The sequence below is a fragment of the Treponema sp. OMZ 788 genome, assembly GCF_024181245.1.
Classification (GTDB): Bacteria; Spirochaetota; Spirochaetia; order Treponematales; family Treponemataceae; genus Treponema_B.
Genome location: NZ_CP051199.1, coordinates 1,787,814 through 1,845,484, shown reverse-complemented (window position 1 = coordinate 1,845,484; position 57,671 = coordinate 1,787,814). Strand labels below are relative to the sequence as shown.

The following is a 57,671-nucleotide window of genomic DNA, read 5'->3' as shown; positions in this document are numbered from 1 at the left end:
ACTAAATCTGTTTTTTGTTTATTGTTTTCTGTTTTCTGTTTTAATATTTACAAGCGGCTGCTCAAGTGTGTGGAGTAAGAAATACAAAGACGATGCCGGTGTAATGTACGGGATGATATACGACGAGAATGAAGAAGGTGTTTCCACTGTAAGCGTAAAAGTGAACGGGTGGTTAAAGGCTGTTTCTGACGGACAGGGGCGGTTTATCTTAAAATTTTTATATGCAGACATACAGGATAAAAAAGAGCAAAAAATCGAATTTGAAAAAGAAGGCTATGAGAAAATAGAAGAGGCCTTTTATTATGAGCCGATGAGCCTATTGCATATAAAGATGGAAAGCGGAGAAGAGATAATAAAAAAAGCTGAAACAGCCATAGATGAAAAAGAATATGTAAGGGCAGAAGAATTGCTTGAAAGATCTATAAAGATAGAAGAGTATCGGGATGAAAGCCTTTTTTTAAAAGCAGTGATTAGATATAAAGAATGTAAGAAAAAAGAAGCTGAGCAATTATTGGATATGATGAAACTAAAAGACAATATTTATGTAAAAAAGTTAAAGGAACGGCTGAAATAAAGCTGTAGATACTGAAATTAAAATGAAAGAAAGAAACGCTTTTATTGCAGAACTTATTTTTTTTATCATAACACTCACTGTTCTTTTTTATAATATACATTATCTAAAACTATTAGATAATAAATTAAGCAATATCGGGAAAGAATTTGAAAATAAGCTTGCAAATTATATCGAAAAAAATGATAGTGTTTATGAAAAATTGAACAAAGATATGGAAAAACTATATAAAGAATTAAATGATGCTAAGATTGAGCTGACGAAGTTTTTAAACAATGAGAATAAGAATTTATATGTAAAAATGGATAATATTTAAAAAAATCAAAAAGACTTAAAAATCGATAAAGAAAAGCAGGAGGTAAAACTCCTTTATGCGGAAAGTTATCTTTCTAAAAAAGAGGGAGAAGCTTACATATCCAACGGCAACATCATGGCCGAAAAAGACGGGCCATTCACAGACAAAGAAGATTTTACGTTTACCTACTCATACTTTGCAGAACACGACGTGTATGGAATAGACTACGGCTTTGGCCTTGAACCTCCCGAAGAAGACCCCGCAAACCTGGAAGGAGGCATAAGCACAGGAAGCGGAATACAAGGCGGTTACCGAAGAGACTACACATGGAACGAACGCAACCTATTGGTAAAATTGGACGATAAGTTAAACACAGTAATATACCGCTAGGGAGAAGACGGCCAAAGAGCATTAAAATTTACACAACAGAGTAACAACGAGACACTGTATTTTAATAACTTTTATTCGGTACACCAAGTCGCCCATGAACCTAATCATGAGCACGGATTACGAGTAAGCAAACACATCTTTGTCGGAAACTCAAGATTAGTAACCGCTATGACACATGCGGATAATAATGGAGACACAACGGAACAAACTGAAAAACGTTACTACTACCACGCAGATCACCTGCAAAGTGCACAGTTTATAACAAATGCCAAAGGCGAACAGTACGAACATATAGAATATACACCATACGGGGAACTCTGGATAGAGGAAACGGCACCAGGGATTGATAAGTTACCGTTTAGGTTTACGGGGAAAGAGCTTGACGAAGAAACAGGTTTATACTACTATGGAGCAAGGTACTTGGATCCGAAGTATAGTCGGTGGTTAAGCGGGGATCCTGCATTAAACGATTACATACCAAAGGCTACCATTGATGACGAAGCAAAGAAACACAACGAGAACCTGCCGGGAATGGGAGGTGTTTTTAATACCGTCAATCTTCATGTGTATCATTATGCAGGAAATAATCCGGTTAAGTATGTGGATCCGGATGGGGATAAAATACTGGATGTTAGTACAACGTTGTTTCAAGAAAGCGGTGGTAATACTCGCCTTGGATGGAATGGTGGAACTATTGCTGGATATGGATGTGTGTTAACTGCTTATACTAGAATTGCAAATGCTATTATAAGAGAAGAATACAACTATCTCGATAATGATTTTATTAATGTAGAATCATCAAATCTATTTGCTACAGCTTATTCTATTTATGAGGGTGTTAATGAGAATTTGCTTTGTAATAACTCCAGCGGACCTGAGCTTATAAATTTTATCGCTTCAATATTTACTGATGGAACTACTTCAGAATTTGCTTTTAGTGTACAAGGAAGTTCTCTTAATTTTTATGGTAAGTTATTGGAAAATTTGAAATCATCAGATAGGACTTATGCGGTTACAATTCGCTTAAGCAGTGGTCATACAGTCAACTTAAATTCTGATGGAATTCAAAAAGACAGCAATGGAAATTATACATTAAAAATAAATAATACAAGTGAAAATTCTAATCACAATTATTGGAGACCTAATGGAATGACTAGTGATGTTATTGATAATAGTGATTATATTTTACGTATTGATATTTTTTCAATTAGTGAATAAATTTTATTTAGAGAGAGGTATTACATGATGAAAAAAATTATCTTATTTTGGTTTACTTTGTTTATATTGTCTTCTTGTAATGATGAGAAATCTAATATTGATTCTAACGAACTTGTAAAAGAAAAACCTGATTCCGGTATTCTTGGAATGAGCGACAAAAATAATCAAGATTCTCTTGAAGTTGATGAGAAAAGCTCAAAAAAAGTCAAACAACCTGATTATGATCTTACATTACCTTTAGAAGGTTCTATTTCTTTATTTCCTACCGAACCTGATCATCTTAAAAACGGTCCTAAATATAAAAGTTTGATTTCTAGAAAAAGATGGGCAAAAAAAGGGATAGAAAGAATGATAGAGGAGTTTTCTGCTGATGGTGATAATTGGGGACGAGTATATACTCTTGATGATGTAGGCAAGGCTGAATTAAAGATTGCAAAGCTGTTTAATAAAACCGGGCAAGTTTTAATAGAACTGGAAGATGTGCCGTATATAAATATTTATCCTTGGAATATTAATGAATATGATGAAAAAGACCGTATGATCCGCACTAATTATTCAACATTGAATGTTGATATACCGCCCTTTACAGAAAATTTTTATAAGGAATTAGAGTCAAAAAAAAGCCGTGGATATAGATTGTACGAATATATAGAGATTGACGGTGTAGAAGATAGATTACTATGTTCAATATACGACCATGATTCTAAAGATAAAAAACTAGTTGAAGAAAATAAGCTTGTATATAAATACTCTTCATTGGATACGCTTATAGAAAAAATGAAAATCGGAGAAGCTGTCAATATTCCGGACTTAGATTCAACCTTTTTATTTTATTTTAATGAAAAAAACTTATTGCAGGAAATAGAACCTAATAGCTATAGAGGCTGGTCATGTTCGAATATTGAATATGATGGCAATGATAGAATACTTGGTGCTGTCTTTGATTTTGGAAATCCAAATTATATTGAACACTATTTATTTACAAAACATGATAGTTATGGAAATTGGATTGAAGCTGATGTGTATGTCAATGATGATGAAGAAATGTCATATAGCATATTAAGAGAAATAGAATATTATTAAATTATAGTGTTATAATAAAACTATGAAACCAAAACTTTGTATTTGTTCACAGCCTAATTATCTCATTCGGACAGCGATTGAAGCAGAAATCCTTTTTGCGGTTTGCATAATCAAAAAGCAAGCTCTGACCAGAGGGAAGATCCTTGCCCATGAAGACAAATGCAGCAAAAAGATTGGAGCGGTATTGGTGCAGCAAGCCGATAGGCGCAGCTTCGAAGCAAGCGCGATGCTCAATTTTGTTTTCTTCGTAATGTTAAAAAACAAAATTGAGCAGTCCGCCGCTCAAAGGTGCTTACGCCCCTTTGAGCGGCGAGTTTTGCCATTCGGCAAAACATCGGGGTTTAAACTTTTAAATTTACTAAACCTCCCCACTGGCAGGACTTTTGGAAATAGGCGGAGCAGTAGTACATTATCCAAACTGTAAATCGTAAAATAATCTTAACGTATCAGTCCCTATTGTACAAGACGTTCCAAAGTTTCAATTTTTCTGTCATCTCGCAGTTTTCGTAACCATCGGTCAGTCTCCATTGCCAGTTTGTACCCAGAGTCGATGGAGCGTTCATTCTTGCTTCCGAATTTAAAAATAAAAGATCCTGCATCTGAACGCCAGCAAAATCGGCGACGGAAGAAAATGTTGTGCGGATTATTTCGGAGGCTAATTCTTTTTTAAATTCAAAAGTTTGTAAAATAGAGCAAATCCTTTCATCCTCTTTTTTTCCGTAAAGATAGGTATAAATAAATTTCAGCATCTCCTCGGAAGAACCTTCAAGCCAACCCATGATGGTGTCGTTATCGTGGGAGCCGGTATATACGGCAGAATTTTTTTTGTGGTTATGAGGCAGATAGGGGTTAGTCAGTTTTTCTCCTTTTAATTCGTTTAGGTCGAAGGCAAATTGCAGTATCTTCATCGTCGGAAAATGAAAATCATCCCGCAGGCGGGCGACCTCAGGAGTTATTACACCAAGGTCTTCGGATAAAATAGGGAGCTCTGCCCTGTATTTTTCATCCAACGAAATCAGATCCTTTTGTACTTCTTCAAAAAAATGATGGTCAGGTCCCTTAACCCATTTTCCTTCTTGTGCTGTTTGTGCCCCTTGAGGAATTGCCCAAAAGGCTTCAAAGCCTCTAAAGTGATCTAACCTGATTATGTCAAAAAGTTTTAAGGTGTGCCGTATGCGGCTCTTCCACCAAAGGTAGCCGTCTTTTTTCATCTTAGCCCAGTCGTAAAGGGGGTTACCCCAGAGCTGTCCTGTAGGGCTGAAAAAATCGGGAGGTACTCCGGCAACGGCCTTAGGTTTAGCTTCCTTGTCCAGTAAAAATAATTTTTGATTTTGCCAAACATCGGCCGAATCCATTGCCGCAAATATCGGAATGTCGCCTACAAGTTGTATGCCGTTTTCTTCAGCATATTCTTTTAATTTTTTCCACTGCGAAAAAAAGAAAAAACTGTATAATCTTTTGGATTTCATACTCTTCGGAGTGCTCGTTTAAAAATTCTTGAACAGGTTTTTCTTTATTTAAGGCAAGAGGTTTAGGCCAAACACCGCTCCAAATTCCTTGAGGCAGATTTTCTTTATTTGCTCTATCTTCATAGTCTTCTTTAATTGTCATAAAGGCGGCATAGCCGTCCAGCCAAAAATTTTCTTCTTGATAGAATTTTTCAAGTTCTTCTTTTAAAAATGAGTCCGTTTTTATTTTTTGTGATAAGAATGCTGCGGCTTTTTTTAGCATCCTTGTTTTATGATAATGGATCAAACCGAAGTCAACTCTTTCAGGATTAGTATTTTCGTGTACTATTTTTTTGTATTCGTTAAAATCTTTATCTTGTAAAAAGCCTTTTTCATAAAGAGCTTCAAGGCTTATAAGATATGGGTTTCCTGCAAAGGCCGAAAAAGATGCATAGGGAGAATCTCCGTAACCTGTGGGGCCTATAGGAAGCATCTGCCAAATTCCTGTCCTTGTTGTTTTTAACCAATCTATAAAGGCAAAAGCTTCTTTGCCTATTGTACCTACTCCTTCATTATTCGGAAGAGATGTAGGATGTAAGATGATGCCTGAAAGTCTTTTCATTTGTTTTCCTCCGTTATCAATCTATAGTTTTCTGCTATGTAAAATATAATTCCCGTAATTCCCGGAAATACAAACAGGGCAGGGAATGAAATTAATAATTTTAAGGTGCTTAAAAATATTATCTTATATGTAAAAAAAGAATCTTCAAAAAAAAGATAAAAGGATTTTTTTAAGTTTGCGATTGTGCCTTCATTTTTATTTTGAAAAGAAGCTATTGCCTGATACCAAAAAAGGGAAAGCTCAAAAATTAAGAAGATAAAAATGATGAGTCCCGATAAAAAATATCCGGTAATAGTTTTTAGGCTTAAAAAATATCTTAATAAAAAAATAAGGCTTAGAATAACCGATAATTTTATTGCAGATAGGGTTAAAGCTTCAGTAAAAGTTTCTTTTAAGCTGTGTATAAGTTTTTTTATTGTTGCCCCATCTTCTTTATAATAGAAAGAATATAAGGCAAAACTCATTATGTGAAAAATTATATAAGCACTTATGTTAAAGCTAAAAGCTGCATAATAATTTTTAGGTAAAATTACCGGCATAAAAATAATCAAAAAAAATATGAGAATAAAAATTAAGTTTAAAAAAAATATTTCTTTTTTCTTTTTTATCATCGTGCCTATTTTGTGTAATTTAAGATTGACGGCATGTTTTAAGTTTCCTGTCTGTCTTAAATCTATCGATTGCAAGTTCAATCAAGTGCATAATAAGCTCATTGTATGGAAGGCCTGAAGCTCCGCACATTTTAGGAAACATCGAAATTGAGGTAAAGCCGGGAATAGTGTTTACCTCGTTTAAGTATATCTTTCCGGTTCTTTTATCGATAAAAAAATCTACACGGGAAAGGCCTGAAAGATCCAAGGCTTCATAGGCCTTGATAGCTGTTTCTCTGATTGTTTTTCTTTGACTCTCGGTTAAGTCGGCCGGAATCTTTAACTCAGCTCCGTTAGGATCAGTATACTTTGCTTCATAGTCATAAAATTTATGGGTAGGAATTATTTCTCCCGGAATGTAGGCTATCGTTTTTGTGTTACCTGTAACTGAACATTCTACTTCTCTCGCTTCAATACAGGCTTCAATTAAAATTTTATTATCCCATAAAAAAGATTCTTCTGCCTGCTCCAAAAGTTCTGTTCTGTTTTTTACCATTCCGGCTCCTACAGAGCTTCCTGCCCTGCAGGGTTTTATAAAGAGGGGATATTCCAAATCCTTTTCGGCTCTTGCCAAGAGAGCTTTTTTCTTTTCGGGATCATCCCAGTCCTGTTTTTTGATTGCTATGTAAGGCACGATGGGAAGACCCGAATAATCCCAAATCATCTTTGTTTTTTCCTTATCCATTGATATGCTTGTGGACATTACATCGCCCCCTACATAGGGGAGATCTGCCATTTCAAATAGACCTTGGATTGTGCCGTCCTCGCCGAATCTTCCGTGTAAAACGGCAAAGACTGCATCGGTCGGTAAAAACTCGTCTCCTGCTTTTAAGCCTTTTTTTGTGCCTCCTCCCGGAATAAGGGTTACTCTTTTTGCTTCATCTTTTTTTATTTTTAAAACGGCCTTTTCGTTTTTTATAATGCGTTCTCTTTCTGCGTCATCATGTAAATACCATGCTCCGGTTTTGGAAATTCCTATAAGGTGAAGCCTGTGTTTTTTATCTATTGTTCTTATAATCGATGATGCTGATTTTAAAGAAACCTCATGCTCGCTGGATTTTCCGCCGTAGATGATTGCTATATTCATATTTACTCTCCATAAGAACTATTTTAGCATTATTTTGTAAGATTTGCAATGAGGGCGGATTAAACCCCATTAACAGTTTCAATACCCTTATACGCAATCTCATTTTTATTATCCGATAAAAAAACTTCTAAGATGCTGATTGCCGAATTTTTAGGAGCAAATTTATTTCTTAAAGAAAAAATTATCCAAGGCCCAGGCGAGAGCCATAGTTATTGTGCCGTAGTGTGTTACGATTATGATGTCTTCATCTTTTAAGGCTGTCTCTTCTAAAAATTCTGCAGTTCTTTTAAAATGGTCAAAGGATGTTTCGCCATCAGGAGGGGCTATGGTATCGTTATTTTCGATCCAGTTTTTCGCTTCAATAGGATATTTTGCCTGAGCTTCTTCAAAGGTCAGGCCCTTAAAAATACCGAAATTATATTCTTGAAGTCTTTTATCGGTTTGAATATTTTTAAGCCCTAGGTACTCGGCTGTTTGTAAGGCTCTCTTAAAAGGGCTCGAATAAACCTTAAACGAAGCAAATTCTTTTAGCCTGTGTTTTAACTCGTCAAGCATGGGGTAGGCTTCTTCTGCCAGGGGACTGTCATCTAAGCTGAATATCTTTTTTTTATTTGTTACCGTTATTCCGTGTCTTATTAAAACTATCTTCATATTTTATCCTTATATCTTTATAAAAAAGCTTGAACTTAAAAGAGCAAGCTCCGTTAATTCGACAATAAAACCGTTTACGTCGCCTGTTGTGCCTCCGATCTTTTTGTATGAAATTCTTATTACGATAAATGTTAGAATGAGTGCGATTGCCGGAAAGACTAAATATTTTATACGCTCTGTTAAAATAAAGGCACCTTGAATTTTTGAAAATCCTGCTATCTCAGGAGCAAAAAGCGAAAGGAGGCATACGATTATGAGCCAAAAGAAAAAACCGGCCTTGGAGGCCGCTTTATGAAAGAGGACGCCGAGACCCGTATCCTTTGCAGGCTTTGAAAAAACTACAACCGCCAAACCTGAAAGCCTCGAAATTATTCCAGCTAATATAAGAAGTCCGGCATCGGGCATTATGGTAGAATAATTTATGTATCTAAGAAGCAAAAAAACATTGAGGCCTATTGTTCCATAAGTTCCAATTCTCGGATCCTGCATAATTTCCAATATTTTTTCTTTTTTTCTTGCAGAAAAAAAACCGTCTACGGTGTCTCCAACTCCGTCAAGGTGAATGCTGCCCGTTAAAAACAAGTATAGGAGTAAGCTGAAGAAGCCCGATATTTCAAGATACTTTTGCGGAAGAAAATAGATTGGGATGAGCACAAGGCTTGCAATAATTCCGCCTATAAGAGGGAAAAAATAAAAGGCTCTTTTAATATTTTTTTCGTTAAAGTCGACGTTTATATTTATGGGTATACGTGTAAAAAACTGCAATGCTAAGATAAATCCTTTCATATTGTTTTTCCTTTTTGAATTAAGATTTTATTTTTATCGGCAAACCGCATACGCAGAGCACAACCTCATCTGCAAGTTCGGCAATTTTTGCATTTACTATTCCCTGAATATCCGAAAAAGCTCTTGATACAGGGTGCATGGGTACAATAGATGAGCCTACCTCATTTGTTACAAGAATTAAGGAGCCGTTTATTTTGTTTATTTCTAAAATAAGATTTTTAATTTGGTTTAATGCGGTATCTATTATTTTTTGTATGTCTTCTTCGCTCGGCCGCTCTTTATCTCCCGTTATTTGAAAGAGAACTCGAGAAATTAAATTTGTTATGCAGTCAAGTAAATAGTGCTTTTCTTCTTTTACGGCCTTTTCTAAATTTAAAAAACCTTCGTATGTACGCCATTTTGGGTTGCGTCGTGCAATGTGCTTTTTTACTCTTTCCCGCATTTCATCATCATAGATTTCTGCTGTAGCTATGTAAACAACATTATCGATTCCGTCTAAAAGCTTTTCGGCATAGGCCGATTTTCCGCTTCTTGATCCGCCGGTTATAAGTGTTATCATAAGCAGATTATATCAAAAAAAAAAGAAATTGTTAAGTCTCAATGAAAAACATTAATAAGCTAATGTTTTTGATAAATGGTTTTAAAGCGTTCTATTTTTAAAAAACACCAGCCGCATAAAAAATCCTTTTACAGCGGGAAGACTTTCATAGTAAACCGTTCCATCAGTTTCTTTTACTCTTTCTTCGATAGCTTTTAAGCCTATTCCTTTTTTGATTTCGGTGCAGCCTATACCGTTGTCCTTCATGGTTACTATGAGAGAGGTCTCTGTATAGGAAAAATGAATTGTGATTTTTGAAGCCTTGCCGTATTTTGCCGAATTGGATAAAAACTCCTGTACAGCCTTATATACTGCGTGGCTTTGTTTTTCGTTTAAACTCCAAATATTTTTTGAAAAGGTAAACTGTACATTTATATTTGTCATTTTTTTAAATTCGTTTATGAGGTTATGAATTAAAATTATTGTTTCATACTTGTTATAGTCTATCGGTTTTAATTCTCTCAAAGCAAATCTGACTTCTTCTAAATTTTTTTTGGCAAAGGAATTTAAATCTAAAATCTTTTGGGGTAAATCATCGGTGTTGTTTTTTGCGGCAGCATAGAGTGCATTTAGCTGAATAATCATTGTAGAAAGTCCGTGTCCTACACTGTCGTGTATTTCCCGTGATATGCGGTTTCTTTCCTTTAAGGTCATAAGATCTTCGATCGACTCATTGTATATTTCCAAATCATGAATGGAATTTAAAAGCTCTTCTTTTTGGATATCAAGTTCGTCTATTTTGTTTTGGAAAGAAATAATTTTATTTTGATTGTTTTTAAAATATTCTAAAACTCCTCCGCTTAAAATAAAAAGAGCCGTATAGTTTACTATTGTTCCTATATCAAAATTTCTTAATGAAAATACGCAGACTCCAAGTCCTGCCGTGCCGAGGATATAGGTATAAGGCTTTGAATTATAATAAAAACTATCAATCAAGGGAATTAAAAATAGGAGAAAGGGGATTGCAAGACCGGTAAGGTGCAGAAAAAAACAAAGTATCCAATCGATTAAGCAAAGAATAAAAAAAAGAAAGGTCTTATTATTTATATAGAAAAGTCTAAGATTAAATAAAATAATAAAACAAAGATATAATAAAAATTGAACTCCGCTAAGTTTATCTCCGCTTATGCTTATTTGAATAAGGCTTGATGCTATTAAAAAATAATGAATAAAAATAAAAAACTTATTTTTCATATGCCTGATTATATTATAATAATTAAGATGTTGCAAGATTGGTGTTCAAAAAAGGAGGCAGAAGTTGCCTCCTTTCAATTAATTTATCTCATTATTAAATTCTTTTATTCTCCAGCTGCCTGCCGTAAAAATTGCGGCACTCATTGCCCAAACTATCAAGATATTCGGAAAAAGTTTTTCTTTATCAATCATTTCCATAAGCCAATATAAAGGGGAAAACATGGAAATATTTTTAAATACAGGCGGAATTGAATTAAATGGCATCACTACAATCAGTGCAAGGAAAAACATTACTATCGTAAGGAGGTTTGTCATATTTGATACCAATGGCAGCTGAGATTCCTTTTTAAAAATTCTCGCGACTAAAATGGATATGGAGAGGGCAAAAAAACTTGTTGAAACCACGGCTAAGAATATCAAAGGAAGCCCTGTAATCTCCAGTTTAAATACTATTGTCGCAAAAACAAAAACAACCATGTTTATTACTACCTGAATAAATACAAAGGCCGATAAAAAACTTCCCACTATTTTAAATTCGGAATTGGGGCTTATTATTGCACGTGCAAGCATCTTTGTTTCCCTGAATTTTATTAGATCTGTAGCAATTGCATTTGAGCCGAAAAGTATTATGTACAATACGAGTAAGGTCATCATTTTTAAACCTAGACTTATGATGTTTCCGTTATCTTGAGCTTTAAATACCACATTTATATTGTTGTTTAAAAGACTGTCTTTTTTTTCGGAAAGATCCGAGCTTTTAATAAAGTTATCTAAAAGATAAGCATTTATGCCTAAATTCAAGGCTTGAATTCTATTATCAAGAACAACGCTTTCTTCCGTTTTTAAAATTTCAAGCTCCGGTTTTTCTCCTTTTGAAATCTTTTCGGAAAAATCTTTAGGTATAATTATAAGACCCGGTATTTTTCCCATTGCAAGTTTTTCCTTAGCCTTTTCCAGTTCTTCTTCTCTGTTTTCAGGATGAACCGTAGATTCGGAACCCGAAAAAAAAGTTTTCCATAATTCACCCGCGTCATCTACAAAATAGGCTGTCTCATTCATTTGAACGGTATATTCAGTGCTCTTTTTTGAAGTCTCAGTCTCTTTTGGTTTAAGAATAAATCCTATTATAAGAATCAAAATTATCATCGCAAAAGGAAAAAAAATCAGCATTCCTGTATTTGATATATTTTTCAATATTCTTTTTAACTGTGCTAAAAATAAAATCAAAAATTTTTTCATATCCGCCCCCTTAAATTTCCGTCTTCCTAAAATTTAACATAAGTAAACCAAAAATATAAAATGCCGCACCAAGGGCTAGCATTATAATAAGGCTGCTTAACATTCCTCCAAAAGAATTTTCCACAACAAGATCCTTAAGAGGGGTTGTTATAATTTTGGAAATATTATATTTTAAAAATATTTTTGAAATTTTATTGTCATTTGGAATTGTAAAAAGAACTGTTCCTAAAACTCCAAATATAAAAAATACACCTATTACTATAGTATAGATAATTTCCTTTTTGTTAAAAGTTGTAAGTGAACATGCGATGCTTCCTGTTACAAGTGAAAAACTTAAAGCGTATATAAAAAGCAGAACAGGATTTCCCATAAAAGAAACTTTTAACAATCTAAAAGTTAAAATATAAATTACGATGGCAATAAAAGCTTTTAGTGCCGTGCTTATTATTTGAGCATTAAAGATATAGGTTGAACTTTTAGGTATCGAATTAATACGCAGGGTAAGGCCTACATGCTTTTTCTTATATGCCAAGGTAATAGGCTCCATAACAAACATAAAGAATAACAATATACTTATGGCTATTGCATAGGCTTCATAGCTTGACATACTTTGCAGGGCCGGGTGCATAGTAATTTTTCCTATAGATTTTGAACTTTCTTTTTGAATATTAAGATATTTTTCCATAAGCTCTTGAGATTGCGAAGATGCCGAAATAGCCTTAGTTATTTTATGATTCCCGTTGATGGAACTGCTTATGTTTTTAATTATATTTGATAAAACCATAATTGCTGCAGAAGACTTTTCTTTTCCGATAATTAAAATATCAAAGTCTTTGTTTTCTTCTACAGAATTTTGATAGCCTTTAGGAATCTTAATTGTGTATTTTGCACTTTGTTCCTCTTCAATTTTTATGAAGTTTTTTAAGATATCCGAATTTAAAATACCGGTCAGCTGTTCCGATAATGCGGATTTGTCTTCATCGTTTAGAAAAACCGGAATAGCCTTTTCGTTTGTTTCGGCTTTAAAATCAGATTTTCGCAAAAAACCGTTGTAGCCGACAAAAAGTATAGGCAAACAAAGGTAAACCAAAAAAAAGGTAATGAAGTTATCTTTTATCGCTATAAGTGTAATTTTTAAAAATGCTTTCATCTTTTCTCCTATAAAAACTTTTTGTAGCAAATATCAATTTGCGAAAAAAGTTTTTTCACGCAGTTTGTTTACAAACTGCATATAATAATGCGATGTTTTGTGCTTTGCACAAAACTCGAAGATAAACAGTGAGGCTGAATTTCTGCCGAACTGTTTATCGAATCTCCTCAATTTATTCGCGCAATTTTTTTCCGGTAAGCTGTAAGAAAACCTCGCCTAAATTAAGCTCATTTATTTGTAAGGCTTTGATTACGGCTCCTGATGTTTGTAAAATCCTTATGACCTCATCAAGATTGACCTTTTCTCTTTCATATAGGATATTTAGCTTTTCTCCTGTCTGCTCTACATTTAAGGCTCCGTCAAGAATGCGGATTTTTTCTATCAGCTCTTCATTTATATTTTCTGTCCTTATTTCGAGGGTTACGGTGCCGTTGGCCTTTTCCTTTACGGAATTAAGGGAGCCGTAGGCAATCTCTCTGCCCTCATCGATTACAAAGATATTTTTGCAAAGCTCTTCAACCTCTTCCATGTAATGCGAAGTGTAAAGAATTGTAGTCTTGTCTTGTGAATTTATTTTGTGCAAGTACTCGAAGATATTATTTCTGGATTGAGGATCAATACCTACCGTAGGCTCATCCAAGATTAAAAGACGGGGCTTATGCATGATTGCCGCTGCAAGGTTTAATCTTCTTTTCATTCCTCCGGAAAATTTTTTCACCTTTTCTTTTTTCTTTTCTGTTAAGCCGACTACTTCCAAGACCTCGTTTACAGCTTCTTTTAGCATTTTTCCTGAAAGGCCGTAAAGGCTTGCAAAAAAATTGAGGTTGTCGATTGCCGATATATCCTCCGATAAGGCAAGTTCCTGCGGTACGAGGCCGATAAGTTTCTTTGCCTCTATCGGATTTTTTTTGATATTATGTCCGCCTATAAGGACTTCTCCGTTTAGCGGATCCAAGATTCCCGTTATGATATTTATCAGGGTCGATTTTCCGGCTCCGTTAGGGCCTATAAGGCCGAACATATCTCCTTCTTCAATATCGAAGGAAACATTTGAAAGAACTTGTTTTTTTCCGTATTTTTTTGTTATATCTTTCACTTCCAATATTTTCATAAATTGCTCCTTTCTGTAATGATTGTCTTCATTTTAATTTATTTCGGTTAAAATAAAAGTGCCGAAAGTCATTTTTAATATAGAAAATAGTAATTGGCATTATAAAAAATCTATCTTAGGCCCTTGTCTAAAGGGCTTTTTTTTGCGAGAATGAGAAGTAATGAATTTTTATGATGAAATAAGAAGCCGGTACGGGAACATAAAACGAGCCCGCGGATTTTACCTTTATACCGAAAAAAATATAAGACTCTTGGATATGTATTTGGATGGAGGAATGTCGATTTTGGGCCGAAGAGAAAATCAGGCTCCTCTAGTTTTTAAACAGAGCATCGACAGAGGCTTAAATGCATTTCTGCCTTCTGCTGGGGATTACCGCCTGAAAAAAGCCTTAAATTCTCTTTTTCCTGAACATCCTCATTTTTACCTTTTTTCTAATGAAAAGGAAGCAGCTCCCTATGTTTATCAAAATATTTGGCTGCCTTTTTTGCCCTCATCGGAAAATTTAAAATCAGCCAAGGCTTTTCTTGTTAATCCGCCTTTTTGTACCTCAATAAAAATTGCGGTTTCTAAAGAACTTTTTCCTATCGAGTCTTGTGAAATTTCTGCGGCCGAAAAAGAAACTTTAGCTAAGGCTTTTTTTGATTTGATAAGAATTATTAAGCTGAGAGAGCAAGAAAAAAATCTTTCGGATGAAGAATTGATAACTTCCGCTTGCGGCAAAAAGAAAAAAGAGCAGCTTGCAAAAAACATAAAATCTTATAGGAGGGTAGCGGAGCTTTGTTCCGATTTTTGGAATATGGAAGGTCCTTATCTTTTTTCAAAATTGAGTGAAGAAAAATATGAGGCTTTTTTTAAGTCGGCCTTAGATTCTCATATTCTTTTGTCTCCTTATTTTACTATTCCGTCGATATTGCCGAAAATAAGGGTATACACCGAGCTTGAAAATTTTCTTAAAGCTCAAACACAAAATAAAGGATTAAATAATGAATGATTTAGTTAAGTTTTTATCGCAAGGTTATCCCATCTTATTATTTACAAAGCTCTTTTTGGGGGCTGTTGCCGTTTTTTTCGGAATTATAGTTTGGAGCAAAACTAAGAAGGTTTCTATGATTCTTTTTGTGCTTGGTGTGTTTTTGTTGTATATTTCGATTTTAACCGATGCTCTTACATATTTCGGATTTATAAATACAAAATTTTTTACTATCGGACATCTTCCGGTGCTTTCTTTGATTTTTGAAAGTGTCCCGATAGTTTTTTTTATTGCAAGTTTTTGCGTATTTTTAAGAGAAAGAATTTTTTAATTCCTATTCGGTTTTTTAATTTTAGTTCTTACAAGCTTTTACAATATAGATAGGATTTTCCCCCTTAAAAAGCCCTGATTTTCCCATAGCGGCTGTTTGAATAAGATGGGTTTCAATTTCGGTATATCCGTATTTCGGGAGGAGCTCTAAAAATTCGTTTAAATTTTTTATAAGAATAAAATTTGCACAGATTATTCCGCCTTTTTTTAGATGACCTTCCAAATAGTCAAAAATATTTTTTAACTCGCCCCCGCTTCCGCCTATAAAACACTTATCAAAGATGGCATCGCTTGCGTAATTTACAAGAGCCTCAGGAGCCTTGCCTGAAATCAAATTTATTTTAACCCCGAATTTTTTTGCGTTTTCCAATATCAGTGAGCAGGCCTCTTCGTTTAATTCGACCGTTGAAACTTCTGCTCCCTGCAAGGCTGCTTCAACCGACACAGACCCCGTTCCTCCGCCTATATCCAAAAATCTGTCTCCCTTTTCTATTTGGAGATGGGCGAGAGAAAGGTTTCTGATATTGAATTTGGTCATCGGCACCTCGCCTCTGATAAATTCGGAATCTTTAATGTTTTTCATTTTGAACCAATACAGTATTTAAAAAAGATTTTACTATAATTTTGTCGCCTATATTATATTCTTCAATCGCTTCATCAGGATATGAAAGATTGTAGCCTACAAAGAGGCGGCCGATAAAGCCTTCTTTTTTTAATCTAGCCGATATGGTGTCCGGATTATTTGCCTTGTCCGTAAGAATAAAAAAGCTTTCCTTATTATGCATTTCCGTAAAATCTGCTTCTCTTCCGTGAAAGGAATAAAATATAAGATTTTGCCATTGCTTTTGAAGTTTGCACATGAGGTATTGCATTGAAGAAATACCCGTTATAACCTTTTCTATTTTTATGTTCTTCTTTTTTACGAATTCCGTAATACCGAAAAAACATGGATCACCTGAAGCAAGGACTAAAACTTTTTTTGTATCTATCGGAAGATCAAGAATGTCCGAAATAGTTTTTAAATGTTTTACATCATTCCTTATCGGCTGAATATCGGAAGCTATGCGTTCAAAGCCTGCAACTATATCTGCGTCCTTGATTGCACGCACAGCTTCTTGGGTTAAAAGCTCTATATTTCCCGGACCTGCTCCGGCAATAATTAAGGACATTTTATTTTGATCCTACGGCTTTTAAGGCTGTTTCAAAAAGTTTTTCAAAGCCGGCCTTATTTAATCTGCCGGTGTGGAGCGTTCCAGGTATGGGCCTACCGTTTTTGTCTACAATGAAGCTTGTAGGTACTCCTGCAATTTGCTGATAAATGGGAAGAAAGTTATCGACAGTTACGAGGGCCTGAAAAGAACAGCCGGCCTCTTTCCACAATTCTTTGGCAAAGGCCAAAGTTTCTTGGTCTCCTTCCTGGAGGTCGGCTGTAAGGGCAATTACATTTACCTTTTTACCTGAATAAGCTTTGTATGCAGCTTCCAAGTCCGGTAATTCCGCCCTGCATGGGCCGCAAAATGTTCCCCAAATATTGATTAAGGTAACATCATATTTTTCGAAAATTTCATTAGTAACAGTTTTTCCGTCAAGGTCCTTTGTCGAAAACATAAGCCTGTTTTTGTCATCATCTGAATTTTTTGACTCCGACTGACTTGTAATTGCAGATGTCTTTGCTTCTTCATTACCTTTTGCTTCTGCTTTCGAGCAAGATATAAAAAATACGCTTGCAAATATTGCTATTAACACATAAAAATGTAATTTTTTCATTTGTAAACTCCTATAAAGTAATTTTTAAGTTCTTATCCGAAAATATACTTAGACTTTATGGAATAATCAAGGGATTTAAGAAAATTTGTCATGTAAATATTAAGACTTGAATTAGAGTTTTTCAATTTCTTCACGGCTTAAGCCTGTAGCCTTTATAATATTTTCAATGGATAAGCCTATATCAATCAAGTTTTTTGCTGTTTCAAGTTTATTTTGGTAAGCCCCATCGGCAAAACCTTTAGCTAATCCTTTTTTCATTCCCTCTTTCATTCCCTCTTTCATTCCTTCTTGTCTACCGTAGTGGTGTGCATCCATTTCAAAGCCTGAGATAAATCTGTATTCACTTCTTGCTTGTTCGTTGCTTTTTAGTGTTTCTATCATTTTTTCTATCCTCCCTGTAAACTCTGTTGTAACCTTACCGGTTTTTACATATTCCAAAAATCCGCTTAAATTTTTATCCTTTGCTTTTGAAAAGGCATTTGCATTGATTATAATCTTTTTTGCTCCGTCATTTAAGAGTATTTGCCTATCTTCAATGCATATATTTTCAAAGGAATAAAGGGGCATATCTTTCCCGACCGAATCAAAAAGGCAAAGAAAGATTATATAACTGTCATTTAGGTTGCTATAATGCTTTCCCTTATCTAAAAATAAAATGTCTAGTGCTGCCTGATAGTAACGCATACGCTTAGGAAGATTATGCTCATTTACAGCCTGCATCTCAATATCGTAAGATTTGCCTGTTTCATCTTTTACTAGAATATCAAGCCTTATTGACTTAGCTCCCGCACCCGTGGTTATTGCATTTTGAGACGAAAGATATGAGATTTTTCCGATTTTATCGGCTAGAGTCATTTCAAGGAAGGTTTTACATGTCTCTTCGTCCTGCATGATCTTACAAAACATAAAATCATCCGCAATGGTCAACTCATCAAAATTTTTTCTCATTTGCACCTCCTTGTAGTTTATTATACCACAGTATAGGCAGTTTTTCAATCGTTGTGATTCTCAAGCTGAAAAAACCAGTATAGATATTATAAAACTTATTTTTCGGCTTGGGCTTGATCCTTTTCCGTAAAAAGGAAGCTGTGTTCGATTGCATGAACTGGGCAGGCCTTGATACATTCTCCGCATCTTATACATTCGGGGCTGTTTGGGCTCTTATATGTAGGAATGTCAAGCTTGCAGGTTCTTTCGCATTTTTTGCATTTTATACACTTGTTATTGATTTTTAGGCGGTAAAGGCTTATGGGATTGAAGATGCCTAAAAGGGCTCCGAGTGGGCATACATAGCGGCAAAAGGGTCTGTAAAAAATTATTGAAAGCATCGCTATTATTATTGTGATAGTTAGTTTAAGTCCGAATAAGGCTCCTAAGGAGGAGGTAAGGGCTTGGTTTACCGATATGAGCGGAATGGCTCCAAAGACAATTCCAGATGGACAAATATATTTACAAAAGTAGGGATCGCTTAAGCCGTACTTGTCCTGCAAGGCAAACGGAAGAACAAAGACAAAAAAGGCAAGGATAAAATATTTTAGATATTTTAAAACTCTGTTTATCTTTTGCGGAACCTTAAATTTTTTTTAAAGGAATTTTATCCAAAAGATCTTGTAATAGACCGAAGGGGCAAAGATATCCGCAAAAAAGTCTTCCGGCTGCTATTGCAAAAAGAGCTGTGAGGCCTACAACATAAAAGGCAAAGTTAAAATTCCTGCTTCCTATAGTTGCCTGTATCGAGCCTATGGGACAGCCGAACAAAGCTCCCGGACATGAGTAACAGTTTAGAACCGGCATACAGACTTTTTTCATGGGCCCTTTATAAATTTGACCCTTTAAAAAGCCTGTCAGGTTTCCGTTTAATGCCATCATTCCAAGGGCTTGAATTGCATGGCGTTTTTTATTAAGAGTTTTTTGTTTAGCCAATTCCTATGCACTCCATACAGATATTTACTGCCTTTTTAAGTACTACCGCGACTTCTCCGCGGTATATCCCTATAATTGTAAAAGCTGATGCCGCAATAATAACAAGGATTGCCGCTATCTTATTTTTCATATAAGCTCCCATTTTTTATAATTGCTATTCTTAAATGTTTATTTGCTCACATTTATCCAAGAGACCGCCCTTGAGGCTTTCTCAAGTTCTTCAACATTCATTCTGACAGCCGTATTTTCGGTACCCGCTGCAGGATAGACCGTTTCCAGATTTTTTATAGATTCATCGATGTAGACAGGTACCTCGGTCTTTAAGCCGAAGGGACAGACACCTCCTGCAGGATGTCCGATAAAGGTTAAAAGCTGTTCTTCATTCATCATCTTCGTTTTGCAATGAAAGGCCTTTCTGAATTTTGCATTATCTATGCGGGCAGAGCCTGCAAGAAGGATGATTATAGGCTCTTCTTTTACCATAAAGGCTAGGGTTTTTACGATAAACTCGGGGGCACAGCCTACAGCCTCAGCCGCAAGATCTACGGTTGCACTTGAGGTATCGAATTCTATAATCCTGTCTTCCAATGAAAACAGTCTTAAATGTTCTATTGCTTCTTTTAATCCCATTTACTTCCTCCTTAAAAGATAAACAAAAAAAGGGCCTCCGACTAGAGCCATTAATGTGCCGACCGGTAATTCTATCGGAGCTGCTATTGTGCGGGCAAAGGTGTCGGCGATGAGCAAAAATATTCCTCCGTTTAATATTGAAAGGGGTAAAAGATATTTGTAGCTTGGGCCTGTGATAAGCCGCACAATGTGGGGAATTACAAGGCCTACAAAGCTTATGACACCTACAAGGGATGTGGAAATAGCCGCCAAAAATGAGGCCGTGAGCGAAATTAGAATTCGGCTCCTTGTGATGTTTAAGCCTAGGCTGCCTGCCTTTTCGTCTCCGAATAAGAGGAGGTTGGCGGGGCGTACGGCTGCAAGGGCAGCGGCAAGGCCTATGAGGGAGTAGGGCAAAATGAGTTTTACATCGTACATGCTGCGCCCCGAAAGGTTTCCGCTAAGCCAGAGCATTATGTTTTGAATCTTGTCGCTGTTTAAGATTGTGATAAGGTAGCTTACTCCCGCAAAAAAAAGCATTGACTGCAACACCTGCCAAAATAAGTCGGACGGTTTTTACTCCGCCCTTCCATGCCAAGAGGTAAACCAAGACTGCCGCACCCATTGCTCCTATAAATGCAAAGAGGGGCGCTGCCGTAACAAATTGCGGAAAAATCAAGAGGGCCAGTAAGAGGCCTAACTTTGCTCCGCTCGAAATGCCTATTATTCCGGGGTCGGCCAAGGGGTTTTGAATAACCGCTTGGAGAAGAACGCCTGAAGCGGCAAGGTTTGCTCCTACGATGAGGGCTAAAATAATCCTTGGAATTCTTATATCCCAAATAATTATTGTAAAATCTGAAGCTTCATTAAAAAATATGATTTTTATTATTTCATTGACGGGAATTTTTGTGCTGCCGAAATAGATTGCGGCCAAAATGGATAGTGCCAGAAGAACACAGGAAATAAAGAGAAAGATGAGCATTTTTCTTCGGCGTTCTTCCAGCATGTTTTTTACCTTTTGGAATTTAGTTTTCGGTTTCTCCGTAGATTATTTCTTTTAAATTCTCGACGGCATTCATTATTCTGATATTTCGTGAAACGGTATATAAATTACTGTCAAGGTCGTAGATTTTGTCTTCTTTTACGGCCTTTACCTTTTGCCAAATTTCGTTTTTTGCAAACTCGGCTCTAAGGCTTTCGGCTGTGTCTTCGGCCTTTGTGTGGGTCAATCTTATAATTACATCGGGCTGATGTTTTACGATTTCTTCTATATTTATGGGAACATAGGTTTTGTCGAAGTTTCCGATATCGTTTGCGATGTTGTGAATTTTTAAAACTTCCATTAAGCTTCCCGTATAGCAGAGTTTTGTTCCCATCATCAATTTTTTAGGAGAACCTAAAAGCATCAATACCTTGGGGCTTTTTTTGCCGTGAACGGAGCGGCGTACCTCAAGGGTTTTCGCTTCGATGGTTTGAATTACGTGCTCTGCTTCTTTTTGTTTTGAGGTAATTTCGCCTAAGTGCCTGATTGTGTTTAAACAGGCCTCATAGGAATTTAAATCGACATATTCCGTTTTTATGTTTTGGTTTTGAAAAAGCTTATCCAAGGTAGGTTTTGAACCCAGGGAGGCGAGATAAATGTCGGCATTTAATCTTTTGAGAACTTCAAGATCCGGCTGCATGGGCTTTCCGATTTTTTCGGTTTTTGCATAAAGTTCAGGCATAGGATGTCGGCTTGAAGGAACGCCTACAACATTTTTATAGCCGAAGTCGTCTAAAATTTCGACTATGGACATGGTCCCTGCAATAACACGAGGCCCTGCTTCAGCTGTTGTACGGTCGGGTAAATCCTTTTTATCCTGCTTGCCGGAAGATTCTTTTGTGCATCCGGCTGCAAATAAAATTAAAGCAAAAATAATAATAGATGTAATTCTTTTCATAGGGAGGTATTCTAATGCTATAGGAAAAAAAAATCAAGCCCGGAGGAAACCCGGAATACCCTTACAAAACCCGCCGATATATGATATAATACAACAGGTGAGGAAACGGCTATGAGTGGTTCAAACAGAAAATACAAAGACTCGGTCTTTGTCGATTTGTTCAGTGAAGACGAAAAAGCAAAAGAAAACTTTTTGTCGCTCTATAATGCCTTGCATAATACCAAGCTTACGGCAATAGAGCGGTTAAAAAATATCAGGCTTGATCAGGTTCTCTATATGACATTTTATAATGATGTGTCTTACCTCGTTGATAACAAAATAATAATTTTAGCAGAGCATCAGTCTACTATCAACCCGAATATGCCTTTGCGCTGTCTTGAATACATCAGCCGCCTGTATGAGACACTTTTTGAATCAAAAGAAAAATACAGCCGTAAACTCTTAAATATTCCTACTCCGGAGTTTTATGTTTTTTATAACGGTGAGGAAACCTATCCTTCCGATAAAACTCTGAAACTTTCAGATGCTTTTATCGAAAAAGTTTCATTGCCTAATCTTGAATTAACCGTTAATGTAATAAACATAAATCGGCAAAACCGTCACCCTTTATTGGAAAACTGTAAACCGATGCAGGAATACAGTATATTTGTGGAAACGGTAAGGAAATGGAAAGAAACAGATCCAAAAAACGGCTTTGAAAAGGCCGTTGAAGAATGTATAGCAAACAATATTTTGCGTGAATACCTAAAACGCAAGACTAAGGAGGTAATAAACATGTTACTAGCCGAATATGATTATGAAACAGACATAGCCGTACAGCGTGCAGAAGAACGGGAAATAGCTTTCGCCGAGGGTGAAGAAAGAGGCTCTTATCAAACCAAACTTGAAACGGCAAGACTGATGAGATATGAAAATCTTGGCATTGATCTAATTTCAAAGGTTACGGGACTTTCTAAGGAAGAAATAGACTCACTATAAGAATCGATATGCCGTTAGTCAAATATGATTATGAAAACCTTGCGGACGCAAAGGCGGCCTTCTTACTTAAGGATACCTTTAAAACCTTTGCGTCCTTCGCACCCTTTGCGGTTAAGTTAAAAAAACTGCGGCTTCCTTAAAACTTTCTATTTCTTTTTGAGATGAAGTTCCGGTAAGTTCGGCTTGGCATCCCGAACCAAGGCTGCCTTGTTTTCGTTTTGGATTTCTTGGTAGATTTCTTCACGGAAAACCTTGACTGAAGCCGGCGCATCCACTCCGATTTTTACCTGATCGCCCCGAATGTCGATTATGGTGATTTCTATATCGTCGCCGATAAGGATTTTTTGGTTTGTTTTACGGGAAAGTATGAGCATCAGTTCCTCCCCGCCGCGTTCAATTCGGCAAGAATATCGTGCTTGGTTTTCCATTTTCCGTCATTTAAGACAGCCTGAAAAGCCTTTTTATTCTTTTTGTTTATGATAAGAGGTCCCTGAAGGTTTGCAGTGATGGGGCCTCCGCTTGGCGGAATTGTAACAAGGGCAAAAACCAAGAGATCTGTAGGAGATTCTACTTCGATAGGCTTTAAAAGCTCATCGTCTATATCCAGCTCATAATCCGGCCTGAACAAAAAGGGATCTATAACGATGAAGGCCAAATTTTGATCATCAAGGGATTGAACCCAAAAGAAAGGCTCCTTATCGGAATCCAACAAGGCGTACTTATGAAATTCTTCAAATCCGTAAAATCCGTCAACCAATTCAATTATCTGTTCATCTTGAATATCCACAAGCCCCATAGCTTTTGTCTTAATTTCCATCTTAAATTCCATCCTATCGTAAGTAGTTTAAAAGAGAATCTCTGTAAAGCCTTCCCAATACGCTTAAAGAAGCTTGATGAGTGTGTTCAAACATCTTTAAGTCGGTTATCGCCTTTGTAATGTCAAGGTCGGCTTCCCTCGATTCTGCTGCAGTTACATTTAATGTCTGCGTGTCAATGCGTGCCAATATGACCTCTGCTCTTGCATACTTGGATCCTGTTTCGGCCATCCTTGTAGTAAGATTGTTTATACCCTCATCGAGGCTTCCCAAAATCTTTCCGCCCAAGGCTTCTTGATCGCCCGAAAGAAAGGCATCGCGCACGGCAATGGCTGCATCAAAAATAGAGCCTCCCGAAACGCGTACCGAATTTGCCAAATTATAGGGAGGTCTTTGTTCGGCCTTTATCAAGCCCAGTTCCGATAAAACCGTGCTTCCTTCGCCATCTCTCAGCCAAAGCTGGCGGGCATCGGTGGTTGTTAAGTTTAAGCCGCTTGTGATTGGGTCAAGGCTTGCCTTTACGGCAGCTCCCGAATCGTTTATCTTTGAGATGATTGCATGAACATTGTCTCCTGCAATTAAAGGAATTTCAACCCCGTCAACCTCGATGCTTGTGTCTTCCTTTATAACAAAGTTGCTTGCATCAGTTTCCGAAATAAGAATTTGCTGTTCGGCCCAAAATACCCTGTTTCCGGCCTGATCTGCTCTCATAAAAGAAAGCTCGTCGGTTTCTATTTCTTTTGAATCGACTGTGCCGTTATATCTAACCTGAGTTATAAGGGCTGAACCTGCTCCGTCCACATCTCCCATCACGGTTTCAAAGGGTTCGGTAAAGCTCTTGGTTCCCGAAAAAACTCTGACTCCGTCGGAATTGACGGCATTTCCGTTTTGAATGAGTTCTTTTAAAAGTTCATCAGCTTCGGCTGCCATGTCCTTTAAGTCGTCCGGAGTATAGGTTCCGTTTGCTCCCTGTACGGAAAGCTCCCTTAAACGGTGAATAACTTGGAGGGAGTTATTCATATAGGTTTCGGCCGCCATATATTGATCGCGCAGAGTTTTTGTGTTTTTTTCGAATCTTTCGAGTCGGGCCAGGAAGGACTTGTACCTTACCGAGTGGCCTGCAGAAACAGGGTCATCCCTAAGTTGGGTTATCTTTCGTTGAGACTGAATCTGATTGTTCAGATTGTGAAGCCTCGACTCCTGATTGCGCATCGAAAAATTGCTGTCCGTATGCTGAATATTTGTACTAATTCTTTTCATCATATTCTACTCCAAAAAGGCTAAACGCCCAGTCTGTTTATAACGGTATCGATCATTTCGTTGATGACCGAAACAAACCTTGCAGATGCATTATATCCGTGCTGGAATTTGATAATATCCGATAGTTCTTCGTCTATGTTTACGCCCGACACGGAATCCCTCATATCGTGTAATTCTTTTACAATAGCAATCTGTGTGTTTAGACTCATTTCGGCCTGCTCGCCCTTTAGACCGATTTCGGTTACGGTGTCGGCAAAAAAGTCGTCAAAAGTAGCTGAGCGTCCTACCATAACGGGCGTATTTCTGATTGCGGCTATTGCAAGGGCAGCCCTATTGTCTCCCGGATAGGCGACCCCTTCAGGCCCCTTATAGCCTGAGGCGATATTCTGTATATCGCTTTTGATTACCGGGTTCATTTCCATCCAGCCTGAAGGATGGGCTATGGGAGAAACCGCATATTGGGCTCCGGCCAATACGTCAACAGCGTTTGCCCTTCCCCAGTCATAGGCGCCTTCCGGCCCTGCCTGAGAAAGCACGCCCGAATAGCCTGCCAAAAATCTTCCCGAATCCTCGATATGGCGGATAACAAAGTCGGGGTTTTCCTTGTCGAGGCTGGTCATACCCTTTAAAACAAGTTTATTGTTTTGGTCGAGGTAGGCAGCCACCTCGGAACCGGATCTGTTGATTCTTTCTACAAGGTCCGAAACCATATCCGTCGAATAATAGGGAACCTGTACAAGGCCGTCTCCTGAAGAAAGGGTTAAAGTTCCTTCCAATCCTATTTGTTCGCGCGGATCAAGGGTGTTTGTGCCCGTAATTCTAAAAATATAGGAAGAATCCTCTTCTCCGTCTCCGTTTCTGTCAAAGTTACCGAGGGTATTGTTTATAAAGTATTGCTCTTTAAAAAAGTCGATGCCTGTTTTTCCGTTGGGGCTCATGGCATTTCTGTGGACATCGTTTACCAGATCGACAAAGTTCATTGTCATGGTATCGAGTTTTCTGATTTCGTCCCGAATATCCACATCCCTTAGCTCTATCAAGGCTGCAAGTTTTCCCGATTCAAAATGAGCCAAGTTTCCGGAATCTGACCAAACCACATCGGCATATTTATCGTTTTCAAGCGAAGCCTTAAAGTCGAATGTTCTATGAGTTCTTCCCTGTACTATTTCCAAACCGGCGGTATGAATTACATAGGTTTCGTCTTCATCCCTCTTATCTACGGAAATGTCTATGAGCGAAGAAAGTTTTTCGGTTAAAAGGTCTCTTTTATCCATTAAATCGTTGGGATTGTCTCCCATAGCCTTAACCTTAACTATTTCTTCGTTTAGTTTTGCGATACGGCCCGTTATGTCGTTTACCTGCTTTACGGTTGCTTCTATATCGCCGTGAACCATGTCCCTTATGCCCTGCAAGCCCTTAAACTGATGATGAATGACATCGGTTAAGGTTTCAGTCCGGGTACGCACAACCTGACGGGCTGCATCCGACTCAGGGTAGAGAGATAACTCCTGCCATGCTTCCCAAAATTGATCCATCCGGCTTCTGACCGAAATATCTTCGGGTTCGTTATGAACTTGCTCCAAAAGGGCTATGTAGGAATTTCTCGTTTCCCAATAACCTAGGTCATCTGTGGTGCCTATTATTCTTGTATCTAAAAGCTCATCCCTTAAACGGGTAATCGAACCTATGGTAACTCCCTGTCCTATTTGTCCCGGAGTTTCGGCTCTTGATAAATCGGGCCTGTAAATGGGCTCAAAGGCATCAAGGTTTACCCTCTGCCTCGTATATCCCTTTGTTGATGAATTCGAAATATTATGGCCTGCCGTTTGAATCGACTGCTGGTGAGCAAAAAGACTCCTTTTTCCTAATTCTATTGCATCAAATGCCGCCATCTATAACCCCCTTATTTCTATAAGACCTCATTTAAAACGAGGCTCGTTATTTCCGTATTAACCCGCTTTCCTTCAGCTGTATAACACTTACCGTTTCTTTCTTCCGAAATAATATCGACCACACCCTTAACCAAGGCTTGAGCGTGTGAAACATAATTTGAAAAGACATCATTTTCTATCTTAGAATAGAAAATTTTTTCTTTTAATTTTTCGTATAAAGAATCTATTGTTTTTTTATCTGATGAGTTAAATTGTTTTGTTTGAATGTAAAAATCGAATTCTTGAGAATTATCCTCATCAGCCTGTAAAAGTCCATATAGTTTCTTATCCAAATTTGAAAATTTTACGGAGGCCTCATTTAAGGAGCTCAAATTTTTTTCACTTTCCTGCCAGTTCCGGTCCAAAACTCCTTGGTACATAGCTTTTTGTAACTTATAGATATTATCTATCAAATCGATTTGTTCGTGTAAAATGTTTTTTATGTCTGCTGCAATCGAATGTTTTTCCATAACAATCTACTCCTCAGAACCAGTATCGGCATATATAAAAAAAGCATTAGAAATCTTTTTGTTTGATTTTATATAAAGAAGTAAAATTTTAGTTGACGCAAGGCTAAAATAAATGTATTATGGATATTATGAAAAAGATTGTTTATTTTTTAGGCTTATGCCTTGTTTTAGTTTTAGCCGGTTCATGTGCTTCCGCACCTGAAACAAAGCCTTCTCCCGTTGTTGAAACTCCTGTACCGCAAGCAAAACCTCAGCAGGTTAAAAAGCCCGCTGTTGTTGAAAAGCCTGTAGAAAAGGCACAACCAAAGGTTGAAACACCTAAACCTGCCGATGAAGAAGTTGTAGCCCAATTTGAAGGCGTTTCGATTACCAAAAAGGACAAGGAGGTAGCAAAGTCCGAGATTGAAGAGGTTGTAAAAAAATTAAACGAGATAACTGCAAAAAAGGATTACGGACGCTGGAGATACTGGCTTTCGACAGAGTATATAAAAGAGTTTTCAAAGCCTGATGTTTTGAAAAAGACTAGCGAAGGTCTGCCTGCTGCTTTTAAAGGAAAGCAGTTAAAAAGCATTGAAGATTACTTCTATTATGTGTTTGTTCCTTCAAGACAAAACGGAAGAGTAGACGATATTGCCTATTTAACTCCTACAAAGGTTCAGGTTTTGATGATGACGGCTACAAAGGCTCTTATATTTTATAATCTTGAAAAAATAGATGACAGATGGCTTTTAGTGCCTTAAAACTTATAATCGGTTTGATATAATTTTAATCAAATTTGACTAAGTTGACTAAAAATAACATTAAAAATCAAAAAAGCCGATTTTACTACTTGACTTTACAATGAAAATGATTGAAAATAAAGGTATATGTACCAAACTAAGGGGGTAATTGGAAATGCGACGAAAGTCTTTAATTTTTATAATGATGATATTATTGTTGGGATCAGCCCTTGTCTTTGCACAAGATAAAAATTCCGAATCGATGATGACTGTTGAAGAGGCTTATCTTAACTCAATGGAAGGAGTAATCCTCAAAGAAATGGTTCTTAATGAAGGACGAGATTCTAAGTTTGTAGCCTTACAGGTAGTTGAAGAAGCTATTGACGGCGGAAGGGTAACCCCCGAATTGCAGGAAGCTCTTGATTCTCTTGCCACTGTAGGTCTTACCTCTATTGTACGCGAAAACGGAAGAGTTGCAAACAACTATCCCGATGTCAGAAGAGAAGCATGCCGCCTTTTAGGAAAGGTTAAAAATGAACAGGCTAAGAAGTCTCTTATGACCGTTATGTACACCGACAATGAGCCGATAGTAATAATGGAAGCCGTTAAATCCTTAGGTGAATTAGGTTATAACAATAATGACGAAGTTGTAGACATGATAAACTTTATCAACCGCAAATTCGACATTATTAACCCGCAAAGCTCCTTGGCTCTAGAAGTTCTTAACGCTTATGAAAAATTGGCTCCCAATGTAAAAGATAAGAGGGGCATGACTGAAAGTATTTTGAGAATCGCCAATAACTTTAACTACATAACCCCGGTAAGAAACAGGGCTATGGAAGTATTAAAATCAATAATGGGCGGACAAAACAAAAACTAATTTTTAGTAATAATAAAATGAAAGAGCTTATTTTAGCTTCTGAATCACCCAGACGAAAAGAGATACTCGATTCGCTGGGTGTTTTATTTTGTATTAGCCCCTCAAATTTCGATGAATCTTCAATAAATGAAACAGATCCGGTAAAAAAGTGTATTTTAACTGCAAGAGGAAAGGCTGAAAGCCTTTTTAAATCTTTGCCGCAAAACGATGGAGCTGAACCTCAAAAGCTTATTCTTGCAGCCGATACCCTCATTTTTACCGAAGATACAACAATTCCAAACGCAAAAATCATCTTCGGTAAGCCTAAAAACGAATGTGAAGCCCAAATGATGCTTAAAAGCCACTCAGGAAGAGCTCATTTTGTTGTGAGTGCAATCTGCCTTCTTGACTGCGAAACGGGCCTTATAAGCGAAAAACAGAATATCTCTGAGGTTTTTTTTAAGCCCCTTTCCGATAAGGAAATTTCTGCCTATCTTAAAACGGAAGAATGGAAAGATGCTGCCGGAGGCTATAAAATTCAAGGGAAAGGCTCTTTTTTTATCGATAAAATCGAAGGCTCTTATACCGGCATAGTCGGCTTGCCTGTCAGGGAATTGTATGAGCTTTTGTCCGAAAAAAGCTTTATAAACCTGTTTTAAGCTGCCCAACCTCTGTACAAAATCTTAAAAAAAATATATAATAACTCCATGCCGTTTTTTACGGTAAATATCCGGAAGGATGTCCGGCGCGGCTTCCCTTTGAGGCCGCTGATGACCGGTAATCTGTTCCGAGAAATAGAGAAGGAAGGAGCTTTTTAGCTCCAAAGGAGAATCACATGGCAGTAGTAACCATGAAAAATTTACTTGAATCAGGCGTACATTTCGGCCATCAAGTAAAACGCTGGGATCCGAGAATGAAAAAATACATTTTTTCGGAAAGAAACGGAATTCATATCATCGATTTGCAAAAAACAATCGTTGCAATCCGTGAGGCCTATGAGGCTGTCCGCAAGGTAACATCCGAAGGAAAGTCGGTTTTGTTTGTAGGAACAAAAAAGCAAGCCCAGCAGACAATTCAAAAAGAAGCTGAAAGATGCGGAATGTTCTATATCAACAACCGCTGGCTTGGCGGAATGCTCACAAACTTTGCAACAATCAAAAAGAGCTTGGCCCGTCTTAAGAAAATCGAAAAAATGGAAGTTGACGGAACCTTTGATAATCTTACAAAAAAGGAAGTTGCTTCCCTTCAAAAAGAAAAAAGTAAAGCTTGAGAAAAACTTAGGCGGTATTAAAGAGATGAAGGATCTCCCCGGCATCCTCTTTATCATCGATACCCGAAAAGAAGAAATCGCTATCAGAGAAGCCCGCTCCCTAGGTATTCCCATTATCGCTGTTGTAGATACCAACTGCAACCCCGAAGGCATCGACTATCCGATTCCCGGAAACGATGATGCAATCAGAGCTATTTCGCTCTTTACGGGCGTAATTGCTAATGCAGTTATCGAAGCCGATAACGAGCATGGTCTTAAAATCATCGAAAACCTTCAAGAAGATGAAGAATCAGGTGATTCAGGCGTTGATCCCTATCAGGACAGAGAAGAAGAAATTACAGATTATTCCAACTATACTCCCAAAGATGAAGCTTCAGGAGATGATGAGGATGACGATGAAAATTCTCTCGTAAACGATGAGGATTTGTACGACGACAAATAATAGGACGATAGGAGAAATTTATGGACATTAAAGCATCTGATGTAAAAGAATTACGCGATAAGACCGGTGCAGGAATGATGGAATGTAAAAAAGCCTTACAGCACTGCAACGGAGACGCTAAAGAAGCTGAAAAATATTTAAAAGAAAAAGGTTTGGCCGCTGTCGAAAAAAGAGCCGACAGGGTAACAAGCGAAGGTATCATAGTTATCAAAAACGATCACAAAAAGGCTGTTATGCTCGAAATGACCTGCGAAACAGACTTTGTTGCAAAAAATGCAGACTTTATCGCTGTCGGTGACGATATTGCAAATACTGCCTTTGATAAGGACATTTCTGAGGTTACTCCCGAACTTAACGATAAGCTTTTGGATTTGGCTACCCGCGTACGCGAGAACATGAACCTCACTCGCTTAATCAGCGTAAAGGCCGGGGCAGACGAGTATCTTTCACGCTACATTCACTCCGATAAAAAAACCGGTGTTATTGTGGTTTTAAAGTCTGATAAACCCGAAATCTTTGAAAAAGCCGAGATACAGGAATTTGCTTATGACTGCTGTTTACATGCAGCCGCCTTTATGCCCCTCTATGTAAAAAAAGAGGATGTAGATGCAGCTTATATCAAAGAGCAGGAAGAAATTTTTAGAGGTCAGGTTGCCGAATTGGATAAACCCGATAATGTAAAAGAAGGCATCGTTAAGGGAAAAATTTCAAAACACTTATCCGAAATCTGCTTCCTTGAGCAGGCCTTTGTAAAAGACGATAAACTTTCCGTTTCAAAGAAAATGGCCGAAGTCGGTAAAGAGGCCGGTGCTTCTTTGAGCTTGTCAAAACTGGTTATTTTTCAGTTAGGACTCGGAATGTAAGTAAAGACCTTTTTAATGCTGCGGGGTACTGCCTTGCAGCATTAATTCTTAAGTTTTAAAATCAAACATCGGAGGCAAAGATCATGATAGAAGAAGTTAAAAAGAATTGTGAAGAAAAAATGAAAAAAGCGGTTGCCGCATTAAAAGAAGAATTCAATATGCTGAGAACCGGACGGGCATCTTCAGCTCTTTTTGATAAGATAAGAGTAAATTGCTATGGAGAGTCCACTCCCCTTAACCAGCTTGCAAATATTTCTATCCCCGAAGCAAGGCTTGTAGTAATTCAGCCCTGGGATAAGGGCTTATTGGTCGAGATCGAAAAGGCCGTTTTACAGGCTGATCTTTCGGTTAATCCCACAAATGACGGAAAAGTTATACGCATTGCAATTCCGCCTTTGACCGAGGAAAGAAGAAAGGATCTTGCAAAAAAGGCAAAGACCATTGCCGAAAATTCCCGCGTTTCAGTCCGTAACATCAGGCGTGACGGAATCGATGAGGCAAAAAAATTACAAAAGGACGGAAAGATAAGCGAAGACCAGCTAAAGACAGCCGAGGATTCCTTCCAAAAATCCACTGATGCTTACATTGCCGAAATAAATAAGGTTCTTGAAGCAAAAGAAAAGGAAATAATGGAAAACTAAATGTCCGATGACTTAAAACATATCGCCATTGTCATGGACGGCAATGGCCGATGGGCAAAAAAAAGAGGACTTCCCCGATCTATGGGGCATAGGGAGGGGCTTAATACGGTTAAGAGGATAACAAAGGCTGTATCAGATTTAGGAATTCCTTATATAACACTTTATATATTTTCTACCGAAAACTGGAAAAGAACCGAAAAGGAGGTCGGCTTTTTAATGGGGCTTATTAAACAGCATTTAAAAGCCGAGCTTAAGTTTTATGCCGATAATAATATCCGTATAGAGCATATAGGCAATTTAAGCGGATTACCTAAAGATATTCAAGATGAAATTAATTCGGTAAGGGAGAGGACTTCAGACTATACAGGAACTGCGATTGTGCTTGCCATAAATTACGGAGCACATGATGAAATTATAAGAGCAATAAAGAAAATAAATGCAGATGATATTTCTTCAATAGATGAAGAAGCGTTTTCCGCAAAATTGGATACAGGTACTATTCCTCCGGTTGACTTGCTTATAAGAACAGGAGGAGAAAAACGCTTAAGCAATTTTTTGCTATGGCAAAGTGCTTATGCGGAGCTCTATTTTACCGATACCTTGTGGCCGGATTGGACAGTAGAAAATTTATATGAAGCCATAGAAGATTATAAAAAAAGGAACAGACGTTACGGAAACGCCTAATTTAATAAAGGGAGAAATAAAATGAAAATTAAAAAGATTATTGAAAGACTGATCCTATTTTTTATAGGCACGCCATTAGTCTTAGCTTCTATTTATCTTGTTCCCCATTATAATTTTTGGGTTTACCATATCGAATTATTGATTGTATGTTTAATTGCAAATTATGAGATATATAATATCCTTTCCCAAAGGTCTGCTGTTTATCCTAAAAATATACTTGCTTTTTTCGGAGCTGTTTTGATGCTTGCTTCATACCTTATAGGGTTGCATTCGGTTCCTTTTCAATATATCTTTATTGTGCTCGGCTGTGTAATAGTCGGAATGCTTTTTATGGAAATAATATTTTCTCTGTCAGGGAATTTTATTAATAGCATTTCCCGTCTTACAACTGGAATGTTTATGCTCATCTATCCTTGGGGACTTGCAGTTTATTTATCTGCAATATCGAGTCTTCCAAATGGGGGGGCACTCATAATAATATTTCTTCTTATGAGTTTCGGCTGCGATTCATTTGCGTGGCTTTTAGGTATGCTTTTCGGAAAAAGTAACCGAGGGTTTATTAAGGCCAGCCCGAAAAAAAGTATTGTAGGCTTTATAGGAGGCTTTGCAGGTTCAGTTATAGCAGCCTATATTTCATTTTACTTTTTTAATAAACAATTTAACGGAAAATTGCGAGAGCTAATAATAATCGCTCTTGCTACGTCTTTATTCGCTATCATCGGCGACATAATAGAATCTATTTTAAAGCGTTCTGCAGATGTAAAGGATTCAGGTAAGGTAATTTTAGGGCGGGGCGGAATTCTTGACAGTATTGACTCCCTGATTATAGCGGCTCCAGTATTCTATACACTTTCTATGTTCTTGTTAGGCGGTTTCTAATGGGAAAAAAACGGGTTATCGTCCTCGGTGCAGGCGGTTCAATCGGAAAAAACTCTTTAGAAATAATAAGAAGATTTTCAGATAGGTTTGAGCTCGCAGGTTTTTCCGTTCATTCAAATTTAGAATTTGCAAAAAATCTTCTTGCCGAATTTAAAAATGCACAATTTGTTTCTACAAAAAAAACGGATTCAAAATTAAAACACGAGATAGATGTTGAAGCTGTAAGGCAGCTGATAGAAAAATCGAGGGCCGATATAGTCATTAACGGTATAGCAGGTTCGGCCGGTTTAAAGGCCTCTGTAGAGGTTATAAAAATCGGCTTGGATTTAGGTCTTGCTAATAAAGAAACCATAGTAGAGGCGGGCGAGCTAATTTTTAAAGATGCCGAAAAATCCGGCAGCACAATAATTCCTGTCGACTCGGAACACGCTGCGATTTTTCAGCTTATAAATGCCCACAAAAAAGAAAACATCGAAAAGATTATAATCACTGCCTCGGGCGGCCCCTTTTTGAATACGCCTAAGGAAAAGCTTAGCACAATGAAACTTGAAGATGCCTTAAAGCATCCTACATGGAAGATGGGCGGAAAAATTACGATAGACTCGGCATCCCTTGCAAACAAGGCCCTAGAGGTGATTGAGGCTGTAAAGCTCTTTTCTTTTCCGCCTGAAAAAATCGAAGTTACGGTTCATCCTCAAAGTATAATCCACTCTATGGTGCAGTGTAAAAACGGTGAGATCTTTGCTCAAGCCTCTCCTCCCGATATGAAAAATCCTATTTTAAATGCTTTAAGTTTTCCCGAAATGCCTGAAACTTTTTTAAAGCCCTTGGATTTTTCTAAAATTATAAAATTGGAATTTATACCTCCCAGAACCGATGCCTTCCCCATGCTGACTTTGGGTTTTGAGGCCGCTAAAAAAGGCGGAGCTTATCCTATAGCCTTTAATGTTGCAAACGAAGAAGCTGTTGAGGCCTTTATGCATGGAAAGATAGGCTTTACCGATTTGGCGGACATTACCCAAGAAGTTTTAAATTCGGATTGGACTATGAAACCTTCTTCTTATGAAGAAGTTTATGACTATGAAAACAGGGCAAGAGCTATTGCCTTGGCAAGGATGCTTGCCCGCAACTCCTCTTGCAATAAGATTTATTAAGATGGAAAATTTATGATTAAGATTTTAATAGGTTTGATTATATTGAGCATCATGGTTTTTATCCATGAGTTGGGACATTTTATTGCCGCAAAACTGTGCGGTGTTGCGGTTGAAAGTTTTTCGATAGGCTGGGGCCCCGTTCTTTTTAAAAAAAAGAAGGGAGACACAGAGTATAGAATTTCTGCAATTCCCATGGGAGGTTATTGCGGTATGAAGGGAGAAAAGGCCTTTCAGCAGGCCATCGAAGAAAACCTCCCTGCAATTCCTAAAAAAGAAGGAGAGCTTTACGGTGTTCACCCTTTTAAGCGGATTATAATTGCTTTTGCCGGCCCCTTTGCAAACTATATAAGTGCAGTTCTTGCTCTTGCGATTGTAAGTGCCATAGGTTCAAGCTATTATACGAGTTCTAACAAGATTGCTCCCGTTTACTATTACAACGAAGCCGATGATTCTCCAGCCCGCGAGGCAGATTTAAGAATGGGGGATGTGATTTTAAGCATTAACGGCGAGAAAACCGAAACCTTTGCCGACATTGTGCGGCTCATAGTGCCCGAAGCAAAGGAAGAGGTTTCCTTAAAAATAGAAAGAGAAGGGCAAATCATTACAAAAAAACTTAGGCCCAAGCTCGACCCAAAAACCGGAGCGGGCATAATCGGCTTTTATTCTTTTATTCCTCTTGAAATAGAAGGCGTAAAACCTTCTTCTTCGGCCGAGCTTGCAGGACTTAAAAAGGGCGACCTCATTACATCAGTAAACGGAATTGAAGTTGCCAATACTGTAGACTTAAGCCGTGCCCTGGATGGGATAAACGAAAAAACAGCCGAATTGGGAGTATTAAGAGACGGAAACAGGATAGCAAGAACCGTGAGCCTTATCCGGACGGAAAACGGAATAGACCTTGGGCTGAATATAAAGAGCATCAAGGTTGAGATTCCCGGAACGGGCATTTTTAAAAGCATAGCGAACGGCTTTATTTCGACTCATAAGAGTTTTATATTAACGTTTAAAAGTTTAAGTCTCTTGTTTAAGGGAGTTGACTTACGGCAGGCTGTATCAGGGCCGGTACGCATTACCCACATGCTTGGCGATGTCGCCGCCCAAGGTTTTAAGGCCGGTTTTTTAATCGGACTTTCGGATATCCTAAACTTTGTAAGCATAATTTCGATTTCACTTTTTATAATGAATTTATTGCCGATTCCGATTTTAGACGGGGGCTTAATTCTTTTTGCCTTTATCGAATTTATATTTAGAAGGCAAATACATCCTAAAGTCCTGTACTATGTTCAGTTTATCGGCATAGCCTTTATCGGTATAGTCTTTGTTTTTGCCCTTTGGGGAGACATAGGATATTTTTTAAGCAGGTAAGTTTACAAATATGAAAAAGATAAGGTTTGCAGTTATAATTTTTATTTTGAGTCTCCTTTTGTTTTCATGTAATGTAAAAAACGATAAAGAGCTTATTTCGGGTATTTTTGAAGGAGACGGGCAAAGCCTGATGGGGCAGATAAAAGTAAGGGTTGTGATAGAAAAAAGCGAAATTAAAAATATAGATGTTCTTGAGTATGCCGATACTCCCGGCTATAGCGATACGGTTTTTGAGTTTCTGCCTAAAAAGATTGTCGAAAAAAATTCTACAAATGTGGATATTGTGGCAGGGGCCAGCTTAACGAGCAAGGCCTTGCTGGAGGCCGTAGATGATGCCTTAAAAAAAGCCGGCCTCTATATCGAAAAAGAATAGCCCCTGTTAAATAAGTTTTTTTCTATTGCACTACAATATTTACAAGCTTATCCGGCACGGTTATTATCTTTTTAATCTCCTTGCCTTCAATGTTGCGGATTGCTCCCTCATTTGCGAGAGCGAGCTTTTCTAATTCCTCTTTAGAGGTGCCTGCTTCTACCTCAAACTTACCGCGGAGCTTGCCGTTTACCTGTACTACAACCGTGCATGTTTGGTCAACGCAGAATTTTTCGACAAACATCGGCCAGTGAGAATAGGCTATCGATTCATCATTCCCCATCTTTTGCCAAAGTTCTTCAGCCAAGTGGGGAGCGTAAGGGTTTAAAAGTTTTACAAAATTATACCAAACATAGTGGGGTATCTTTTTGTGCTTTGAAACCTCGTTTATAAAAATCATCATCTGGCTTATGGCCGTGTTAAAGTTAAGAGAGGCCGTATCCTCGGTTACCTTTCTAATCGTTTTATTTAAGAGAACGGTCAAGGCCTTAGTTTCAGGAGTCGAGGTATCGTTGACGGGAGTTTTGTAGATTTCCCTATCGGAAAGGTTCCAGATTTTTTCCAAAAATCTGAACACGCCCATTATACCGCTTGTGTTCCAAGGTTTTGAAACCTCCAATGGGCCTAAGAACATTTCGTAGAGCCGGAGAGTGTCTGCTCCGTATTCCTTTATTATGTCGTCAGGGTTGATAACGTTCTTTAAGCTCTTGGACATCTTGGCTATTACCTGCTCAAGTGTCTCGCCTGTTTCTATGTCTTCAAATTCGGTTTCGGATATTTTTTTAACCTTATCGGCCGGAACAAGGCTTTTGTTTTTTCGCATGTAGGCAAAAGAGGTTATCATTCCCTGATTTACAAGCCGTGTAAAGGGTTCCTTTGTAGAAACAAGGCCTAAGTCATATAAGACCTTGTGCCAAAATCTTGCATATAATAGGTGAAGAACTGCATGCTCCGTTCCTCCTACATAGAGGTCAACCGGCATCCAATAATCGCATTTTTCTTTGTCTGCAAAGACCTCGTTGTTATTGGGATCTGCATAGCGGAGATAGTACCAGCAAGAACCTGCCCACTGGGGCATGGTATTGGTTTCGCGTTTTGCTTCTTTTCCGCACTTGGGGCATTTTGTATTTACCCAAGAATCGATTGCAGCCAAGGGGCTTTCTCCCGTTCCTGTGGGAGTATAGCTCTCTACTTGCGGCAGGCTTAGGGGAAGATCATGCTCGTCTATTGGAACTATGCCGCAGCATGGGCAGTGTACTAAGGGTATGGGCTCTCCCCAGTAGCGCTGGCGGCTGAAGATCCAGTCGCGGAGCTTATAGTTTACGGCTTTTTTTGCAATACCGAGATTTTCAAGATGCTCGGTTATCTTTGTCTTGGCTTCTTCGGTTTTTAATCCGTCAAATTGTTTTGAGTTGACAGAATAGCCGTCCTCGGTTGTACAAGCCTTGGGTTCTTCAGAAAAGTCTCTTTTTCCGCCTTCCCATTCTTCTACTCCGGCTACTACCTTGATTTTCGGTAAATTGAATTGAGTTGCAAATTCAAAGTCCCTTTCATCGTGAGCAGGAACAGCCATAATTGCTCCCGTTCCGTAAGAGATTAAAATATAGTCGGAAATCCAGACCGGGATTTTTTGTTCTGTGAGAGGATTGATTGCATAGGCTCCCGTAAAAACGCCGGTCTTGTTTTTTGCAAGGTCGGTTCTTTCAAGATCGCTTTTTTTTGCAGCCTCTTCTATATAATCGGCAACGGCTTTTGATTGTTCCTTTGTAGTTATGCTTTTTACAAGCTCGTGTTCCGGGGCCAATACCATGTAGGTGGCTCCGAAGATTGTGTCGGGGCGGGTTGTATAAACCTTGATCTTTTGCCCTGTTTCTTTTCCGCTCTTATCGATTAGAGCAAAATCTACCTCGGCTCCCGTACTCTTGCCTATCCAGTTCTTTTGCATGATTTTTATGGATTCAGGCCAGTCGAGTTCATCCAAGTCCTCTAGGAGGCGTTCTGCATATTCGGTTATCTTTAAAATCCACTGCCTCAAGTTTTTGCGTTGGATTTGAGCTCCGCACCTTTCGCATTTACCGTCCTTTACTTCTTCGTTGGCAAGGCCTGTTAAGCAGGAAGGACACCAGTTGATGGGGGCTTCTTTTTCGTAGGCTAAGCCCTTTTTAAATAATTGGAGAAAGATCCACTGGGTCCATTTATAATAGGATTCTTCGCTTGTAGAAATTTCCCTGTCCCAATCATAGCTTAAACCTATGGATTTTATCTGGTTTCTAAAGGTCTCCATATTTTTTCGGGTGGTGATAAGAGGATGAATACCGGTCTTTATTGCATAGTTTTCTGCAGGGAGACCGAAAGAATCAAACCCCATCGGATGGAGTACATTGTATCCGTTCATGCGTAAAAAACGGCTGTAAATATCCGTTGCAGTGTATCCTTCAGGGTGTCCTACATGAAGTCCGTCTCCCGAAGGATAGGGGAACATATCTAAAATATAAAGCCTCTTATCCTTGGGATAATTTTTGTCTTCGACTGTTCTAAAGGTTTTGTTTTCTTCCCAATATTTTTGCCACTTAGGTTCTATTGTACTAAAAGGATAAGCCATATTTTACTCCAACTAACTTGATGAATTTATCAAAATTGATGAAAAGTATTTTATAGAAAAGAAAGGAAAAATTCAAGGGCCGTCCAAAAATGTACATCCTTGTACATTTTTGGACTTCGAGTTTTTAGCTTCGCAAAAAACTCGTAAGCATGGAACCACCGCCGTCCATGGCGGTTGATGAATGTATATCCTTGTACATTTTTGGACTTCGAGTTTTATACCTTAAACTTACCTACTTCTGCTGATAAGCTTTCTATGTTGCGTTTATTCTTTTGGGTAATCTCGCTTACATCTTGTACTGCGTTGCTGATCTGAATTGCACCGGCTGCCATTTCGTTCATGCTGTCCGTTATCACTCGTGTCAGAGAATCAAGTTTTTGCATTTCGATTGCAACATTTTCACCGCCCCTAAGCATTTCTGCAGAGCCGTCATTTACCTGATTGGTTACTATATTGATGTCGCGGATTGCTGTAAGAACTTCACGGCTGCCGTTTTCTTGCTCACGCATAGCATTCATCAAATTTTGACTCATAGTTTTTACTTGATCGGATAGGTTGAAAATAGTATTGAATTTTTCCTCTGCCGTTTTTGCAGAAGCCGAAAGTATTTCAATTTCTCCTGACAGAACTTTTAGAGTTGATGTGATGGTTTTACCCTGAGTGCTGGACTCTTCTGCAAGTTTTCGTATTTCTTCTGCAACAACGGCAAATCCCTTTCCTGCTTCGCCTGCATGGGCGGCTTCAATAGCCGCGTTCATGGCCAATAGGTTTGTCTGACTTGCAATATGCTGAATAACATTGCTGGCTTCCAAGAGTCCGCCCGACTCTTCGGCTATTCTCTGGGTAACACTGTTTGCTCCTGCAACGGTTTCTTTTCCGTCGGCTGTGGCAGCTGCGAGGGTCTTGATAACATCGTTTGTTTTATCCAGAGTTTGAGTGATTGAGGCGATATTGCCTACCATCTGCTCTATAGCAGAAGAAGACTCTGCAACGCTTGCTGCCTGATTTTCAATACTTCCGTTAAGATTTTTTATAGTCCGGATAATCTGTCCTACAGTAGCAGCCGTTTCGCTGACACTGGCTGCTTGAGTAAGAGCCTGTCGTTTTACTCCGTCAATATTTGTACTTATCTCATGTACGGCACTGGCTGTTTCCGTCATATTGCTTACAAGCTCCGAACCTGTGTCTGTCATCTCGTCGCTGTTTTTTCCGACTATTTTTATTGATGAGCCGATTTTTTCTATTGTCTGATTAAAGTATTCGGATAAGTCAGTTACCTCATCATTCCCGACCAAGGGCAATCTGACGGTCAAATCTCCTTCACCTTGGGCAATATCCTTGAGAGCGGACACTACAACATTTATAGGCTTTATCATTTTGTAAGCTGCTATAAAAAGTATAACTAAGCTTACCCCTAAGATGGTAAAACCTATAAGCAGCATTCTGTTTCGCAGAACATCAATACTTCCCATAAACTCTTTCATGGGAGCCATTATAATAACAGTCCAATCTGCGTTGCCCATCTTTGCATAAGAGGCTATATAGGATTCTCCTTCATATTCATAAAATCCTACCTCACTTTTGTGACTGTCCAAAGCTTGTTGAGTAAATTTCGTGAGCGATTCCAACTCAGGGTTTGCTTTTGCTTTCTTTAAAATATTATCCTGCGCATTTACCAAATCAAAATTTTTGTGTGCTATTGTTGTTCCGGAGCGGCCTAAAATATAGCAGTTTCCTGTTTCACCGATTATAATATCATTAATATCGTTGGATAGATGCTCGGCATCTATTGTACAGTTTAATACTGCAGCAACATTCTTATCTTTGCCGTATACGGGAACCGAAAAGACGAAAACGAGTTTATTAAGAGAGCGGGACAAAATTGGCTCTGAGGCAAATCGTTTGCCGCTTTCAGCGGCTTTAAACCATTCTCTATCCTTTACCGATATAACCTGTCCGTCTTTTGAAGTCCTTATCTCCGAAAGATCATACAAATTAAGCTGCTCCAATCTTTCATTAAAAGAGACTTCTTTGTCCAAGACAGCCGCTTTTTCATCATATGGAACGCTTTTATCGGTTAAGATAGGCATACGGGCTATCCCTTCTAAAAATTGGAAAAAAGCCGTAATCCTTCCGTCAATAATTTCTGCCGTATCGGCGGCCTTATCTTTAAGGTGAAGTTCCACCTTTTCGGTTACGGTTTTTCTTGCTGTGCGTACTCCCAAAAAACCAAGTGTAAAACCTGCCGTAAAAATTAAGCTGCCGAATATAATCAATAGCTTGTTTCTCATTGAAAACCTTTTTTTCATCTAGTTTTCTCCTTAAATTAAAAAAGTATAATAAATTTGAATGTGTGAGTTGTAAAAATATGAATGAAGCTCTGCTTATAAATACCGGCAAGTATTAATAGTTACATGGTTTATAGTATAATTTTTTATGATTACGGACTCTTTTCAGGGCAACCGCACCAGATTGCTGAAGCGGTTGGCTTCCTTATTGAGCGAAATTTTAAACAAAATTTCGCTCTTTTGTTCAAAAAAACAGGGTAACCGCATCATAGGGGGAACAAAATAGCAAAAAAATAGGCTGTGAATACCCCTCTTGCAGCCGCATAGCGGCGAAAGGCGGGTTGAACAGCCTATGTTTTTTGCGAAGATGAAACTCTGGTGCGGTTACCCTGGGACTCTTTTATTTTCATCTTCCCAAAAACTTGATTTTTTTGTATAATCTTTTCGTATGAAAAATCAAAACCAAGGCGGACACCTGAATAAGCTCATCGTAAAAGGTGCCCGTGAACATAACTTAAAAAACATTGATGTTGAGCTTCCCCGCGATAAGCTCATCGTTATATCGGGGCTTTCAGGTTCGGGAAAAAGCTCCCTTGCCTTTGATACCATCTTTGCCGAGGGGCAGCGCCGTTATGTCGAGTCCCTTTCGGCTTATGCAAGGCAGTTTTTGGGCAGAATGGATAAGCCCGATGTGGACTATATTGAGGGGCTATCACCCGCCATTTCTATAGAACAAAAGACAACCCACCGTAACCCCCGCTCCACGGTCGGTACGGTAACGGAAATTTACGACTACTACCGTCTCCTTTTTGCCCGTACGGGGCACGCCCACTGTCCTTCTTGCGGAAAGGAGATTAAGGAGCAGACGGTTGACCAGATTATAGACACAATCATGGGCTGGCCTGAAGGAACCCGAGTTCAGATTCTGGCTCCCATCATAAAGGGAAAAAAGGGAGAGCACCAAAAGATTGTAAGCGATGCGATTGCTGCAGGCTTTGTGCGTGCCCGCATCGACGGACTTCTCGTAAACCTTGAAGACGGAATAAAGCTCGACAAACAAAAAAAGCACACAATCGAAATAATCGTAGACCGAATTCAACTGTCGGGCGATGTAAGGAAGAGGCTTTCCGAATCCGTGGAAACTGCCTTGGAAAGTTCGGGCGGAACCCTTCTTGCTACAAGGCAGGATGCTAAGGATTCCCCCGTAACCGAGGTTTTCTTTTCGCAAAAAAATGCCTGCTCGGACTGCGGAATTTCGATGCCCGAATTGCAGCCCCGTCTTTTTTCTTTTAATAACCCGATAGGGGCCTGTCCCGAATGTACGGGGCTTGGTATGACGCAGCACTTTGACCAAGACCTGATAGCCCCCGATAAGGGACTTTCTTTCAATGAGGGCGTTTTTGTTCCGTATAACCCCGAATCGGACTGGAACAGGGTGCGCTTTGAAGCCCTCGCGGCCCAATACGGCTTTTCCCTTGATACGCCACTAAACAAGCTACCAAAAAAAATTCAGACCATCCTTTGGGAGGGTTCGGGCGACACGAAGATTCAGTTTTCCTACACGGCCAAAAGCGGAACAGGCAAGTACTCTTATAACCGCCCCTGGCCCGGCATAATGGCCGACATGAACCGGAAGTATAACGAATCCTACTCGGCCTCTGTCAGGGAGTACTACGAAAAATTTATGTCGATAAAGCCCTGCAAAACCTGCGGAGGGATGAGGCTTAAGCCTGAGGTGCTGGCCGTAACGGTGGGCAATAAAAACATTCATGAGCTCACCTGTCTTTCGGTAGGGGATTCTATCGGCTTTTTTGAAAAACTAAAACTTTCTGAAACGGAAGAACACATAGCCGCTCAAATCTTAAAAGAAATTAAGGCCCGCTTGGAGTTTATGAAAAACGTCGGGCTCGATTACCTGACCCTCGAAAGAAAGGCTGCAACCCTTTCGGGAGGGGAAGCTCAGCGCATAAGGCTTGCGACCCAGATAGGTTCAAGCTTGATAGGCGTTCTTTATATTTTGGATGAGCCTTCGATAGGGCTTCATCAAAGGGATAATCAGCGCCTTATCGACACTCTTTTATATTTGCGCAATTTGGGGAACACCCTCATTGTTGTAGAACATGACGAGCAGACTCTCCGCACGGCCGACTACATTGTAGACCTAGGCCCTGGGGCAGGCGTTCACGGCGGAAACATTACGGCGCAAGGCTCGCCTGAGGAAGTGGCAAGGGTAAAAGACAGTTTAACAGGCCAATATCTTGCAGGAACCCTTAAAATGGATATCCCCGAAAAAAGACGTGAGGGCAACGGAAAGGCCTTGGAGCTTTCGGGCGTGAGCGAGCATAACCTAAAAGACGTTTCGATAAAAATTCCTTTAGGGGCCTTTACCTGCATCACCGGAGTTTCGGGTTCGGGGAAGTCCACCCTGTTGACCGATGTACTTTACCCTGCCGTTTCAAACAAGATTATGCGTTCCTCCCTTCCCGAAGGGGCCTATAAAAAGATAAACGGCCTTGAACACATAGACAAGGTTATCAATATCGATCAAAGCCCCATCGGAAGAACACCCCGCTCAAACCCGGCAACCTATGTAGGAGTTTTTACGGGGATAAGGGATCTTTTTGCAAGCCTTCCCGAATCGAAGGCGAGAGGTTATAAGCCCGGCCGCTTTTCGTTTAATGTGCGGGGCGGAAGATGCGAGCATTGTCAGGGGGACGGAACCCTCACAATCGAGATGAACTTTTTGCCTGATGTTTATATAGCCTGCGATGTTTGCCGAGGGAAGAGGTTTAACAAGGAAACCCTCGATGTCCGCTATAAGGGCAAAAACATTGCCGATGTTTTGGATATGACCATTGAGGAAGCTTCGGAATTCTTTGCTCCCATTCCTCACATTGCCCGAAAACTTCAAACCCTCTTATCGGTAGGTTTGGGTTATATAAAGCTTGGCCAATCGGCCCTTACCCTTTCAGGCGGAGAAGCCCAGCGTGTAAAACTTGCAAACGAACTTGCAAAGCGCTCTACGGGCAAGACCCTCTATATTTTGGATGAACCGACAACGGGCCTACACTTTGCAGATGTCAAGCAGCTCATGCAGGTTATCCACCGCCTGATTGATCAGGGAAACACCGTCGTTATGATCGAACACAACCTTGACGTTATCCTTCAGGCCGATAAGATTATCGACCTCGGCCCCGAAGGCGGAACAAACGGAGGGCAAATCATAGCCGAGGGCACTCCTGAAGAAGTTGCAAAGATAAAAAAATCCTATACGGGATATTACATAAAGGAAATGCTTGACCGACTCAGGTAAGACGGAATAATGAAAAAAGCTTTGCAGGGGTTAATATTTATTGTATTTCTCTTTTCGTTCAATTCTTTAAAAGCCGAGGAAAATCCCGAAAAAAAAATAAAAATTACGATTAACTCTGCAGAGCTTACCGAGTATGTGAAGGTTCCTTCTGCCCCAATTACTGAGCCTATTAATAAAGATTCTAAAATTGAAAGCGGCGAAAAAAAAGATGAGCTCATTATTTTTACCGGCTTTGTTTCGATTTCTGTAACGGATGAAAATTCAGTATCGACAATTACTGCCGATAAAATAATTCACAACAAAACTCGGGAAACCTTGACTGCAACAGGAAATGTTGTTTATACCCGAAAGGTCGGTTCTTCCGAAGGGGAAAGTTTCAAGGGCGAGGCTCTGATTTTTAACATTAAAAAACTTGAAGGCGTTTTTGTCGACGGCATCATAGAGCAGGCTCCTTCAAAAAAAGGTCAAGACCCTTTTAGAATTCACACAGGTCTTGCAGGAAGAAATGAAAGCGGTGCTATAGCTTTTAAGGATGCCCTGCTTACGACAAGCAAAGAAAAATACCCTCTTTGGTCGATTAGGGCAAGCCGTCTTTGGATTTTGCCCGGAAACGAAATGGCTTTTTTTAACGGTTTTTTGTCGGTCGGAGTTGTACCTATAATGTACTTTCCTTTTTTTTATTATCCTTCGGATGAAATGCTTTTTCATCCGGTCTTCGGCTTTAAAAACAGAGAAGGTGCTTTTGTTCAAACAACTACCTATCTTTTGGGGCGTAAGCCCGCACCTAAAAGCGATGAAGCAACTTCTTTTTCTAACTTTATGCAAAGCGACACCGTAAAAAAACAAAAGCTTGAGGGTTTGTTTTTTAAAAAGCTGGATGAGCCGGCTTCGGATTCAGGCAGTTCCTATTTAAAACTTATAGCCGATGCTTATTCGGGCCTAGGATACTTGGCCGGTATCGACGGTAAAATTACTCCTAAAAGCGGCTATATAAAACAGATTGACTTTCACGGCCTTTTCGGTTTTTCTTATACCTTGTATCCGGGGAACGGCCTTTTGTTTAGCCAATACGGAGATCTCGGCAAAGAAAAAAAACGTCAATAAGGCAAACCTTTTTGGTGCAATAGTTCCTTTTAGGTACAGTTTTAATTTTAATATGAACATGACAAAAAATCCGTTTAATGTCTCCATATCATTCCCCTTTATTTCGGATCCTTTTTTTAAAAAAGATTTTATTGGAAGAAGCGAGGACATGAACTGGTTTAAATATTTTTTAAACAAAGAAAAAATGGCTTCTGCCGAAGGGCCGTCAAGTGAGCCGTTTTACTCATGGAAAATAGACGGATCAATTAATCCGAGTTTTTCGGTATTGAGTCCTTGGATAAGTTATATGTCTCTTGAATCTTTTTCGGGGAAGGTTAATTTTGAATCAAAGAAAAATGATAGTCTTGCCGGACTTGATGCAAACCATGCACCCGACAGATTATTTTATTACCCTAAAAATATTTTGCCCGAATTAAGAGCAGGGCTCGGCGGGACTATTTTTTCAACATCTATGTTGTCTCGAAAAAAAGATATAAAACAAAAACAAGATATAGCAGGTATTAAAAATCCTTTTGAAGAAACGGGAATAAATAAAAATGATAAGATAAATAATGAAAAAAAAGATGAAGGAAAAAAGGAGGCTCCTCCGATTTTTTCCAATGATCTCTTTCCTCCATATAAAGTTAACAGTGTAACACAAAACCGGTTTTTGAATTTAATAACTTATGATTTGACATATAAACTAAACGGCTCTGCATCCCAAGATATAATTTTTAATCATAAAGATTGGAAAAAGCCCTTTGATATTAATTGGCGTGATTTTTATTCTTCCTATTATAAATTAAATGGGCAGGTAAGATTTGACAGCCGGCTTTCTTATAATCAAGGTTTTTTGAATTTATCAAATTCAATTGAGTTAACCGGCAATAATCAAAAACATATATGGCATAAGGACAAAACAGAGCAGGATAAGCTTCAATTAAATAATTATAAGTTAAATGTTTATAGCTTAAATAATTCCAACAGTTTAAAATTTAGTCCGTTTATTTCAAACGATTTATTTAAACCGACTTTTCTTGAATGGGCTATTTCTGAAACTCTTATCCAAAATAAATTTAAAGGAACTGTTGCAGTCCCTGAATGGGAAACCGTTAAGGTAAAATGGGATAAGGAATATATTAAGACTCATACTGCATCGGCCGGTTTTGGAATTAATATAAAAAATTATACCCAGCTATTTACCTCATCCATGAATTTATCTCCGCTTTTGGAAGCGTATTCTTTTACGGGAAACTTTGCCTTCCCTTACGGAAAACTTAATATTTCTACAAGATTATTTGAAAAAGAAAAAGCGGTAAAAAAATACTTTTGGGATCCGCTGAATGCCGGCTTAAATTTTTCGTTCCCGTATAATATTTCTCTAAGTCAATCCTATGTTTACAACATTGAAGAAAAAAGAAGTGATCGATATGCTGCTTCTTTTTCATGGAAATATATTTCGGCAGTTTATGCGATGAGTTATGATAATCCCTATGAATTGATTCCGGGTATAGGATGGCGGTCCTTACCGAATAAAAAATTTATTCCGAGATCTTTGGATGTAAACTTTTCCAACTCGTCTCAACCGATTGAAATTTATGCTTGGAAAAACAGAATTAAACTGCAATTTTCATTTAACTCATCTCTCAATTTTAATTTGATAAGGTTAACGGATTCTTCGTTTTCATTTTCACCCAAACTAGTGTTTAAGATTCACGAATTTTTAGATATAAGTTTTAGTTCATATAGCCGGAATGATGTTATAGCAAGATATTTCCAAGACTCGCTTAATCTTCCTATCGTAATTCCGGGTGAGAAAAATGTGTTTAAAGATCTGCTTTCTTCCTTTTACTTTTGGGATGAAAAATCAAGAAGGCTGTCCGGTTTTAAATTAAAATCTCTTAATGTTGATGTAACTCATTATTTAAAAGATTGGTTAATGAAATTATCATACTCTATAAAACCTGTATTGCGTAAAACTCAAACTCGAAATTATTATGAACTTGTTCCTACTGTAACATTCTTTGTTCAATGGAATCCGATAGGCGATGTAAAGGTGCAGACAAAAAAAGAGGACAATGTTTTTTCCGTAACGAGCGGAGAGTTAAAATAAAAATTGAATCTTAACGAAAATTTTAAGCCCTTGATTTTCTTTTTTTTATGGTATATACTCCGTGCATTATGGAATTTACGAATGAGTTTATTGAAGGTCTCAGTGTAAACGAGGTCGATATTATGAAGCGTATTGCAGAAGAGCTTAACATAAAGGTTGCTCAAGTTTCTGCAGTTATAAGTTTGGTTAATGAAGGCTGTACAATTCCCTTTATTTCGCGTTACCGAAAAGAGATGCACGGCTCTCTTGACGAGGTTCAAGTCAGGGATTCAGACCGCCTTTTTAAATCTTATACAAATCTGGAAACCCGCCGTCTTGAAATTGTCCGCGGAATTTTTGCAGCCGGAAAGTTGACCGACTCTCTCTATGAAAATATAATGAAGGCCGGAACCCTTACCGAGCTTGAGGATATCTGGCTTCCCTTTAAAAAGAAAAAGAAGACCCGCGGTATGCTTGCCGTCGAAAGAGGTTTACAGGGCTTGGCCGATTTAATGAAGGAACTTGAAGCCGCTCCGTTAGAAGAAAAAGCTAAGGACTTTGTCGTTACAAGTGCCGAAACGGAAGAACTCAATGTTCCGACTGTTCAAGATGCTCTTCAGGGGGCTGCCGATATAATTGCCGAAGAGATTTCCCAAGATACCGAAAACCGCAAAGCCGTTCATGATTATTTTATAAAGACCGGAAAATTTGAAGTGAAAGGTCTCGGAGATGAAGAGGCTGCAAAGACTTCCGTTTATCAGATGTACTGGGATTATTCCGAAAACTTAAACGAAATTAAACCCCACCGTGTGCTTGCAATTAACCGCGGAGAGAGGGAAGGGGTTTTGGAAGTAAAAATAGATGTAAGCATTGAAGATGCAATTTCTCTTTTGCAAAACAAGTACACCTTAAATAACGATTACCACAAAGAAGCCATCGCAGACGGTCTTGTGCGCTTACTTGCTCCTGCCGTTTTGCGTGAAATAAGAAGCGACCTTGCCGATACAGCTGACGAACACGGTATAAATATTTTCAGCGAAAACCTAAAGCATCTTTTGATGACCCAGCCTATTAAGGGAACCCGTGTTCTCGGGGTTGACCCCGGTATAAGGACAGGTACTAAGTGTGCCGCCCTTGACGAAACGGGAAAGTATCTCGGCTCTTTTGTAATTTACCAGCATAAGGCAGATGAGGCTAAGTATCTGTTGCTTGAGGCCGTTAAAAAATATAATGTGCAGCTCATCGCTGTCGGGAACGGCACGGGCTCCCACGAGGTGCAGGAAATAGTTTCCGCAGTTATAAAAGAATCTTGTCCTGATGTTTTGTTTACGGTTGTCGATGAAGACGGAGCTTCCGTTTATTCTGCAGGCGATGTTGCCCGCGAAGAGTTCCCCGATTTGGACTTGACTATAAGAGGTGCAATTTCTATCGGAAGAAGATTACAGGACCCGCTTGCTGAGCTTGTAAAAATAGATCCTAAGTCCATAGGTGTCGGGTTATACCAGCACGACTTAAACCAAAAAAAATTAAGCGAAGAGCTTGATGCCGTTGTAGGCTCGGTTGTAAACAATGTAGGGGTAAACCTTAACACTGCAAGTGCTTCTTTGTTAAAATACGTTTCGGGCGTAAGCTCCTCCCTTGCAAAAAAGATTGTTGCCCGCCGAGAATCCGAAGGAATCTTTACCGACAGAGAACAATTAAAAAAGGTAAGCGGGATGGGGCCTAAGTCTTTTGAGCAGTGTGCAGGTTTTTTAAAAATCCCTGAAAGCTCCAACCCCTTGGATAATTCCTGGGTTCACCCCGAAAACTACGAAACAGGAAAGCTCATCTATGATGTAATTCATAAAAATGAAGAAGTATCGGGCGAGCTCCGAAGCGAGATAAAAACCAAGTACAATATCGGAGACCAAACCATAAACGATATTATCGAAGAATTAAAAAAAACTAACCGCGATCCGCGTGAAGATTGCCCCAAGCCCATCATGCAGCAGGGAGTTCTTCAATTTGAAGACTTAAAAACCGGAATGACGGTAAAGGGTAAAATCAAAAATGTGGTTGACTTCGGTGCCTTTGTCGATTTAGGTATCAAGGAAACAGCCTTATTACACATATCCGAGATGAGCGATTCCTATATTTCCGATCCGCTTGAAGCCGTAAAGGTCGGCGACATTGTAGAATGTAAAATCATTTCTCTTGATGAAGACCGCCGCCGAATTTCTTTGAGCCGAAAAAGCGGAGAAGGAAGCTACGAAGGAGCCGCCCGTCTTACCGCAAAACAAAAAGCCGAGGTTAAAAAGCTTGTCGTAAAAACCAAGGACGGTAAAACCATTACCGTTAAAACCGCTGCCGGTAAACCGGCTGTTCAGGGAGGCAAGGAACTTTCCGAAAGGGGAGAAAGATCTCCTGCTCATCGAGGCGACAGAAAAGTCGGTGAACCCCGCTCCCGCAAGGATGACGACGGAACCAAGTACAATCCTTTTGCAATTTTATTGCAGGGCAAGAAGTAAATCATAAAAAGCCGCCAAGAGCAATTTGCCTAGGCGGTTTATTTTACTTTTTATGTGCAAAATAAAATTTTGCCCATTCTTTATCCGAAATTAGGATATGGTTAAAAAGCCAATCCCTTAAAAAACGCACAAATGTGTTTGCAACAAATTGTTTTCCGTTTTGATAGTCTTTTACGGCATGCAGTATTTCACGCACAAAATCTTCATGGTGCTGCTTATGTTCTTGTATGCCGGGATAGTTAATTTCTGCCATCAATTTTTCTTCGTCCTTAAAATGAATCATCACATAATCTACAAGGTTCTTCATTACATGACGGAAGGTTTCATCCAATGCTCCTTTTTCGCCTAAACAGGCCCGATATAAATCGTTTATGAGCTCGACCAAGTGTCTGTGTTGTTTATCTACTTGGTCAATATTCAAATCATAGCTTTCATCCCATGAAACAAAATCATCCATAAAAAACCACCTCAAGAAAAATTATCGGCATTATATTTTATAAGTAAAATTCAAATTACTTTATTGTACGGCTCGCTCTTAAATTAAGCCATTTTTCAAAGGCCTTTATTGTGTTAATCCTGTCTTGCCGGCCTAAGTCTCTCGATGAGCCGAGTAAGAGGCTTGCAAGAATATCGTTTCCCCTTATGTCGCCTAAACCTGCTAAACCTTCCTTTGATTGAATAAAAATGCAAACAGGAAAAAGTGCGATGTTTTCAGAAAACTTTAAATCCTTTTCTATTAAGACTGCGTATGTGCCTTCTTTTAAATCCTTAGGAAAAGGGGCTCCTTCAGCAACTATAAAAAAGGCTCCTGAAAAGGCATTTTGATTTTTTATATAGTAGCCGTAAAGCTCTTCAATATGAGCTCCTTCTGCAAGCAAAAAAAGTTCTGTATCTCCAAAGAATCGAATAAGACTAGACATCCTTAAGTCCAAGTTTTTATTGCTGCCGCTTTTTGCGGTATTCGTCTTAAATACCGAATCGAAGACAGAAAAAAATTGCTCTGAACGCTTGAGTCTGTATTTGTTTTTGCTCTCTATAGATAAGCTTGCTGTTTTATAGCCCTCATTTAAAAGATAGCGTTCAAATGTTCCGATATATTCTTCATTCGGAAAAGGAGGAACTATTATTACGGCTTCTTTTTCGTTACGGCAAGGCTCCGGCTTATAATACAGTGCGGCCGTTTCTTCATTATCATTTTCAATAAAAGAAATGCTTTTTTTTTCGGCAAGAGAGGTAAATACGGTATATTCTCTTTCAGGCGAAAAATAAAAAGCTGCAAAAAAGGATGCTCCTAGCAGGACCAGGAGGAAAATTCTTAACAAAATCGAAGGAATTGTGTAAAAATTATTAGGAACTTGCCTTAAAAACATTACAAATCTTTCAAATTCTGTTATAATACAGATTATGACTATTAGTGCTGTGGGGATTAGCGAGAAGATTAAACCTTGGCCTATAATTACAAAAATTAGGACTATCAAAGAGGCAAAGGGTAAACTTGAGATTGCGTCAGCTGTTTTAAGAGCTTTTGAAAAAGGACGAATCAAAGGCAAAATCAACAAAATTAAAACAAGTATTTCGCTGACAAAAAAATCAGACATAGAATCCTCACAAGTAAAATTTAAGGAGCTTACATGACAGACGGTGCTGCAGAAAAATTAAACCTCGATGAACTGGACTTTTCCTTTCCCGAATCTAAAATCAGGGAATTAAAAAATAACGGAGCCGACTCAACTATAGTCGGTCAAGACCGTGCTCTTAAGGCAATTGAACTGGGCCTAGGTATTGAGGGCGAAGGTTATAACATCTTTGTTATGGGTGCACCCGGAACAGGCCGAAGAACCGTTATATCATCTCTCTTGAGGAATTATAAACCAAATTTTGCAAAACTTCAAGATATAGCCTATGCTTACAATTTCAGCCGGCCGATTGAGCCGATTGCCCTTTTTTTTCCTGCCGGAGAAGGCCGCCTTTTCCGCAAAAAAATAAAAAAGGCTGTAGGCCGGATTCATACTCAAACTTTAGCCCTCTTAAAATCTGAAGGATTTTTAGCCGACCAAAAAAAGATAATTACGCAAGCCGACAATGAAGAAAATATGCTCTTAACGGAATTCGAATCCAAAATGCTGCACACAGGCTTCAAGGTGCTGCAGATAAAGGATGAAAATAATCAATCAGTGGATTTAATTCCCATCATAAAAGGAAAAGAGATTTCTTTTAGCGAGCTTCAATCCAAGGCTGCCAGAAAAAAATTCAGCGAACAGGAGCTGGCTGCCTTGCGTGAAAAATACTATGCATCTCTTGATGAAATGTCCGAGCTCTTTTCTCTTTTAAGGGATAAAAGAATTGAGATGGATGAAAAGCTTGTAAAGCATCAAAAAGATGCCGTTATGCCGATAATTAATGAAGCCCTTGCTCCATTAAAAAAACTTGTAGATTCTTATGCTGAAAAGTATGATAACCCCAAACAAATTGAAGACAATAAAAAGATTCTTTTATTTTTAAAAAAGACGGAAGAAGATTTAATCAGCCGAATGAATATCTACAGCTCGGAATTTAAATCTTCCAGGATAAAGAAAAATTTTTTCGGGCGTTACCTTATCAATCTTATTTGTGAAAATAATAAGGACAAAAATTATGTAATAAATGAAAATCTGCCGAGTTTTACCAATTTGTTCGGAACTATCGAGTCTCATTCCGATTCGGATGCCCCCGAAATTAACGGACACTTGCGTATAAGGGAGGGTGCCGTCCACAGGGCATTCGGCGGCTACCTGATTATCCGCCTCCATGATCTTCTTGAAGAAGATGATTCGTGGTCGTATTTAAAAAGAGTTTTGCAGTCGGGTAAAATCGAAATACAGATGCCTCCTTCCGGGAACCATACCCCGAGTGTTTTTAAGCCCGAAGCTCTACCTGCAAATTTTAAGATAATCATAATCGGAGGAGAATATACCTACGATATTCTTTATCAGGAAGATCCCGACTTTTATAAGCTCTTTAAGGTATGTGCGGAGTTCGATTCCGTTATGCAAAAAAGCGATAAAAATATTGCATCCCTTATTCATCTTACCGATCATCTGTGTAAAGAAAAAAAAGCTCTCAGCTTCGATGATTCGGGATACAGCCGTTTGATTTCCTACGCTTCGGAGCTTGCGGGTTCCCGCCATTTGCTTACAGCCCAATTTACTAAAATTTCGGATCTTATAATCGAAGCCGATTTTAATGCACGGCAGCAAAAAAAAGATGCCATTTGTGCAGCCGTCTTAAATGACACAATCGAAAAGCGGCACTACCTTCATGCTCTTCCTGAAGAAAAAATTTGCCGAGATGGTTCAGCTGGGCGAAATTTTAATAGATGTTTCCGGCAGAAAACTTGCAAAGATAAACGGCCTCGCTGTAGAGGAGAGGGGCTATCATTCCTTCGGCGTGCCGGTGTCGGTTACAGCCCAAGCCTCGCCGGGAACGGGCGGAATTATAAATGTCGAAAGGGAAGCCGGCCTTTCGGGTGAAATCTACGATAAGGCCCACCTTATCATAACATCTCTTTTGCGGGAAAAGTTTTCAAAGGATATTCCTCTTTCAATTTCTGCAAGTATCTGTTTTGAACAGTCCTACAGTTACATCGACGGAGACTCCGCTTCTTGTGCCGAATTTTTAGCCCTTATTTCTGCGATAGGCGGCTTTGAGATGAGGCAGGATATAGCCGTTACCGGAAGTTTGAATCAGCACGGCATGGTTCAGCCCGTAGGCGGAATTACCGAAAAGATTGAAGGTTTTTTTAATACCTGTAAGATTTTAGGATTTACAGGCACGCAGGGCGTTATGATTCCGTTCAGCAATAAAAACAATTTGTTTTTATCCAAGGAAGTTAGGGAAGCCGTAAAGGAAGGTAAGTTCAATATTTGGACAATCAAGACAATCGATGCGGGGATAAAACTTTTATCGGGGCTTCAGGAAGAGATGTACACTTGGATGATTTCTCAAAGGCTTGAAGATTTTTACAAAAAGGTCAATGAAATTTCTTTGAGGAAAAATTAAGATGGTGCAAACTTATTCCGTATATGAAATTACTTTACAGATAAAAGAGCTTTTGGAAAGAGGCTTCGGCTATGTTTCGATTGAGGGCGAAATTTCCAACTTCCGCCCCTCGGCGGCCGGCCACCTCTATTTTACTTTAAAGGATGATAAGGCTTCAATTCAGGCCGTGATGTTTAAGGGAAAGGCCCGAACTTTGAGCTTTGTCCCCAAGGACGGTATGACCGTAAAAGCGGAAGGAGCAATTTCGGTATATGAGCAGCGCGGTTCTTATCAGATTATTATCGAGGAAATGAGCCTTGCGGGCGAGGGCAATATTTTAAAAATGCTTGAAGAGCGTAAAAAAAAGCTCGCCGCTGAGGGGCTTTTCGATTCCGAAATGAAAAAAGCGCTGCCTTATTTTCCGAACCGCATTGCAGTAATTACAAGCCCTACGGGAGCCGCAGTCAGGGACATTATCAATGTGGTAAAAAGACGGAACGAAAAAATAGGCATAACCGTTCTTCCGGCGATAGTGCAGGGCGAAGATGCCGCTCCCGCCCTCATCAGGCAGTTAAAAATTGCCGACGAAAAAAACTTGGGCGATGTCATTATAATAGGGCGGGGCGGAGGCTCTTTGGAAGACCTTCTGCCTTTTTCGGATGAAGAGCTTGTAAGGGCTATAGCCGCCTGCAAAACTCCAGTCATCTCTGCGGTAGGCCACGAAATAGACTGGGCCTTATCGGACTTTGCTGCCGACATGAGGGCTCCCACTCCCTCCGCTGCCGCAGAGCTGGCTGCTCCGGTCTTAAATGATATAATTTACTCCATAGCAGTAAACCGCGAGGACCTCACGCAAAATATAGAAAACCGCATCGAAAGGATAAGGCTCATGCTGAATAATTTTAAGCCCGATTCCTTGGAACTGCGCTTTAGAAATATTCAGCAGCCCCTTCTTGCACGATTCGACAATGCAAAGGAAGAAATCCTTGCCGGTATGCAGGATAGGTGCCGAGAATTTAGACAAAGGCTTTTAATTTTAAACAAGGTATTGGAGGGTGCAAATCCTCAGGCGATTTTGGACAGGGGGTACTCCATTGTGCGTAATGCCGAAACAGGTAAAACCATCCGCTCCTTTTCGCAAGTCAAAGAAGGAGAAAAACTTTTGATTCAGCCTTCAAAGGGAAAAATAGAAGCCGAGGTAAAAAAGGCGGGTAGTTAAAGCCCCCATAAATAAACATCCTATTTATCTCTACAGCAAGCAGCTTCATTTTCCGATAAGGTAAAAAGGAGTGTTTGACAGCTCCTATTTTTAATTTATGGAGGTTCTTATGAAAAGAACTGTAGGTCTTGTTGTGCTGCAGATCGCTTTAGCTTTCTTTTTGATTGTTGCCGGTGTTTTAGGCTTAATCCGCTCAAGTGCAGGAGAGTTGGGACAGGCTGTTGCTCTTTTGGATGCTGTTTTTAAAAACCAGACAATAACAACGATTATTATAATAACATTGGCTGTAGCCGAATTAATTGCCGGCGTATTTTTGATTGTGGAATTTTTTTCCGGCGAAATCGGCCTGACCAATGTAATACTAATTGTATTTATGATTCTATGGATTGTAAATATTGTCTTAATAGATATTATCGGCCCTATAAACGGCAATATTTTTACAAGTACAATGTCCGTACTAAATTACCTTTCACAACTTTCAAGGCATCTGATGATTTTGGGTGCAATAATAGCCGTAAAATATAAGAGCCGGGTTTAATCTACAAAGACCGTGCTGAACCATGGAATATATGTAATTAAAAGCAATATAACAAATTGAACAGCCAGATAGGGCAGTATGCTTTTTACTATTTTTACTACAGGCTTTTTAAATGTGTAACTTGCTATAAAAAGGTTTATTCCGATGGGAGGTGTTAAAAAGCCGAGAGCTAGGTTTGTCAAAAATATAACTCCGGTATGGACCGGGTGTATACCAAAGCTTTCGGCAACAGGAATTATAAGCGGCGATACAACCAAGATAGCCGAATATAAATCCATAATACAGCCTACTATCAATAGCACAATATTTAATAGCAGTAAGAATAAAATTTTTGAACCGACAAAGGTAATTGCAAGTTCCGAGAGTATTTCGGGGATTCCTGCATATACCAAAAATAAGGCTAATCCCTTTGCAGCTCCTATTATTACAAGAACTCCGCCAGCCACCGGTATGCTTTGTAAAATAACATCGAAAGCTTTTTTTATATTAAAATCTTTTCTGATAAACACTTCAAGTACAAACGCATATGCAACAGTAAAAGCCGCAGTTTCAAAAAGGGTAAAATATCCTCCGAAATATACTATGACTATTAATAGAGGGAGGAGGAGTTCAAAAAATGCCGATTTAAAACTTTGCATCAGGGCTTCTTTTGAAAACCTAATTCTTTTTGAGCTTTTATCCTTTATGATTCCTATGACAATCATCGACAATGCTAAAAGGCCTCCGGGAATAACGGCTCCTTTAAAAAGGTCAAAGATATTGACTGTCATAAAATTGGTTGCTCCATAGACGATGACAGCCAGACTTGGAGGCAGTAAAAGGCCTATCGAACCGGAGGCCGTTATAAGGGCTTCCGAGTCATCTTCGGAATATCCTGATCCCGTTAAAATTACGCTTAAAATTCCTCCAACGGCTAAGATGGTTACTCCCGATGCCCCTGTGAATGTTGTAAAAAATGTTGCAACCAATACGGCTGCAATTACGACTCCGCCTCTTATACATCCGACAGAGTTTTGCACAAAGTCCAAGAGCCTCTTTCCTGCACTTCCTCCTGCCAAAAGATATCCCGCAACCGTAAATAGCGGAATTGCCGCTATTGATGTATCGGTTAAAATATTATAGGTTTCCATTGGAATGCTTTCTACATATCCGCCTGTTGTCATAAAGGCAAAATATGCCAGGCCTGAAAGCACAATGTAAAGAGGCATCCCAAAAAGACTGAATACTGAAAACAGTACAACGATAACCCATATCCAATTCGCCGAAAAGGATTGCACAAAAATGGAAATATCGCTTAAAATTAGGGTAAAGCCGGAATCGTTAATTTCTGGATACCATGTATCGAATATTAAATTTAAAAGACCTAAAACAGAGCCTGTGCTTATTAAAAATCCCGATAAAAGCCCTAATATACCAGAAACTATGCACCTGCTTCTTTTTATTTCCAATACGAGCATTGCAAAATACATTGGAGGCAGGGCAGAGAAGAAAATTTTTATGGGGATCTTTAAAACATGGTCTTCTGAAGAAAGCATATTGTAGTTCGGGAATACCGATAAAAATACGGCTGTAAGCACGGCTATATTTAGGCAGGATAAAACTTTAGATATAATTAGTTGAATTTTTTTATCGAATTTGGAAGTAAAAACTTCTATGTTAAGCTGTTTTTTTTCTATTGTA

General features: G+C 38.8%; 46 protein-coding genes and 8 pseudogenes (1 of these 54 only partly in view). 25 read left to right on the top strand and 29 right to left on the bottom strand.

The window, feature by feature from the left end:
* Positions 1-67 precede the first annotated feature (67 nt).
* From E4O00_RS09070 to E4O00_RS09045, 5 genes and pseudogenes are all read left to right on the top strand, one after another.
* Positions 68-574, top strand: a complete 507-nt coding sequence (locus tag E4O00_RS09070; protein ID WP_253677054.1) for a tetratricopeptide repeat protein — start codon at positions 68-70, stop codon at positions 572-574.
* A 22-nt stretch (positions 575-596) separates the two neighbouring features.
* Positions 597-887: a hypothetical protein gene (locus E4O00_RS09065; protein WP_253677053.1), complete on the top strand. Its 291-nt coding sequence runs from the start codon at positions 597-599 to the stop codon at positions 885-887.
* Between the two features lie 93 nt (positions 888-980).
* Positions 981-2,474, top strand: a pseudogene (locus E4O00_RS09055) (RHS repeat-associated core domain-containing protein); the annotation flags it as partial.
* A gap of 24 nt (positions 2,475-2,498) precedes the next feature.
* Positions 2,499-3,557, top strand: a complete 1,059-nt coding sequence (locus tag E4O00_RS09050) for a hypothetical protein (protein WP_253677050.1) — start codon at positions 2,499-2,501, stop codon at positions 3,555-3,557.
* 22 nt (positions 3,558-3,579) lie between these two features.
* Positions 3,580-3,981, top strand: coding sequence for a hypothetical protein (locus E4O00_RS09045; protein WP_253677049.1), 402 nt, complete (start codon positions 3,580-3,582; stop codon positions 3,979-3,981).
* Between the two features lie 22 nt (positions 3,982-4,003).
* Here the strand turns inward: E4O00_RS09045 and malQ are convergent.
* The 10 genes and pseudogenes from malQ to E4O00_RS08990 form a co-directional block, all read right to left on the bottom strand.
* A pseudogene (gene malQ, locus E4O00_RS14300) lies at positions 4,004-5,627 on the bottom strand (4-alpha-glucanotransferase).
* Positions 5,624-6,238: a hypothetical protein gene (locus E4O00_RS09030; RefSeq protein ID WP_253677046.1), complete on the bottom strand. Its 615-nt coding sequence runs from the start codon at positions 6,236-6,238 to the stop codon at positions 5,624-5,626. Before E4O00_RS09030 ends, malQ begins: the two are co-directional and overlap by 4 nt.
* Before the next feature lie 19 nt (positions 6,239-6,257).
* Positions 6,258-7,364 (bottom strand): D-alanine--D-alanine ligase family protein, encoded by a 1,107-nt coding sequence (locus tag E4O00_RS09025; protein ID WP_253677045.1) that lies wholly within the window; start codon positions 7,362-7,364, stop codon positions 6,258-6,260.
* A gap of 59 nt (positions 7,365-7,423) precedes the next feature.
* Positions 7,424-8,015 (bottom strand): annotated as a pseudogene (locus E4O00_RS09020) (histidine phosphatase family protein).
* A gap of 9 nt (positions 8,016-8,024) precedes the next feature.
* Positions 8,025-8,801 carry an adenosylcobinamide-GDP ribazoletransferase gene (gene cobS, locus E4O00_RS09015; RefSeq protein ID WP_253677043.1) on the bottom strand — a complete coding sequence of 259 codons (777 nt, stop codon included), beginning with the start codon at positions 8,799-8,801 and terminating at the stop codon, positions 8,025-8,027.
* A gap of 19 nt (positions 8,802-8,820) precedes the next feature.
* Positions 8,821-9,360, bottom strand: a complete 540-nt coding sequence (gene cobU, locus E4O00_RS09010; RefSeq protein ID WP_253677042.1) for a bifunctional adenosylcobinamide kinase/adenosylcobinamide-phosphate guanylyltransferase — start codon at positions 9,358-9,360, stop codon at positions 8,821-8,823.
* An 81-nt stretch (positions 9,361-9,441) separates the two neighbouring features.
* Positions 9,442-10,593 (bottom strand): sensor histidine kinase, encoded by a 1,152-nt coding sequence (locus tag E4O00_RS09005; RefSeq protein ID WP_253677041.1) that lies wholly within the window; start codon positions 10,591-10,593, stop codon positions 9,442-9,444.
* Between the two features lie 78 nt (positions 10,594-10,671).
* Complete coding sequence (locus E4O00_RS09000) at positions 10,672-11,832, bottom strand: ABC transporter permease (protein WP_253677040.1); 1,161 nt, start codon at positions 11,830-11,832, stop codon at positions 10,672-10,674.
* A 10-nt stretch (positions 11,833-11,842) separates the two neighbouring features.
* The gene (locus E4O00_RS08995) at positions 11,843-12,982 is read right to left on the bottom strand and encodes an ABC transporter permease (RefSeq protein ID WP_253677039.1); all 1,140 of its coding nucleotides are present in this window, start codon (positions 12,980-12,982) and stop codon (positions 11,843-11,845) included.
* Positions 12,983-13,154: 172 nt separating this feature from the next.
* Positions 13,155-14,093, bottom strand: coding sequence for an ABC transporter ATP-binding protein (locus tag E4O00_RS08990; RefSeq protein WP_253677038.1), 939 nt, complete (start codon positions 14,091-14,093; stop codon positions 13,155-13,157).
* Between the two features lie 160 nt (positions 14,094-14,253).
* Here E4O00_RS08990 and E4O00_RS08985 point away from each other — a divergent pair, with 160 nt between their 5' ends.
* Both E4O00_RS08985 and E4O00_RS08980 read left to right on the top strand, forming a co-directional pair.
* Positions 14,254-15,084 (top strand): hypothetical protein, encoded by an 831-nt coding sequence (locus E4O00_RS08985; RefSeq protein WP_253677037.1) that lies wholly within the window; start codon positions 14,254-14,256, stop codon positions 15,082-15,084.
* The gene (locus E4O00_RS08980) at positions 15,077-15,394 is read left to right on the top strand and encodes a hypothetical protein (RefSeq protein ID WP_253677036.1); all 318 of its coding nucleotides are present in this window, start codon (positions 15,077-15,079) and stop codon (positions 15,392-15,394) included. Before E4O00_RS08985 ends, E4O00_RS08980 begins: the two co-directional genes overlap by 8 nt.
* Before the next feature lie 21 nt (positions 15,395-15,415).
* Here E4O00_RS08980 and cbiT read toward each other — a convergent pair whose 3' ends face one another.
* The 9 genes and pseudogenes from cbiT to E4O00_RS08930 form a co-directional block, all read right to left on the bottom strand.
* The gene (cbiT, locus tag E4O00_RS08975; protein ID WP_253677035.1) at positions 15,416-15,976 is read right to left on the bottom strand and encodes a precorrin-6Y C5,15-methyltransferase (decarboxylating) subunit CbiT; all 561 of its coding nucleotides are present in this window, start codon (positions 15,974-15,976) and stop codon (positions 15,416-15,418) included.
* Entirely contained in the window at positions 15,963-16,562 is a 600-nt protein-coding gene (cbiE, locus tag E4O00_RS08970) for a precorrin-6y C5,15-methyltransferase (decarboxylating) subunit CbiE (RefSeq protein WP_253677034.1), read from the bottom strand. Before cbiE ends, cbiT begins: the two co-directional genes overlap by 14 nt.
* 1 nt (position 16,563) lies before the next feature.
* Positions 16,564-17,160, bottom strand: a complete 597-nt coding sequence (locus E4O00_RS08965) for a TlpA disulfide reductase family protein (RefSeq protein WP_253677033.1) — start codon at positions 17,158-17,160, stop codon at positions 16,564-16,566.
* 111 nt (positions 17,161-17,271) lie between these two features.
* The gene (locus E4O00_RS08960) at positions 17,272-18,108 is read right to left on the bottom strand and encodes an Rpn family recombination-promoting nuclease/putative transposase (RefSeq protein ID WP_253677032.1); all 837 of its coding nucleotides are present in this window, start codon (positions 18,106-18,108) and stop codon (positions 17,272-17,274) included.
* Between the two features lie 95 nt (positions 18,109-18,203).
* Positions 18,204-19,029, bottom strand: a pseudogene (locus tag E4O00_RS14295) (4Fe-4S binding protein).
* Between the two features lie 46 nt (positions 19,030-19,075).
* Positions 19,076-19,213: a CD1871A family CXXC motif-containing protein gene (locus tag E4O00_RS08945; RefSeq protein ID WP_253677029.1), complete on the bottom strand. Its 138-nt coding sequence runs from the start codon at positions 19,211-19,213 to the stop codon at positions 19,076-19,078.
* 38 nt (positions 19,214-19,251) lie between these two features.
* Positions 19,252-19,713 (bottom strand): YbaK/EbsC family protein, encoded by a 462-nt coding sequence (locus E4O00_RS08940; protein ID WP_253677028.1) that lies wholly within the window; start codon positions 19,711-19,713, stop codon positions 19,252-19,254.
* Positions 19,714-20,698 (bottom strand): annotated as a pseudogene (locus E4O00_RS08935) (FecCD family ABC transporter permease).
* 19 nt (positions 20,699-20,717) lie between these two features.
* Complete coding sequence (locus E4O00_RS08930) at positions 20,718-21,632, bottom strand: ABC transporter substrate-binding protein (RefSeq protein ID WP_253677027.1); 915 nt, start codon at positions 21,630-21,632, stop codon at positions 20,718-20,720.
* 111 nt (positions 21,633-21,743) lie between these two features.
* Here E4O00_RS08930 and E4O00_RS08925 point away from each other — a divergent pair, with 111 nt between their 5' ends.
* The gene (locus tag E4O00_RS08925; RefSeq protein WP_253677026.1) at positions 21,744-22,610 is read left to right on the top strand and encodes an Rpn family recombination-promoting nuclease/putative transposase; all 867 of its coding nucleotides are present in this window, start codon (positions 21,744-21,746) and stop codon (positions 22,608-22,610) included.
* Positions 22,611-22,756: 146 nt separating this feature from the next.
* Here E4O00_RS08925 and csrA read toward each other — a convergent pair whose 3' ends face one another.
* The 5 genes from csrA to E4O00_RS08900 are packed head-to-tail and all read right to left on the bottom strand — an operon-like array spanning position 22,757 to position 27,086.
* On the bottom strand, positions 22,757-22,984 hold the full coding sequence (gene csrA / locus E4O00_RS08920; protein WP_253677025.1) for a carbon storage regulator CsrA: 228 nt from the start codon (positions 22,982-22,984) through the stop codon (positions 22,757-22,759).
* Positions 22,984-23,427, bottom strand: a complete 444-nt coding sequence (gene fliW, locus E4O00_RS08915) for a flagellar assembly protein FliW (RefSeq protein WP_253677024.1) — start codon at positions 23,425-23,427, stop codon at positions 22,984-22,986. Before fliW ends, csrA begins: the two co-directional genes overlap by 1 nt.
* Positions 23,428-23,440: 13 nt before the next feature.
* Entirely contained in the window at positions 23,441-24,688 is a 1,248-nt protein-coding gene (locus E4O00_RS08910; RefSeq protein WP_253677023.1) for a flagellar hook-associated protein 3, read from the bottom strand.
* A gap of 17 nt (positions 24,689-24,705) precedes the next feature.
* Positions 24,706-26,577: a flagellar hook-associated protein FlgK gene (flgK, locus tag E4O00_RS08905; RefSeq protein ID WP_253677022.1), complete on the bottom strand. Its 1,872-nt coding sequence runs from the start codon at positions 26,575-26,577 to the stop codon at positions 24,706-24,708.
* A gap of 17 nt (positions 26,578-26,594) precedes the next feature.
* Positions 26,595-27,086, bottom strand: coding sequence for a hypothetical protein (locus E4O00_RS08900; RefSeq protein ID WP_253677021.1), 492 nt, complete (start codon positions 27,084-27,086; stop codon positions 26,595-26,597).
* A gap of 128 nt (positions 27,087-27,214) precedes the next feature.
* Between E4O00_RS08900 and E4O00_RS08895 the strand changes: the two genes are divergently transcribed.
* The 11 genes and pseudogenes from E4O00_RS08895 (at position 27,215) to E4O00_RS08840 (ending at position 36,335) form a co-directional block, all read left to right on the top strand.
* Entirely contained in the window at positions 27,215-27,826 is a 612-nt protein-coding gene (locus E4O00_RS08895) for a hypothetical protein (RefSeq protein WP_253677020.1), read from the top strand.
* Between the two features lie 154 nt (positions 27,827-27,980).
* Positions 27,981-28,685: a HEAT repeat domain-containing protein gene (locus tag E4O00_RS08890; protein ID WP_253679707.1), complete on the top strand. Its 705-nt coding sequence runs from the start codon at positions 27,981-27,983 to the stop codon at positions 28,683-28,685.
* Positions 28,686-28,702: 17 nt separating this feature from the next.
* The gene (locus E4O00_RS08885; RefSeq protein WP_253677019.1) at positions 28,703-29,323 is read left to right on the top strand and encodes a nucleoside triphosphate pyrophosphatase; all 621 of its coding nucleotides are present in this window, start codon (positions 28,703-28,705) and stop codon (positions 29,321-29,323) included.
* Positions 29,324-29,499: 176 nt separating this feature from the next.
* Positions 29,500-30,376, top strand: a pseudogene (gene rpsB / locus E4O00_RS14290) (30S ribosomal protein S2).
* Between the two features lie 20 nt (positions 30,377-30,396).
* Positions 30,397-31,239, top strand: a complete 843-nt coding sequence (gene tsf, locus E4O00_RS08870; RefSeq protein ID WP_253677016.1) for a translation elongation factor Ts — start codon at positions 30,397-30,399, stop codon at positions 31,237-31,239.
* 83 nt (positions 31,240-31,322) lie between these two features.
* Positions 31,323-31,880 (top strand): ribosome recycling factor, encoded by a 558-nt coding sequence (frr, locus tag E4O00_RS08865; protein ID WP_253677015.1) that lies wholly within the window; start codon positions 31,323-31,325, stop codon positions 31,878-31,880.
* Positions 31,881-32,564, top strand: coding sequence for a di-trans,poly-cis-decaprenylcistransferase (locus tag E4O00_RS08860; RefSeq protein WP_253677014.1), 684 nt, complete (start codon positions 31,881-31,883; stop codon positions 32,562-32,564). It begins immediately after the preceding gene.
* Between the two features lie 21 nt (positions 32,565-32,585).
* Complete coding sequence (locus tag E4O00_RS08855) at positions 32,586-33,443, top strand: phosphatidate cytidylyltransferase (protein WP_253677013.1); 858 nt, start codon at positions 32,586-32,588, stop codon at positions 33,441-33,443.
* Positions 33,443-34,597, top strand: coding sequence for a 1-deoxy-D-xylulose-5-phosphate reductoisomerase (gene dxr / locus E4O00_RS08850; RefSeq protein WP_253677012.1), 1,155 nt, complete (start codon positions 33,443-33,445; stop codon positions 34,595-34,597). Before E4O00_RS08855 ends, dxr begins: the two co-directional genes overlap by 1 nt.
* 12 nt (positions 34,598-34,609) lie before the next feature.
* A complete protein-coding gene (gene rseP / locus E4O00_RS08845; RefSeq protein ID WP_253677011.1) occupies positions 34,610-35,962 on the top strand; it encodes an RIP metalloprotease RseP in 1,353 nt (450 codons plus the stop codon).
* Between the two features lie 10 nt (positions 35,963-35,972).
* On the top strand, positions 35,973-36,335 hold the full coding sequence (locus tag E4O00_RS08840) for an FMN-binding protein (protein ID WP_253677010.1): 363 nt from the start codon (positions 35,973-35,975) through the stop codon (positions 36,333-36,335).
* Between the two features lie 22 nt (positions 36,336-36,357).
* On the opposite strand, the gene leuS is transcribed toward E4O00_RS08840, so the two are convergent.
* Together leuS and E4O00_RS08830 are read right to left on the bottom strand one after the other, a co-directional pair.
* Complete coding sequence (gene leuS, locus E4O00_RS08835; protein ID WP_253677009.1) at positions 36,358-38,934, bottom strand: leucine--tRNA ligase; 2,577 nt, start codon at positions 38,932-38,934, stop codon at positions 36,358-36,360.
* Positions 38,935-39,149: 215 nt separating this feature from the next.
* The gene (locus E4O00_RS08830; RefSeq protein WP_253677008.1) at positions 39,150-41,243 is read right to left on the bottom strand and encodes a methyl-accepting chemotaxis protein; all 2,094 of its coding nucleotides are present in this window, start codon (positions 41,241-41,243) and stop codon (positions 39,150-39,152) included.
* A 427-nt stretch (positions 41,244-41,670) separates the two neighbouring features.
* Between E4O00_RS08830 and uvrA the strand changes: the two genes are divergently transcribed.
* The 3 genes and pseudogenes from uvrA (at position 41,671) to E4O00_RS08810 (ending at position 50,217) form a co-directional block, all read left to right on the top strand.
* Positions 41,671-44,535, top strand: a complete 2,865-nt coding sequence (uvrA, locus tag E4O00_RS08825) for an excinuclease ABC subunit UvrA (RefSeq protein WP_253677007.1) — start codon at positions 41,671-41,673, stop codon at positions 44,533-44,535.
* A gap of 9 nt (positions 44,536-44,544) precedes the next feature.
* A pseudogene (locus tag E4O00_RS14285) lies at positions 44,545-47,731 on the top strand (LPS-assembly protein LptD).
* Positions 47,732-47,778: 47 nt separating this feature from the next.
* A complete protein-coding gene (locus tag E4O00_RS08810) occupies positions 47,779-50,217 on the top strand; it encodes a helix-hairpin-helix domain-containing protein (protein ID WP_253677004.1) in 2,439 nt (812 codons plus the stop codon).
* A 43-nt stretch (positions 50,218-50,260) separates the two neighbouring features.
* On the opposite strand, the gene E4O00_RS08805 is transcribed toward E4O00_RS08810, so the two are convergent.
* Both E4O00_RS08805 and E4O00_RS08800 read right to left on the bottom strand, forming a co-directional pair.
* Positions 50,261-50,674 (bottom strand): bacteriohemerythrin, encoded by a 414-nt coding sequence (locus tag E4O00_RS08805; RefSeq protein ID WP_253677003.1) that lies wholly within the window; start codon positions 50,672-50,674, stop codon positions 50,261-50,263.
* Between the two features lie 55 nt (positions 50,675-50,729).
* Complete coding sequence (locus E4O00_RS08800; protein WP_253677002.1) at positions 50,730-51,815, bottom strand: hypothetical protein; 1,086 nt, start codon at positions 51,813-51,815, stop codon at positions 50,730-50,732.
* A 33-nt stretch (positions 51,816-51,848) separates the two neighbouring features.
* On the opposite strand from E4O00_RS08800, the pseudogene E4O00_RS08795 reads away from it, so the two are divergent.
* The 3 genes and pseudogenes from E4O00_RS08795 to E4O00_RS08780 all read left to right on the top strand — a co-directional run bounded on the left by E4O00_RS08795 (position 51,849) and on the right by E4O00_RS08780 (position 55,991).
* Positions 51,849-54,255: pseudogene (locus tag E4O00_RS08795) on the top strand (Lon protease family protein).
* Position 54,256: 1 nt separating this feature from the next.
* Positions 54,257-55,453, top strand: coding sequence for an exodeoxyribonuclease VII large subunit (gene xseA, locus E4O00_RS08785; RefSeq protein ID WP_253676999.1), 1,197 nt, complete (start codon positions 54,257-54,259; stop codon positions 55,451-55,453).
* Between the two features lie 109 nt (positions 55,454-55,562).
* A complete protein-coding gene (locus E4O00_RS08780) occupies positions 55,563-55,991 on the top strand; it encodes a hypothetical protein (RefSeq protein WP_253676998.1) in 429 nt (142 codons plus the stop codon).
* Here E4O00_RS08780 and E4O00_RS08775 read toward each other — a convergent pair.
* On the bottom strand, positions 55,988-57,671 hold the 3' portion of the coding sequence (locus tag E4O00_RS08775) for a TRAP transporter large permease subunit (protein WP_253676997.1). It continues 164 nt past the right edge of the window; 1,684 of the gene's 1,848 nt are visible here — the last part of the coding sequence; its start codon lies off the right edge, out of view — the gene reads right to left on this strand; its stop codon occupies positions 55,988-55,990. The genes E4O00_RS08780 and E4O00_RS08775 overlap by 4 nt on opposite strands.

What these genes read in the sequence shown, in the direction of transcription:
- E4O00_RS08995 (WP_253677039.1), bottom strand. Translation starts at nt 12,982, where the DNA reads ATGAAAGCATTTTTAAAAATTACACTTATAGCGATAAAAGATAACTTC.
- E4O00_RS09065 (WP_253677053.1), top strand. Translation starts at nt 597, where the DNA reads ATGAAAGAAAGAAACGCTTTTATTGCAGAACTTATTTTTTTTATCATA.
- E4O00_RS08780 (WP_253676998.1), top strand. Translation starts at nt 55,563, where the DNA reads ATGAAAAGAACTGTAGGTCTTGTTGTGCTGCAGATCGCTTTAGCTTTC.
- E4O00_RS08855 (WP_253677013.1), top strand. Translation starts at nt 32,586, where the DNA reads ATGAAAATTAAAAAGATTATTGAAAGACTGATCCTATTTTTTATAGGC.
- E4O00_RS09045 (WP_253677049.1), top strand. Translation starts at nt 3,580, where the DNA reads ATGAAACCAAAACTTTGTATTTGTTCACAGCCTAATTATCTCATTCGG.
- E4O00_RS09005 (WP_253677041.1), bottom strand. Translation starts at nt 10,593, where the DNA reads ATGAAAAATAAGTTTTTTATTTTTATTCATTATTTTTTAATAGCATCA.
- E4O00_RS08800 (WP_253677002.1), bottom strand. Translation starts at nt 51,815, where the DNA reads ATGTCTGATTTTTTTGTCAGCGAAATACTTGTTTTAATTTTGTTGATT.
- E4O00_RS08840 (WP_253677010.1), top strand. Translation starts at nt 35,973, where the DNA reads ATGAAAAAGATAAGGTTTGCAGTTATAATTTTTATTTTGAGTCTCCTT.
- E4O00_RS08930 (WP_253677027.1), bottom strand. Translation starts at nt 21,632, where the DNA reads ATGAAAAGAATTACATCTATTATTATTTTTGCTTTAATTTTATTTGCA.
- E4O00_RS08960 (WP_253677032.1), bottom strand. Translation starts at nt 18,108, where the DNA reads ATGAGAAAAAATTTTGATGAGTTGACCATTGCGGATGATTTTATGTTT.
- E4O00_RS08830 (WP_253677008.1), bottom strand. Translation starts at nt 41,243, where the DNA reads ATGAAAAAAAGGTTTTCAATGAGAAACAAGCTATTGATTATATTCGGC.
- E4O00_RS08805 (WP_253677003.1), bottom strand. Translation starts at nt 50,674, where the DNA reads ATGGATGATTTTGTTTCATGGGATGAAAGCTATGATTTGAATATTGAC.
- csrA (WP_253677025.1), bottom strand. Translation starts at nt 22,984, where the DNA reads ATGCTCATACTTTCCCGTAAAACAAACCAAAAAATCCTTATCGGCGAC.
- leuS (WP_253677009.1), bottom strand. Translation starts at nt 38,934, where the DNA reads ATGGCTTATCCTTTTAGTACAATAGAACCTAAGTGGCAAAAATATTGG.
- cbiT (WP_253677035.1), bottom strand. Translation starts at nt 15,976, where the DNA reads ATGAAAAACATTAAAGATTCCGAATTTATCAGAGGCGAGGTGCCGATG.
- E4O00_RS08985 (WP_253677037.1), top strand. Translation starts at nt 14,254, where the DNA reads ATGAATTTTTATGATGAAATAAGAAGCCGGTACGGGAACATAAAACGA.
- E4O00_RS08945 (WP_253677029.1), bottom strand. Translation starts at nt 19,213, where the DNA reads ATGAAAAATAAGATAGCGGCAATCCTTGTTATTATTGCGGCATCAGCT.
- E4O00_RS08900 (WP_253677021.1), bottom strand. Translation starts at nt 27,086, where the DNA reads ATGGAAAAACATTCGATTGCAGCAGACATAAAAAACATTTTACACGAA.
- fliW (WP_253677024.1), bottom strand. Translation starts at nt 23,427, where the DNA reads ATGGAAATTAAGACAAAAGCTATGGGGCTTGTGGATATTCAAGATGAA.
- cobU (WP_253677042.1), bottom strand. Translation starts at nt 9,360, where the DNA reads ATGATAACACTTATAACCGGCGGATCAAGAAGCGGAAAATCGGCCTAT.
- uvrA (WP_253677007.1), top strand. Translation starts at nt 41,671, where the DNA reads ATGAAAAATCAAAACCAAGGCGGACACCTGAATAAGCTCATCGTAAAA.
- flgK (WP_253677022.1), bottom strand. Translation starts at nt 26,577, where the DNA reads ATGGCGGCATTTGATGCAATAGAATTAGGAAAAAGGAGTCTTTTTGCT.
- cbiE (WP_253677034.1), bottom strand. Translation starts at nt 16,562, where the DNA reads ATGTCCTTAATTATTGCCGGAGCAGGTCCGGGAAATATAGAGCTTTTA.
- E4O00_RS08910 (WP_253677023.1), bottom strand. Translation starts at nt 24,688, where the DNA reads ATGATGAAAAGAATTAGTACAAATATTCAGCATACGGACAGCAATTTT.
- E4O00_RS09030 (WP_253677046.1), bottom strand. Translation starts at nt 6,238, where the DNA reads ATGATAAAAAAGAAAAAAGAAATATTTTTTTTAAACTTAATTTTTATT.
- E4O00_RS09025 (WP_253677045.1), bottom strand. Translation starts at nt 7,364, where the DNA reads ATGAATATAGCAATCATCTACGGCGGAAAATCCAGCGAGCATGAGGTT.
- E4O00_RS08895 (WP_253677020.1), top strand. Translation starts at nt 27,215, where the DNA reads ATGAAAAAGATTGTTTATTTTTTAGGCTTATGCCTTGTTTTAGTTTTA.
- E4O00_RS09050 (WP_253677050.1), top strand. Translation starts at nt 2,499, where the DNA reads ATGATGAAAAAAATTATCTTATTTTGGTTTACTTTGTTTATATTGTCT.
- E4O00_RS08980 (WP_253677036.1), top strand. Translation starts at nt 15,077, where the DNA reads ATGAATGATTTAGTTAAGTTTTTATCGCAAGGTTATCCCATCTTATTA.
- tsf (WP_253677016.1), top strand. Translation starts at nt 30,397, where the DNA reads ATGGACATTAAAGCATCTGATGTAAAAGAATTACGCGATAAGACCGGT.
- dxr (WP_253677012.1), top strand. Translation starts at nt 33,443, where the DNA reads ATGGGAAAAAAACGGGTTATCGTCCTCGGTGCAGGCGGTTCAATCGGA.
- E4O00_RS08965 (WP_253677033.1), bottom strand. Translation starts at nt 17,160, where the DNA reads ATGAAAAAATTACATTTTTATGTGTTAATAGCAATATTTGCAAGCGTA.
- E4O00_RS08925 (WP_253677026.1), top strand. Translation starts at nt 21,744, where the DNA reads ATGAGTGGTTCAAACAGAAAATACAAAGACTCGGTCTTTGTCGATTTG.
- E4O00_RS08810 (WP_253677004.1), top strand. Translation starts at nt 47,779, where the DNA reads ATGGTATATACTCCGTGCATTATGGAATTTACGAATGAGTTTATTGAA.
- rseP (WP_253677011.1), top strand. Translation starts at nt 34,610, where the DNA reads ATGATTAAGATTTTAATAGGTTTGATTATATTGAGCATCATGGTTTTT.
- E4O00_RS08860 (WP_253677014.1), top strand. Translation starts at nt 31,881, where the DNA reads ATGTCCGATGACTTAAAACATATCGCCATTGTCATGGACGGCAATGGC.
- cobS (WP_253677043.1), bottom strand. Translation starts at nt 8,801, where the DNA reads ATGAAAGGATTTATCTTAGCATTGCAGTTTTTTACACGTATACCCATA.
- E4O00_RS09000 (WP_253677040.1), bottom strand. Translation starts at nt 11,832, where the DNA reads ATGAAAAAATTTTTGATTTTATTTTTAGCACAGTTAAAAAGAATATTG.
- frr (WP_253677015.1), top strand. Translation starts at nt 31,323, where the DNA reads ATGATAGAAGAAGTTAAAAAGAATTGTGAAGAAAAAATGAAAAAAGCG.
- xseA (WP_253676999.1), top strand. Translation starts at nt 54,257, where the DNA reads ATGGTGCAAACTTATTCCGTATATGAAATTACTTTACAGATAAAAGAG.
- E4O00_RS08890 (WP_253679707.1), top strand. Translation starts at nt 27,981, where the DNA reads ATGCGACGAAAGTCTTTAATTTTTATAATGATGATATTATTGTTGGGA.
- E4O00_RS08940 (WP_253677028.1), bottom strand. Translation starts at nt 19,713, where the DNA reads ATGGGATTAAAAGAAGCAATAGAACATTTAAGACTGTTTTCATTGGAA.
- E4O00_RS08885 (WP_253677019.1), top strand. Translation starts at nt 28,703, where the DNA reads ATGAAAGAGCTTATTTTAGCTTCTGAATCACCCAGACGAAAAGAGATA.
- E4O00_RS08990 (WP_253677038.1), bottom strand. Translation starts at nt 14,093, where the DNA reads ATGAAAATATTGGAAGTGAAAGATATAACAAAAAAATACGGAAAAAAA.